Origin of the sequence: Neisseria sp. HMSC073G10, from assembly GCF_001812605.1 — a bacterium.
GTDB classification, from domain to species: Bacteria; Pseudomonadota; Gammaproteobacteria; order Burkholderiales; family Neisseriaceae; genus Neisseria; species Neisseria subflava_A.
Map to the genome: position 1 here is coordinate 196078 of NZ_KV809528.1, position 55902 is coordinate 251979.

The 55902-nt window shown below is 48.9% G+C and carries 53 protein-coding genes, 1 tRNA gene and 3 pseudogenes; 34 read left to right on the plus strand and 23 right to left on the minus strand.

The features are described from left to right. Positions 1-43 precede the first annotated feature (43 nt). The 6 genes and pseudogenes from HMPREF2865_RS06870 to rpmE all read right to left on the minus strand — a co-directional run bounded on the left by HMPREF2865_RS06870 (position 44) and on the right by rpmE (position 5364). Entirely contained in the window at positions 44-442 is a 399-nt protein-coding gene (locus tag HMPREF2865_RS06870; RefSeq protein ID WP_070646576.1) for a hypothetical protein, read from the minus strand. Positions 443-825: 383 nt separating this feature from the next. Next, positions 826-1011, minus strand: a pseudogene (locus HMPREF2865_RS12255) (septum formation inhibitor Maf); the annotation flags it as partial. A gap of 617 nt (positions 1012-1628) precedes the next feature. Further along, a complete protein-coding gene (locus HMPREF2865_RS06880; protein ID WP_070646528.1) occupies positions 1629-2105 on the minus strand; it encodes an SMI1/KNR4 family protein in 477 nt (158 codons plus the stop codon). Positions 2106-2218: 113 nt separating this feature from the next. Continuing rightward, complete coding sequence (locus HMPREF2865_RS06885; RefSeq protein ID WP_283120651.1) at positions 2219-3106, minus strand: hypothetical protein; 888 nt, start codon at positions 3104-3106, stop codon at positions 2219-2221. A gap of 148 nt (positions 3107-3254) precedes the next feature. After that, positions 3255-4913 carry an ArnT family glycosyltransferase gene (locus tag HMPREF2865_RS06890; protein WP_070646530.1) on the minus strand — a complete coding sequence of 553 codons (1659 nt, stop codon included), beginning with the start codon at positions 4911-4913 and terminating at the stop codon, positions 3255-3257. Positions 4914-5148: 235 nt separating this feature from the next. Continuing rightward, the gene (gene rpmE, locus HMPREF2865_RS06900) at positions 5149-5364 is read right to left on the minus strand and encodes a 50S ribosomal protein L31 (protein WP_003681847.1); all 216 of its coding nucleotides are present in this window, start codon (positions 5362-5364) and stop codon (positions 5149-5151) included. A gap of 281 nt (positions 5365-5645) precedes the next feature. Here rpmE and HMPREF2865_RS06905 point away from each other — a divergent pair, with 281 nt between their 5' ends. Beyond that, entirely contained in the window at positions 5646-6179 is a 534-nt protein-coding gene (locus HMPREF2865_RS06905; protein WP_070583988.1) for an acyltransferase, read from the plus strand. A gap of 62 nt (positions 6180-6241) precedes the next feature. Here HMPREF2865_RS06905 and HMPREF2865_RS06910 read toward each other — a convergent pair whose 3' ends face one another. From HMPREF2865_RS06910 to HMPREF2865_RS06925, 4 genes are all read right to left on the minus strand, one after another. Beyond that, on the minus strand, positions 6242-6706 hold the full coding sequence (locus HMPREF2865_RS06910) for a four-helix bundle copper-binding protein (protein ID WP_070583986.1): 465 nt from the start codon (positions 6704-6706) through the stop codon (positions 6242-6244). A gap of 299 nt (positions 6707-7005) precedes the next feature. Continuing rightward, the gene (locus HMPREF2865_RS06915) at positions 7006-7434 is read right to left on the minus strand and encodes a hypothetical protein (protein WP_049329449.1); all 429 of its coding nucleotides are present in this window, start codon (positions 7432-7434) and stop codon (positions 7006-7008) included. A gap of 8 nt (positions 7435-7442) precedes the next feature. Then, positions 7443-7958, minus strand: a complete 516-nt coding sequence (locus HMPREF2865_RS06920; protein WP_070646532.1) for an outer membrane protein assembly factor BamE — start codon at positions 7956-7958, stop codon at positions 7443-7445. Between the two features lie 459 nt (positions 7959-8417). Further along, positions 8418-9056, minus strand: a complete 639-nt coding sequence (locus HMPREF2865_RS06925; RefSeq protein WP_070646533.1) for an MBL fold metallo-hydrolase — start codon at positions 9054-9056, stop codon at positions 8418-8420. A 111-nt stretch (positions 9057-9167) separates the two neighbouring features. Here HMPREF2865_RS06925 and HMPREF2865_RS06930 point away from each other — a divergent pair, with 111 nt between their 5' ends. Beyond that, the gene (locus HMPREF2865_RS06930; protein WP_070646534.1) at positions 9168-9974 is read left to right on the plus strand and encodes a DNA ligase; all 807 of its coding nucleotides are present in this window, start codon (positions 9168-9170) and stop codon (positions 9972-9974) included. A gap of 65 nt (positions 9975-10039) precedes the next feature. Here the strand turns inward: HMPREF2865_RS06930 and HMPREF2865_RS06935 are convergent, their stop codons facing one another. Together HMPREF2865_RS06935 and HMPREF2865_RS06940 are read right to left on the minus strand one after the other, a co-directional pair. Further along, a complete protein-coding gene (locus HMPREF2865_RS06935; RefSeq protein WP_070646535.1) occupies positions 10040-10690 on the minus strand; it encodes an HAD-IA family hydrolase in 651 nt (216 codons plus the stop codon). 10 nt (positions 10691-10700) lie between these two features. Continuing rightward, positions 10701-11687 (minus strand): RluA family pseudouridine synthase, encoded by a 987-nt coding sequence (locus HMPREF2865_RS06940; protein ID WP_070646536.1) that lies wholly within the window; start codon positions 11685-11687, stop codon positions 10701-10703. A 514-nt stretch (positions 11688-12201) separates the two neighbouring features. Here HMPREF2865_RS06940 and HMPREF2865_RS06945 point away from each other — a divergent pair. Then, positions 12202-15096, plus strand: coding sequence for an Rne/Rng family ribonuclease (locus tag HMPREF2865_RS06945; protein WP_070646537.1), 2895 nt, complete (start codon positions 12202-12204; stop codon positions 15094-15096). A gap of 252 nt (positions 15097-15348) precedes the next feature. Here the strand turns inward: HMPREF2865_RS06945 and mscL are convergent, their stop codons facing one another. Together mscL and fabI are read right to left on the minus strand one after the other, a co-directional pair. Then, positions 15349-15792: a large conductance mechanosensitive channel protein MscL gene (mscL, locus tag HMPREF2865_RS06950; RefSeq protein WP_070461139.1), complete on the minus strand. Its 444-nt coding sequence runs from the start codon at positions 15790-15792 to the stop codon at positions 15349-15351. A gap of 448 nt (positions 15793-16240) precedes the next feature. Continuing rightward, entirely contained in the window at positions 16241-17029 is a 789-nt protein-coding gene (fabI, locus tag HMPREF2865_RS06955) for an enoyl-ACP reductase FabI (RefSeq protein ID WP_003748060.1), read from the minus strand. A gap of 208 nt (positions 17030-17237) precedes the next feature. Here fabI and ppk1 point away from each other — a divergent pair, with 208 nt between their 5' ends. The 3 genes from ppk1 (at position 17238) to HMPREF2865_RS06975 (ending at position 22049) form a co-directional block, all read left to right on the plus strand. Then, entirely contained in the window at positions 17238-19295 is a 2058-nt protein-coding gene (ppk1, locus tag HMPREF2865_RS06960) for a polyphosphate kinase 1 (protein ID WP_070646538.1), read from the plus strand. Between the two features lie 102 nt (positions 19296-19397). Next, positions 19398-21413 (plus strand): prolyl oligopeptidase family serine peptidase, encoded by a 2016-nt coding sequence (locus tag HMPREF2865_RS06965; RefSeq protein WP_070646539.1) that lies wholly within the window; start codon positions 19398-19400, stop codon positions 21411-21413. A 420-nt stretch (positions 21414-21833) separates the two neighbouring features. Further along, positions 21834-22049, plus strand: coding sequence for an aminotransferase class IV (locus HMPREF2865_RS06975; protein WP_207798647.1), 216 nt, complete (start codon positions 21834-21836; stop codon positions 22047-22049). A 44-nt stretch (positions 22050-22093) separates the two neighbouring features. Here HMPREF2865_RS06975 and HMPREF2865_RS06980 read toward each other — a convergent pair whose 3' ends face one another. Continuing rightward, positions 22094-23569, minus strand: a complete 1476-nt coding sequence (locus tag HMPREF2865_RS06980) for a DUF389 domain-containing protein (RefSeq protein ID WP_070646540.1) — start codon at positions 23567-23569, stop codon at positions 22094-22096. Between the two features lie 271 nt (positions 23570-23840). Next, a pseudogene (locus tag HMPREF2865_RS06985) lies at positions 23841-24495 on the minus strand (IS1595 family transposase). A 252-nt stretch (positions 24496-24747) separates the two neighbouring features. Here HMPREF2865_RS06985 and acpP point away from each other — a divergent pair. The 3 genes from acpP to HMPREF2865_RS07000 all read left to right on the plus strand — a co-directional run bounded on the left by acpP (position 24748) and on the right by HMPREF2865_RS07000 (position 27268). Then, positions 24748-24984: an acyl carrier protein gene (acpP, locus tag HMPREF2865_RS06990; protein WP_003679644.1), complete on the plus strand. Its 237-nt coding sequence runs from the start codon at positions 24748-24750 to the stop codon at positions 24982-24984. 162 nt (positions 24985-25146) lie between these two features. Further along, positions 25147-26394: a beta-ketoacyl-ACP synthase II gene (gene fabF, locus HMPREF2865_RS06995; RefSeq protein WP_070646577.1), complete on the plus strand. Its 1248-nt coding sequence runs from the start codon at positions 25147-25149 to the stop codon at positions 26392-26394. Between the two features lie 181 nt (positions 26395-26575). Beyond that, positions 26576-27268, plus strand: coding sequence for a hypothetical protein (locus HMPREF2865_RS07000; protein ID WP_070646542.1), 693 nt, complete (start codon positions 26576-26578; stop codon positions 27266-27268). Positions 27269-27323: 55 nt separating this feature from the next. On the opposite strand, the gene HMPREF2865_RS07005 is transcribed toward HMPREF2865_RS07000, so the two are convergent. Next, positions 27324-27653 carry a rhodanese-like domain-containing protein gene (locus HMPREF2865_RS07005; protein ID WP_070646543.1) on the minus strand — a complete coding sequence of 110 codons (330 nt, stop codon included), beginning with the start codon at positions 27651-27653 and terminating at the stop codon, positions 27324-27326. Positions 27654-27703: 50 nt separating this feature from the next. After that, positions 27704-28360: a protein-L-isoaspartate O-methyltransferase family protein gene (locus HMPREF2865_RS07010; RefSeq protein ID WP_070646544.1), complete on the minus strand. Its 657-nt coding sequence runs from the start codon at positions 28358-28360 to the stop codon at positions 27704-27706. A gap of 183 nt (positions 28361-28543) precedes the next feature. Here HMPREF2865_RS07010 and tpiA point away from each other — a divergent pair, with 183 nt between their 5' ends. The 5 genes from tpiA (at position 28544) to HMPREF2865_RS07035 (ending at position 30921) form a co-directional block, all read left to right on the plus strand. Then, on the plus strand, positions 28544-29317 hold the full coding sequence (gene tpiA / locus HMPREF2865_RS07015; RefSeq protein ID WP_004519014.1) for a triose-phosphate isomerase: 774 nt from the start codon (positions 28544-28546) through the stop codon (positions 29315-29317). Between the two features lie 7 nt (positions 29318-29324). Continuing rightward, positions 29325-29684, plus strand: a complete 360-nt coding sequence (gene secG, locus HMPREF2865_RS07020; RefSeq protein WP_004519013.1) for a preprotein translocase subunit SecG — start codon at positions 29325-29327, stop codon at positions 29682-29684. Positions 29685-29699: 15 nt separating this feature from the next. Next, positions 29700-29785 (plus strand) — tRNA-Leu (locus tag HMPREF2865_RS07025). Positions 29786-29875: 90 nt separating this feature from the next. Then, a complete protein-coding gene (locus HMPREF2865_RS07030) occupies positions 29876-30433 on the plus strand; it encodes a UbiX family flavin prenyltransferase (protein WP_004519012.1) in 558 nt (185 codons plus the stop codon). A gap of 53 nt (positions 30434-30486) precedes the next feature. After that, positions 30487-30921 (plus strand): PNPOx family protein, encoded by a 435-nt coding sequence (locus HMPREF2865_RS07035; RefSeq protein WP_070646545.1) that lies wholly within the window; start codon positions 30487-30489, stop codon positions 30919-30921. Between the two features lie 53 nt (positions 30922-30974). Here HMPREF2865_RS07035 and ppk2 read toward each other — a convergent pair whose 3' ends face one another. Then, positions 30975-31904: a polyphosphate kinase 2 gene (ppk2, locus tag HMPREF2865_RS07040; RefSeq protein WP_070583865.1), complete on the minus strand. Its 930-nt coding sequence runs from the start codon at positions 31902-31904 to the stop codon at positions 30975-30977. Positions 31905-32070: 166 nt separating this feature from the next. Here ppk2 and HMPREF2865_RS07045 point away from each other — a divergent pair, with 166 nt between their 5' ends. The 13 genes from HMPREF2865_RS07045 (at position 32071) to HMPREF2865_RS07100 (ending at position 43063) form a co-directional block, all read left to right on the plus strand. Next, the gene (locus HMPREF2865_RS07045; protein ID WP_004519009.1) at positions 32071-33855 is read left to right on the plus strand and encodes a bifunctional chorismate-binding protein/class IV aminotransferase; all 1785 of its coding nucleotides are present in this window, start codon (positions 32071-32073) and stop codon (positions 33853-33855) included. A gap of 101 nt (positions 33856-33956) precedes the next feature. Continuing rightward, positions 33957-34817 (plus strand): ParB/RepB/Spo0J family partition protein, encoded by an 861-nt coding sequence (locus HMPREF2865_RS07050; protein ID WP_039863743.1) that lies wholly within the window; start codon positions 33957-33959, stop codon positions 34815-34817. 276 nt (positions 34818-35093) lie between these two features. Beyond that, positions 35094-35447: an ATP synthase subunit I gene (locus HMPREF2865_RS11705; RefSeq protein WP_081451150.1), complete on the plus strand. Its 354-nt coding sequence runs from the start codon at positions 35094-35096 to the stop codon at positions 35445-35447. Continuing rightward, entirely contained in the window at positions 35437-36303 is an 867-nt protein-coding gene (atpB, locus tag HMPREF2865_RS07055) for a F0F1 ATP synthase subunit A (RefSeq protein WP_036472483.1), read from the plus strand. The genes HMPREF2865_RS11705 and atpB overlap by 11 nt, the downstream gene beginning before the upstream one ends. A 64-nt stretch (positions 36304-36367) precedes the next feature. Then, positions 36368-36604 (plus strand): F0F1 ATP synthase subunit C, encoded by a 237-nt coding sequence (gene atpE, locus HMPREF2865_RS07060; protein ID WP_003676106.1) that lies wholly within the window; start codon positions 36368-36370, stop codon positions 36602-36604. Positions 36605-36677: 73 nt separating this feature from the next. Beyond that, positions 36678-37148, plus strand: a complete 471-nt coding sequence (locus HMPREF2865_RS07065) for a F0F1 ATP synthase subunit B (RefSeq protein WP_003708446.1) — start codon at positions 36678-36680, stop codon at positions 37146-37148. Positions 37149-37152: 4 nt separating this feature from the next. Further along, positions 37153-37686, plus strand: a complete 534-nt coding sequence (locus tag HMPREF2865_RS07070; RefSeq protein ID WP_070646546.1) for a F0F1 ATP synthase subunit delta — start codon at positions 37153-37155, stop codon at positions 37684-37686. A 10-nt stretch (positions 37687-37696) separates the two neighbouring features. After that, a complete protein-coding gene (gene atpA, locus HMPREF2865_RS07075) occupies positions 37697-39244 on the plus strand; it encodes a F0F1 ATP synthase subunit alpha (RefSeq protein WP_070646547.1) in 1548 nt (515 codons plus the stop codon). A gap of 24 nt (positions 39245-39268) precedes the next feature. Further along, positions 39269-40144 (plus strand): F0F1 ATP synthase subunit gamma, encoded by an 876-nt coding sequence (gene atpG, locus HMPREF2865_RS07080; RefSeq protein WP_070646548.1) that lies wholly within the window; start codon positions 39269-39271, stop codon positions 40142-40144. 38 nt (positions 40145-40182) lie between these two features. Beyond that, the gene (gene atpD, locus HMPREF2865_RS07085) at positions 40183-41580 is read left to right on the plus strand and encodes a F0F1 ATP synthase subunit beta (protein WP_003683789.1); all 1398 of its coding nucleotides are present in this window, start codon (positions 40183-40185) and stop codon (positions 41578-41580) included. A 10-nt stretch (positions 41581-41590) separates the two neighbouring features. Next, on the plus strand, positions 41591-42016 hold the full coding sequence (locus HMPREF2865_RS07090; RefSeq protein ID WP_049331696.1) for a F0F1 ATP synthase subunit epsilon: 426 nt from the start codon (positions 41591-41593) through the stop codon (positions 42014-42016). Between the two features lie 236 nt (positions 42017-42252). Then, positions 42253-42597, plus strand: coding sequence for a hypothetical protein (locus HMPREF2865_RS07095; RefSeq protein ID WP_070583869.1), 345 nt, complete (start codon positions 42253-42255; stop codon positions 42595-42597). 55 nt (positions 42598-42652) lie between these two features. Next, positions 42653-43063: a PepSY domain-containing protein gene (locus HMPREF2865_RS07100; RefSeq protein ID WP_070583870.1), complete on the plus strand. Its 411-nt coding sequence runs from the start codon at positions 42653-42655 to the stop codon at positions 43061-43063. Positions 43064-43252: 189 nt separating this feature from the next. Here HMPREF2865_RS07100 and HMPREF2865_RS12175 read toward each other — a convergent pair whose 3' ends face one another. Then, positions 43253-43408, minus strand: coding sequence for a hypothetical protein (locus HMPREF2865_RS12175; protein WP_168163634.1), 156 nt, complete (start codon positions 43406-43408; stop codon positions 43253-43255). 171 nt (positions 43409-43579) lie between these two features. Between HMPREF2865_RS12175 and polA the strand changes: the two genes are divergently transcribed. The 5 genes and pseudogenes from polA to HMPREF2865_RS07125 all read left to right on the plus strand — a co-directional run bounded on the left by polA (position 43580) and on the right by HMPREF2865_RS07125 (position 49174). Continuing rightward, positions 43580-46375, plus strand: a complete 2796-nt coding sequence (polA, locus tag HMPREF2865_RS07105) for a DNA polymerase I (RefSeq protein ID WP_070646549.1) — start codon at positions 43580-43582, stop codon at positions 46373-46375. A 25-nt stretch (positions 46376-46400) separates the two neighbouring features. Beyond that, on the plus strand, positions 46401-47330 hold the full coding sequence (locus HMPREF2865_RS07110; RefSeq protein ID WP_070646550.1) for a hypothetical protein: 930 nt from the start codon (positions 46401-46403) through the stop codon (positions 47328-47330). Between the two features lie 165 nt (positions 47331-47495). After that, a pseudogene (locus tag HMPREF2865_RS07115) lies at positions 47496-47675 on the plus strand (DUF2339 domain-containing protein); the annotation flags it as partial. Positions 47676-47950: 275 nt separating this feature from the next. Further along, positions 47951-48331 (plus strand): putative zinc-binding protein, encoded by a 381-nt coding sequence (locus HMPREF2865_RS07120; RefSeq protein WP_003748129.1) that lies wholly within the window; start codon positions 47951-47953, stop codon positions 48329-48331. A gap of 42 nt (positions 48332-48373) precedes the next feature. Further along, complete coding sequence (locus tag HMPREF2865_RS07125; RefSeq protein WP_070646552.1) at positions 48374-49174, plus strand: sulfite exporter TauE/SafE family protein; 801 nt, start codon at positions 48374-48376, stop codon at positions 49172-49174. A gap of 53 nt (positions 49175-49227) precedes the next feature. On the opposite strand, the gene HMPREF2865_RS07130 is transcribed toward HMPREF2865_RS07125, so the two are convergent. From HMPREF2865_RS07130 to gap, 3 genes are all read right to left on the minus strand, one after another. Beyond that, positions 49228-49761, minus strand: a complete 534-nt coding sequence (locus HMPREF2865_RS07130) for an SMI1/KNR4 family protein (protein ID WP_070459738.1) — start codon at positions 49759-49761, stop codon at positions 49228-49230. 352 nt (positions 49762-50113) lie between these two features. Further along, positions 50114-52321 (minus strand): DNA helicase II, encoded by a 2208-nt coding sequence (uvrD, locus tag HMPREF2865_RS07135; protein WP_070646553.1) that lies wholly within the window; start codon positions 52319-52321, stop codon positions 50114-50116. A 100-nt stretch (positions 52322-52421) separates the two neighbouring features. Then, on the minus strand, positions 52422-53450 hold the full coding sequence (gap, locus tag HMPREF2865_RS07140; protein ID WP_003682614.1) for a type I glyceraldehyde-3-phosphate dehydrogenase: 1029 nt from the start codon (positions 53448-53450) through the stop codon (positions 52422-52424). 775 nt (positions 53451-54225) lie between these two features. Between gap and HMPREF2865_RS07145 the strand changes: the two genes are divergently transcribed. After that, positions 54226-55761 carry a sodium-dependent transporter gene (locus tag HMPREF2865_RS07145; protein WP_083309576.1) on the plus strand — a complete coding sequence of 512 codons (1536 nt, stop codon included), beginning with the start codon at positions 54226-54228 and terminating at the stop codon, positions 55759-55761. Further along, on the plus strand, positions 55761-55853 hold the full coding sequence (locus tag HMPREF2865_RS11715) for a methionine/alanine import family NSS transporter small subunit (RefSeq protein WP_036472778.1): 93 nt from the start codon (positions 55761-55763) through the stop codon (positions 55851-55853). The genes HMPREF2865_RS07145 and HMPREF2865_RS11715 overlap by 1 nt, the downstream gene beginning before the upstream one ends. Positions 55854-55902: the final 49 nt, after the last annotated feature.

The following is a 55902-nucleotide window of genomic DNA, read 5'->3' on the forward strand; positions in this document are numbered from 1 at the left end:
TGAGTTTAGGTTTCATATGGGCTACGGCTTGCTAATTTATGATTTATCTATATTCCTGATATCTAATAGAATTATATAAAATACCATTCTTATCAAAAATAGGTAATAATTTAATCAAATACCAGTTAACATCAACTATTTCTTTATCAAAATTTTTAATATTAATGGTGATGCTAAATGAGAATTCAAAATTAGGGAAAAATAAAACTTGTCCACCAATATTGGTGTCAGCCCATGTTATTGAAAATCCAATTACTTCATCTAAATTACTTTTTATTCTTAAAAAATCTAAAATTTCTTTTTCTGACATAGAAGCTGAATTCCAATCATAGTCTTCATCGCCAAGTGGTAAGTAAACAAAATTTCCATCATCTAGAAAACTCCAACCTCCATACAATAAGCATTCTAGTATTTCATAACGAGAAAATTTTTTATTATTCATGGATAAATCCATATCCAAACTTACACTTCTTGACATTTTTAAATCTCCTATAACTTTTAATATTCAAAATATTTAATACCTTTTTTGTTCAAAAATTCTTTAACATGTTTGGGGATTGGTGTATTTGAATGTAATTCATATGTTGCTCCATTTTTTGTTGCAATTTTCAGTCTATCACCCATATCTGATTTAAATTTTTCGAATTTTTGAGGTGTAGAAGTGTGATCTCTCCAGAAATTACCAGATTTGGCTTCATACCAACGATTGATTGTAATAGCACCGTCAAACTCTCTCCCTCCCATTTTAAAGCTTCCATTTCCTCCATGAAATTTAACTAACCAATCTTCAAATTCTTTTCTGATTAGCCCAGATGGACCTCTGCTTAATTTCTTAATTTCTTTTTCTATTTGAGCATGTTGGTTAAAGTTGCTGTTTTTATTTCCGTTTCTTATTTCCTGAACATTTTTCTCCACCTGCTCACGAGTTGTCAATTTATTAAGCTTCCTATCAACCTCCCATCTCGGTTTTGCATCAGACACAGGCTTAGCCTTAGGCATACCGGCCCCTGATTTACCCACACTGAACAAATCTATAGAAAACTGAACATATTCCGCAGCCTGCTCCGACAACCCCAACTGCTTCAAGGTCTGGACCGTAATCGTCGGTCGTTGCTCGCTGGCTTTTTTTCCGAAGTTTTTCGTCCCAGTAATGACATGATCGTAGGAAGACGTTACACCAACCAAAGCGGCGGCACAGCCGAAGCCGAAAGTCTCGGCACAAGATCCGCCTCCGGCTACACTGGAAAGCACAACCCCCAAACTGCCCGAAACGATTTCAGCTCCGGGTTTGACGTAGCGGTGTAGGATGCTTTTGTCTTCCGCATCCAGCTTTTCATATTCGGCCTTCAGGTAGTCGGCCACCCAATCGGGATGTCGGTTTAGATAGCCTATGGATCCGTTTTTCAAGTCCTTAAACCGACTGTCAAAGTGTTTATCTTGGATAAATTCGATGATGCGTCCTATATTTTGACGACATTCGGTAATTCTTCCTTTGGAACTACATTCATGCTTGACTTGCTCTTTTATGACGGAATAAATTTTAAGAGCTGTCTGTTCGTCCTTCTTTAAGGCCGCTGATTTCAGACGATCTTTTTAATTTAGTTGGGTTTTCAACTCAACCTACACACTTAATCTGAAAGTTCATATAGCATATCCAAAAAGGCATCAAAACTATCTGCAATATGGCTAGTTACCATTTTCGTATCTCCATTCTCATCTTCATAAAAATCATCATGATACATCAGAATGATACATGGATTTTCATTGCATTTTCTGTAATCAAAACAGATATAATCGCCATTAGCTGAAATCCCAAAAGCAATCACTTTTTTTGCATACCCATATTCATCATCAATACATGAATAGCTATAAATATCTTCATAGCCTAAATTTTGCTTATACCCTAAAAATGAAATGTCCCTTTCATCATTTTCACCGTATTGATTGATAAAATTGAAAATATTTTCTTTAGGGTATAAATGATCATGTTTGCCAAGAAGTGATACATATGAAACAGGAAAAACGACCCCTACATCTTCAGCAAATTGTTGAATTGTTCTTATTGGAACCAATCCCTCATCTGATAATATTGATAGTTTTCTCATTTTTACTGACCTTTCTTTAACGATTTTTGACCAGTATGCCTAACAGCTTTATGAATACTATTAGGAATTAACTGCATATTATAAAGAGGCGGGCAAATATGCCCGCTTTATTTTTAATATTTCTGCAAACCTTCTACCTTGATTTCTTTGGCATTGGCATTGATGAAGGCTTGAGTCGCTTTCATCGTGGCTTGGATGCGCGGATCGTTCCAACGCACGATTTGGTTGTTTTCATCGCGCTTGTCCGACCAGATGATCACGCCGTCGGTGTATTTTTTGCTGATTTCGAGCATTTTACGCCAGCGGACGGGGTCGATGAACTGCTTGAAATAAGGGTTGTTGGTGGCCGAATAATATTGCGGCCAGATGTAGCCGATGATTTTTTTGTTAGGAAAGCGTTGGTGGATGTCGTCAACGGCGGTTTTCACGTCTTTTTCCCATTGCACCAAATCGGGGGAAGTGATGTAGAACACAGGATTGGCATAGTCGCTGATGGCGGCGGTGGGCGCACGGCGTTTGCTGACTTGCCGCCATTTGGCCAAGATAGTTTCGTTGTCAACGTTGGGGCGGTAGTGGCGGATGCCGTGCAGGTGTTCGGAGGGCATGCCGTAGTTGCTGATGAAGGCGCGCGGGTTTTCTTCTCTGAAGATCTGGTACATCCGCGCAAAGTCGGTTTTCAATTCGTCGGGTGTCAGCAGCTGGCCGTCTTTTTCGGCAAACCAGCTTTCGATGTCAGTAGAAATGGTGCGGTAGCCTTCTCGGCGAGATTGTTTGGCCAATTCGCGGATACGCGTTTCGTTGAGTACGCCGTGTTTGCGTTTGCCCGTCGGATCGGGTTTGACCAGCTCGCTTTCGTAAACCAAGAACACTTTGGAGAGTTTGTCGGCGGTCAGGTCGGGTTTGCCGACGTAGTCCATGCGGTCGTAGATGATGAAATCTTTGGCATGGGCGGAGAGGGCGGTCAATAAGAGGACGAGGGGCAAAAGGCGGTTGGGTTTCATGTTTTTAGGCAGATAAGGGAAAAGGGCCATTGTACGGGAAGCGGTGTTAAAGTGAGTCAAAGGCCGTCTGAAAGGATAAAAGTTCTTTCAGACGGCCTTTTATTTGAATGTAGCAGGAATATTCAGCTTTATGGCTAGTGTCACGGATTTATTGCGCTGAAGTTTTCTCTAAGAATAGGAAAGTCTCGGCTTTGTTGCGCGGTCTTGCGCCTTGCCACAAGGTTTGCCAACCCGAAGGTGCACCGACATTGGCGGCTTGGCGGATGAGGCGGTAGCGGCAGGACGGGTTGTCGGTCGTGGTTTTAATATGGCTGTATTGTGTCCACGCGATGCGTGTGCGCTGGTCTTGGCCGTCGATGCTGATACATTCGAGGCCGTCTGAAAGTTTCTGTTTCAATTCGGAAGAAAGCGCGGCTTCCATTTGGTGAATCACCGGCGCATGGCTTTTTGCGGCGTTGAGCCACGGTAAAAACAGGGTCATCAGCAAGGCCCAGGCCAAGGTAACGCCGGCTGCCCAGTTGGTTACGGCTTGGCGGCCGCGGATGTTTTTACGCGTAATCGCCCAGAGCCATAACGGGGTAAACAGCAGGGCGACGGTCATCGGAATCGGGTCAATGTCGGGGGTGTAATACGGGCTGAAATAGGCGGCGCGTTCGGCCAGCTTGGCAGGCCAGCCGTAGTTCATGGCGAAGAAGCCCAGCCACAGGAAGACGGCAATCAGACCAAATGCCATGATGCCGAACCAGTTGATAAATGCCGCCGCACCACGGCGCAGGCCGTCCAGTTGTGCTGCGCCGAGCAGGGCGAGCGGCGGCAACAGCCAAACGAGGTTGTCTTGCAGGCGTTGCGGGTTGATGGCGAGCAGGGCTGTCATGATAACCAGCCACGACAGGCTCAGAATGCCCCAGTTTTTATCGTGGATACGCGTGCGGCTGAGCGTCCATGCCGCCAGTGGCCAGGCAGGCAAGGCAAACCACAGCAGGTTTTTTAGATAATAGGGCAGGTTGAAGGCCGTCTGAATCTGATGGAAGCCGCCGAATACGCCTAAGAAATAATGGTTGAACCAAATATCAAACCATTCGGGATTGGTTTTCGATAAGACCAGCGGATACAGAATCAGCAGAGGCAGGGAAACGACGATGGCGCCAATCAGGGTCAGCAGATAGCGTTTGCTCTGCCAAGTGGAATGGAACGACAGGGCAAGTGCCAAAAACATCATGGCTGAAGTCAGCAGGTAACCTGAGGAGAGGGCGAGTAAAACCCAGCCGCCGCACAACAACAAAATGGCAATAATGACGCGGCGGCGTGCCAGTGAAAAGCCGCACAGAATCAATCCAAACGCGGCAAAAGCGGCCGACATGGGATTGAGGAAGTGGGCGATGGGCAGCAAACCGATGCTGCCGATAAGGATTAAGACAACGCTGCGGCCGTGGTGTCTGCCGAGGAAGTTGAAACCGGCAAATCCGCAGGCCGTCAGTCCGATGGCGGTAAATACCACGCCGGCAAAACGCGCGGCATCATAGGCATCGGCCGCCCAAGGTGAAAACAGTGTTTGGAATGCGGTTGCCACCCACAAAAAAGCAGGGGAGATGGTGAAGTCGGGTTGGCCGAAGATTTGTGCAACCAACAGGCTGCCGCCGTTTTTCATGGATTCGGAGGCGGTAAAGAGGGAGGGTTCGGCAGGGTTCCACAAGTCATGCGAGAACACGCCCGGCCACAGCCAGGCAAAGGCCATCAGCAGCAGAAGCCATGGTTTTTCATGGGTTTTTTGGGGGCGGCGCGGATCGGGCGGTGTGTAAGTCAGCATGGAAGGTCAAAAAACGGTTGGTTTGAATAGCAATGGTACAGGGTTTGACGGGTTTGCGCGATATGCCGGACCGGAGAGCTTTGTAAAAGAATGCTTACGGCTCGTTTTTATCGGGTGGTTGGAAGGATATGGCATTTGGTTGACGACAAAAAGCTCAGGCCGTCTGAAAGAAAAGTTTCAGACGGCCTGAATGCAAAAAAGACTGCACGAAGCAGTCTTTTTGACAAAGCGGCAATTAGCGTTTGAACAGGTTGCCGAATTTGTTGTTGAATTTGTCCACACGACCGGTAGTGTCGACGATTTTTTGAGTACCGGTGTAGAAAGGGTGGCACAGAGAGCAAACCTCAACGTTGAAGCTGTCTTTCTCCATTGCGGATTTGGTTACGAATTTGTTGCCGCAAGAGCAGGTAACGTTGATTTCGTGGTAGTTCGGGTGAATACCTTGTTTCATTTGATTTCCTTTCGATTAAGCGGGCACAGGGGTTTTGCCTGTACTTCAGTTAAGCGTGGAATTTTCGCTATTTTTGGCTGTTTCGTCAAGAGGATATTTTGTATGCAGGGTAGTTTCGCAACAGAAGAGAACAGTTTAGAATAGAATATCGAACCAAATATTATGCGATCAGATTGTAATCTAACTGAAAAGAGGATGTAAAACCTCCTCTAGATGTGAAACTTTAAGAAGAATAATAGTCTGAATAATATTTACGCTTGTACGAACAGGAGACGGAATCAATGTGGAAAAAGATATTGACGTGCATTTTGCGTGTTTTGGGAGGAGTGTTGCCCCCGTCTTATTGCAAACCATTCGGCAGAATTGCGCAAAAATTCCGTGTTGCTTTGGCTGCGTGTATTTCTCCAAACATCGGTAAAAACGTCAATATTGAAAAAGGCGGGTACGTCTTTCCGGATACGGTAGTCGGCGACAATTCGGGTATCGGCGTAAATTGCGAAATCTGCCGCGGGTTGACCCTCGGCAAGAACGTGATGATGGGGCCGGAATGCCTGTTTTATTCGACCAACCACAAATTCAACCCTGAAACCCGCCGCTTCGAAGGTTATACAGATATCAGCCCGATTGTGATTGAAGATGATGTTTGGATTGGCCGGCGTGCGATTATCATGGGCGGCGTTACCATCGGTAAGGGCGCGGTAATCGGTGCAGGTTCGGTGGTTACCAAAGATGTGCCGCCTTATTGCGTGGCTGCGGGCAACCCTGCGATTGTTCGGAAAAAACTGCTGGATGAGCAAGAGCTTGCAGCCGAATAGCGTAAACAAAATAGCAAAATAAAAGGCCGTCTGAATTTCAGACGGCCTTTTTTCAATAGTGCTTAAGCGGCAATTTTTTCGCATTCTTTAATGCAAGCCAAGCAAGATTCGTAGCAGGCTTTGCATTCAGCGTGGTGGCCGGCGTGTTCTTTGCAGGCGGCAGCACATTGTTTGCAGGCTTCGATGCACACTTTTGCCAAAGATGGGGTCAGGCGTGAATTTTGGGCAGCGAGGTTTTGCAATGTGCCGCACAGTGCCAACATTTGGTTAACGCCGGTTGCGCAGTCTTTCATGGAAGTATCACCGGAGCTCAACAGAGTGATGCAGTGAGTCAGGCAGATTTGACCGGCTTCAACGCAATGTGCGGCTGCTTTGCGCGCAGCTTCGTAGGCGCGCGGTGCAGAATGCGCGTGACCGGCATGACCGGCGTGGTGTGCATGGCCTGCATGGTCGTGAGCACGGGCAAAAGAAGCGGCGGCGGTAAGGGAAACAGCAGCGGCGCTGCCGATAAATTGACGACGGTTCATAAGATAGAGTCCTTTTTGCTTGGTGAAATGATATTACGAATAATTAAATCTATTCGATAACAATAGGTTAACATATTATTTGTTTATAAACAATAAAGGCTGCCTGAACTTTTAGGCAGCTTTTTTTAGATACGCGTTAGGTTGATAGAGTTTTCTTTTCCTGAATCAGCAGCTTCAACAAAGTTGCCGCGCTGTCCAAGACCGTATCAGCATATCCAGCAATAAAGGTTTTTGCCAATAAAAAAGAAAAGGCCGTCTGAAAAATATTCAGACAGCCTTTATTTAAACTAAAGCCTACATCAGATAACTTCTAAAATGAAGTACTGACGCAGTTTTTCGTACACATTATTTTGTACGTTGATACAACCATTGGTTATGATGCGGTCGGCCACATGAGGGGAGACGATGCGTTCCATGCGTCTTTCCTGTGGCTTGAGCGTCCATACCCTGTGTAACGCAAACAGAAAGTCATTTTCTTCTTTGAAGCCGATAACCTCGCCACCGTAACCCGGTTTGCTGGTCATCATCGGCGTCATATTGAATTTGCCTTTCGGAGTGGTCTTGCCAATCAGTACCGGATGGCACTGACCGTCATCGGCAAAGCAAAGCTCCGCCTTAGCTGTATTGACCACAACTTTTTTACGCTGGATATAGTCACTGACAGCATCGGCAGCGGCCAAAGAATTCAGACCTGCTGCCAAGGCTATACCCAATAGGATCCGTTTCAAATTTGTCCTTATTGACGGATGCGTTTAGGAGCTTCTTTAATGATCTCGCGGATGATCACTTGAGGCTCTTGTTTAGGTGTAGGTGCTGGAGGAGGACACACGGCATCTTTAGGGAATACTGGATTCCAGAAGAAGCTGCGTGCAAATTTGTCTTTGTCGTAGATCACTTTGTATTGGCAAGTAGTGATGCCTTCAACGCCGGAAGTGTTTTCAGGGTCAACGCCTACGCCTGGGGTGTAGAAGTGGAACAGGTAGTCCCATTCACGCACGCCAACCATGCCTTCGTCGTAGTGAGGACGGCCGAGGATTTTGTAGATGTCGTCTTTGGTCAGGCCAGGACGCATTTGATCTAGCTCGTCAAAAGTCGGGAATGTACCGCGGTCTTTGTTGAAGGTCAGGGAGTAAGGTTTAGGGAAGCGTGGCTCGTCTGTAGTGCCTTCAGGAGTGATTTTGCTCTTAGTAGCACAGGCGGCCAGCAGGCCGGTAGCCAGCAGGACGAAGCCTACTTTTGCGATTTTTTTCATTTGATAATCCTTTTATTGATTTTACCGGCCGAACTTTTCAGACGGCCTGTTAGTGCCGGCAGCGAGTTTGCCGGTTTACCCAAATAATGTTGTGCTTCTTAAAGATGTACCCGACGGTTTGACAAACAGAACATCGGCACATTCCGGCAGGGCATTGCGCCTCATCTCCGTTGTATCCGCCTGAATCGGCAGAGCCGTTCAGACGGCCTGACTGACATTTATTGTCACTTTGTAACAATTTCACTGCGAGTAAGGCTTGGGGTTTAGAGATGTCCGGTTTTCGATAAATCAGGTTGTATTGCGTAATACCTTGTTATCTTTGTGCTTTAGTTCTTTTTGGCATTTGCCGGAGATTAGGTACTTAATCTTTCGGGTGTTATCCCTGCAAATTGTATGCCAGTTTTCTTTTATACGCATAATCTGAGTATGCCAAAATGTTGGCTTTATACAACATTCATATTAGCGAACCAGAAACGGATTGTACCTTTTCTCATGCCCGATACTGGTCATACGGCCGTGTCCGGCTATAACTTGCGTGGTTTCGGGCAGGGTTAATAGTTTAGCGCAGATATTGTTTATGAGGTCATCATGATTGCCGCGTGGAAAATCTGTGCGACCGACAGTCTCATAAAATAAAACATCGCCTGCGACTAAAAGTTCATTTTCGGCGTTGTAAAAAACGACTTGGCCGGGAGTGTGGCCGGGAATGTGGAGGACTTGGAAGCTGTGATTGCCGACCTTGAGCGTTTCTCCTTCTTCCAACCAGCGTGTCGGCGTGAATGACGGAGAAACGGGGAAGCCGTATTGCGCCGTCGTTTGCGGAAGGGCTTGGAGCAGGAATTCGTCGTCTTTGTGCGGGCCGAGAACGGGTACGTCGCAGGTTTTTAAAAGCTCAACCACGCCGCCTGCGTGGTCAAGATGGCCGTGGGTCAGCCAAATGGCCGTCAGCTTGAGGCCTTTGTTTTGGACTTGTTGCAATAAATAGGGAACGTCGCCGCCGACATCGGTCAAAACGGCTTCTTTGGTTTCGTCATCCCAAATCAGCGTGCAGTTTTGACGGAAAGGGGTAACGGCGTTGATTTCAAATTGGAGTGCCATGGGTGTTCCTGGGAAAGGCTTATTTAATGTTGTTTACGTTTCAGACGGTCTTTTGTTATTATGCACATATAATAAAAAGCAAGTCTGGAAAAGTGTCTTATGAATAATGTAATGCGAACCATGATACCGATTTTTGCGGCTTCTTTCATCTCTGCGGCGTTTGGTGCAGATTTGTTGTTGGCGCAGGAATATAAAAATCAAGATATTGCCGGTTGGGCCATGAGTGAAAAGTTGGATGGCGTGCGCGCGTATTGGGACGGCAGGCAGTTGGTCAGTCGTCAGGGCTATGCGTTTACACCGCCCAAAGGTTTTACAGCAGGTTTTCCGCCGTTTCCGATGGATGGTGAGTTGTACAGCGGACGAGGGCGGTTTGAGCAAATTTCCGCGACGGTGCGTTCTGCCTCGGGAACTTGGGACGGCATCCGCTTGCATGTTTTTGATGTGCCACAGGCGCAGGGTAATCTGTATCAGCGGTTGGAAACGGCTTCGAAATGGCTGAAATCACACCCGTCGGCACGGTTTACGGTTATTCCGCAAGTCAAGGTGCGCGACAAACAGCATGCTTTGGATTTTTTGAAACAAGTTGAAGCGCTGGGTGGGGAAGGGGTGATGCTGCGTCAACCTGAAGCCCGTTATGCAAGCGGTAGAAATGGGCAGCTGTTGAAGCTGAAAAGTGAATATGATGATGAATGTACGGTAACGCGTCATTATGAGGGCAAAGGGCGCAATGTCGGGCGTTTGGGTGCGGTAGGATGCAAAAACCGATATGGCGAGTTTCGTATCGGCAGCGGTTTTAAGGATAAAGACCGCGACCATCCGCCGAAAATCGGTGCGCTGATTACTTACCGTTATCGTGGTTTTACGCAAAAGGGAACGCCGAAATTTGCAACATTTGTCAGGGTGCGCTCAGATCGATAAAACAAATTAAAGGCCGTCTGAAAGTAGGTTTCAGACGGCCTTTAATATAGATGTTGCATAGCCTTTTATAAGGTTTCCAATACATCAGGCAACTCGGCCAAGCTGTTGAGCATGGCGACATGGGGCATGGAGGAAAGCTGTTTGGAGGTATGTGCGCCGGTGGTGACTGCGATGGCGCGGATTTTAGCATTGGCGGCCATTTCTAGGTCGTGGGTGGTGTCGCCGACGACGACGGCCTCTTCCGGTTCAACACCCAGTCGATCGCAGAGGGCGAGTACCATATCGGGTGCGGGTTTGGACGGATATTCGCTAGCGCAGGCGGTTTCTAGCCAAAAGGCTTGGGTGTCGGTTTGTGCGATGGCTTTGTCCAAGCCGCTTCGGCCTTTGCCGGTGGCGACGGCAAGCCAATAGCCTTGTTGTTTCAAGCGTTGCAGGCAGGGCAGGGCTTCGGGAAACAGGGTCATGTTGCGGTTGTTGGGATTGAGGTAGTGCGCGGCATAGGTCTCAATCAGGGTTTCCTGAACGTGTTCGCTGACGTTGTGGGCAAGGCGGCGGATGATGCCGGAGAGGCTGTATCCGATGAGTGGGCGGATTTGGTCGGCTTCGGGAACAGGCAGACCGCAATCGGCAAAGCTTTGTTGAAAGGTGTGGATGATGGGGTTGGTGGTGTCGGCAAGTGTGCCGTCCCAGTCGAAAATAATGAGTTTGGGTTTCATGGGTTTCCTTTCAGACGGCCTTTTCCTGATTTTCCAGCATTAAAACAAATTGTGCCAATTCTTGCGGCAGGGGGGCTTCCAGGATCAGTTTCTCTCCGGTCAGCGGATGGGCGAGATGCAGCTCGGAAGCGTGCAGGAACATTCTTTTCAAACCGAGTTTTTGCAGGCGTTTGTTGGCTTGATAGTCGCCGTAGCGTTCGTCGCCGGCAATGGGGCAGTCTTGCGATTGCAGATGGACGCGGATTTGGTGGGTGCGGCCGGTTTTCAGGGTGGCTTCGACAAAGGTCAGGTCGGATAGGCCGACTTGGTGCAAAAGGCCGTCTGAAAAACGGTTTAACACGCGGAAGATGGTGTGGGCGGATTGGCCGTCTTCGCTGACGCGCACCATTTTTTCGCCTTGTGCGCCGGTGTATTTGAACAGGGGGAGCTTGACGTGGAAGCGGTCGTTCGGCAGCCTGCCGACACCCAGCGCGAGATAGATTTTTTTCGGATGGTCGTTGCGGATGGCTTCGTGCAGTTTCACCAAGGCGCTGCGTTTTTTGGCAATCATCAAAAGGCCGCTGGTGTCTTTGTCGAGGCGGTGGACGAGTTCGAGATAACGTGCTTCGGGACGAGCGCGGCGGATTTGTTCGATGACGCCGAAGCTCACGCCGCTGCCGCCGTGGACGGCAACGCCGGATGGTTTGTTGATGACCAAAAGCGCATCGTCTTCGTAAACGATGTCAAACTCGCGCGCAGGCGCGGCCTGGCTTTCAGACGGCCTTTGTTTTTCGGCGATACGTATCGGCGGAATGCGGACGGTATCGCCTGCCTGAATGCGGTTGTCGGGTTTACAGCGTTTTTTGTTCAGCCGCACTTCGCCGGCGCGGATAATGCGGTGGATATGGCTTTTCGGGACGCCTTTGAGGATTTTTATCAGATAGTTATCAAGGCGTTGGCCTTCCTCGTGTTCGGCAACGGCAATCAGGCTGACTGAATCTTTGCGTATTGCGTGCATTTTCTCTATAATCCCAAACGTCCGTTTCGGGACTCGAACCTGCCATCGCAGGCCGTCTGAAACGGATTTATTGTTAAAACGAGATTTTATATTAAAAACGCACTCCGCAAAGCATTTCCTTGTGTTTGTTCAAAGCCGGCAAACGCAATCCCGTAATTAAGTTTGAATTGAACCTGCCGTCCGGCCGGGCGTAAGACGCAGTCCGCGCAGCACCGTCCGAAATTACCGGCGCTACGATAATAAGAAGATGTAGGCTGCCTTATTTTGTCCGAAACATCAGCATTCGGACGGCAGCGGAACCATCAACCTTTCCGCCGCATTGTTCTTTATTTCCTTCTTTATCCGAATCCGTCCGCACATGGCTTGAGCTCAAGCATGCAACCTTGCGGATTTCAAATCAAATACTGGTTACACGGGGATTTTCCCATCTTGCCTTTGAAGAGTGCCAACCGGACAGACAGGCCGTCTGAAAAAGATATTCACAAATCAAACGGCCGCTGTTCACGAGGTGACTATGAAAAGAATGTTATTCAACGCAACGCAGGCCGAAGAGCTGCGCGTTGCCATTGTCGATGGCCAAAACCTTTTGGACTTGGACATCGAAACGCTGGGCAAAGAACAGCGTAAAGGCAATATCTACAAAGGTATCATTACCCGCATCGAGCCGTCGCTGGAAGCGTGTTTCGTCGATTACGGAACCGACCGCCACGGCTTTTTGCCGTTTAAGGAAGTATCGCGTTCATATTTCCGCGACTACGAAGGCGGCAGGGCGCGTATTCAGGACGTGCTCAAAGAGGGCATGGAAGTTATCGTCCAAGTCGAAAAAGACGAGCGCGGCAACAAAGGCGCGGCGCTGACCACTTTCATCAGCCTGGCCGGCCGCTATTTGGTATTGATGCCGAATAATCCGCGCGGCGGCGGCGTATCCCGCCGTATCGAAGGCGAAGAGCGCCAAGAGTTGAAAGCCGCCATGGCCGAACTCGATATTCCGAACGGCATGAGCATTATTGCCCGCACCGCCGGCATCGGCCGCAGCGCGGAAGAGTTGGAATGGGACTTGAACTACCTCAAGCAACTCTGGCAAGCCATTGAAGAAGCAGGCAAAGCACACCATGACCCTTACCTGCTCTTTATGGAAAGCTCGCTGCTGATTCGTGCGATTCGCGACTATTTCCGTCCCGATATCGGCGAGATTCTGGTGGATAATCAAGAAGTTTACGACCAAGTTGCCGAGTTCATGAGCTATGTCATGCCGAGCAATGTAGGCCGTCTGAAACTCTATCAAGACCACACGCCGCTGTTCTCCCGTTTCCAAATCGAACACCAAATCGAAAGTGCGTTCTCACGCAGCGTCAGTCTGCCTTCCGGCGGCGCGATTGTGATCGACCACACCGAAGCCTTGGTTTCCATCGACGTCAACTCTGCGCGTGCCACACGCGGCTCGGATATTGAAGACACCGCGTTCAAAACCAATATGGAAGCCGCCGAAGAGGTCGCCCGTCAAATGCGCCTGCGCGACTTGGGCGGTTTGGTCGTCATCGACTTCATCGACATGGAAAATCCGAAACACCAACGCGATGTTGAAAACGTCCTGCGCGACGCGCTCAAAAAAGACCGCGCACGCGTGCAAATGGGCAAACTTTCGCGTTTCGGCCTTTTGGAATTGAGCCGTCAACGTTTGAAACCGGCTTTGGGCGAAAGCAGCCATGTTGCGTGTCCGCGTTGCGCCGGTACCGGTGTCATCCGCGGCATCGAATCCACCGCCCTGCACGTTTTGCGCATCATTCAAGAAGAAGCAATGAAAGACAACACCGGCGAAGTACACGCACAAGTGCCTGTCGATGTTGCTACCTTCCTGTTGAACGAAAAACGCGCCGAGCTGTTTGCGATGGAAGAGCGCTTGGATGTGAACGTCGTCCTGATTCCAAACATTCACTTGGAAAATCCGCACTACGAAATCAACCGCATCCGCATTGATGACGTAGAAGAAGACGGCGAACCGAGCTACAAACGTGTTGCCGAGCCGGAAGAAGACGAATCCGCCAAACCTTTCGGCAGCGAAAAAGCCAAAGCTTCCCGTCCTGAGCCAGCTGTCAAAGGCGTGCGCCATACCCAGCCTGCGCCGACTGTCGCCCCTGAGAAAAAAGCCTCTTGGTGGGACAGCTTCAAAGCTTGGTTGAAACGTATTTTTGGCGGCAATACCGCAGCCGAAACCGCGCCTGTTGCCGAAGTGGCAGAAAAACGCACTTCGGGCAGCAACAACCGCAACAGCAATTCCAGCAACCGCCGCGCAAACAGCCGCCGTCAAAATCCACGCCGCAGCAACAAAAACGACGGCAGCAAAGTTGAAGTGCGCGAAGTGAATGCCGAAGCTGCCGACAGCAAGTTTGAAGAAAGCAAATCAAACGAAAGCCGCAATGACGAGCGTAAAGACACTCGCCGCAACCGCAACCGTAACAACCGCCGTGATGATCGCAACAACGAGCGCAACCGTGTTGAGGAAACGGTTGAAGACGTAAATGTTCAAGAAGTGGCTGCACTGGCTGAAATGCCGTCTGAAAACCAAGCGGAACAAAACGGCAATAAACGCCGCCGCAACAACAGTCGTAACGAGCGCAACCGTAATCAATCTGCGGAAAACCATGTTGAGGACGTGAACGTTCAAGCCGATGGCGAACAGGCGCAAGTCGAAGAGGACAACAACGTCCGCAGCGAAGAGGGTGTGAAAAACAATGGCCGTCAAGGACGTGACCGCAACAACCGTCAGCGCAACAACCGCAACGACCGCCGTTCTAACAGCAAAAAACGCAATATTCCGTCTTCGGCAAAAATCGAGCAATACCTGAACATTACCGATACCGCCGACAAAGTCCTCTTTGCCGTAGCGCATGTTTTAGGTTTGAACGAAAAGGTTGAAGCTGCAAATGCGACATTGTCTTCTGAAAGCGACCAAGCCGAGCCGCTGGTGATTGTGGTATCCGAGCCTGAAGTGACCAACGCAGAGCCATTCGTATTTGCGATTGAAAGCGAAGACGAGCCTGCCGTAGCGCAAACTGAAGGCGCTGATGCCGAACAAGCCCTGCTTGCTTCTGCAGTCAGCAACGTCAAAGAAGCCATTTCTGCGGTATTGTCTCCGAATGCAACGGCTACTGTTGCACCGGTTGAAGCACCAGCCGAAACTGTTGCCACACAAACTGAAACCGTCGCTGAAGCAGCGCCTGTCGCAATCGTTGTACCTGAGAGCTTGGGCGATTTGATCTTCGTTGAAACCGATCCGCAAGCCGTTGCCGCTTTTGCTGCGCAGCCACAACCTGAACCGGTTGCCAAAACACGCCGTTCGGATGTGCCTAAAGTAGAAGTGGAAGACGTAGCAGTCGAAATGATTTTGGTGGAAACACGCAAAGATTAAGATTGGTTTTCCAGTTAAAAGCCCGATGTTGAACGCATCGGGCTTTTTTATTGGCAAGGAGTTATGCTGCTCTTATTTTCTTTGTGTTTACCATGAGCATTGCTTCATGGTTGAAAAAGCAGGATAGATTGCTGAGAAAGGGAAGGCATGGTTTTTTCAATAGGAAGGGCTTAATGAAAATTGGTATGAGAAAAGCCGTCTGAAATGGTTTCAGACGGCCTTGGTTTGTGTGTGTATGTTTAGGTATTGTGATTAGTTTTTGTTCAGAGAGTCACGGATTTCGCGCAACAACAGAACTTCTTCGCTAGGCTCTGCTGGTGCTTCTTCAGCAGGAGCTTCGGCTTTTTTCACAGAGTTGATGGCTTTAACCACGCAGAAGATGGCAGCGGCGATGATCAGGAAGCTGATTACAGTGTTGATGAACAGACCGATGTTCAGGGTAACGGCACCGGCTGCTTGAGCGGCCGCCAGGTTAGCGTAACCGGCTTCAGGAGCGGCTTGTGCGCCGTCTTTCAGTGTGATGAACAGATTGGAGAAATCAACGCCGCCGATCAGCAGACCGATAGGAGGCATGATTACATCGTCAACCAATGATTTGACGATGCCGCTGAATGCTGTACCGACAACCATACCGACTGCGAGGTCGATCACGTTGCCACGCATAATAAATTCTTTAAATTCTGAAGCGATTGACATAATTAATCTCCTGTATGTGTTTGAGTCAAAATCAGATGTGATTCAATAAATCGGCAGGCATATTAACGCTTTATCGGTTAAGAAAAATTCATTAATGTTAAATTTTGTATTTTATGCCAAAAATGCCCTGCTTCTATGCCTTCTGTATGAAAAACAGGCCGTCTGAAATTTTTCTGTTACTTTTTTACACCACTTTTTATCAGTAGCTAAGTATCAGATAACATGAATGTTATCTTTAGAATCAATGCTCTATCTTATCTTTTAAATGAGATGAAATGATAATGTTGTAATGTTAGTAACATAATGCACCGAAGCGTACGGCAATCATATTTCCTACGTGTATTTGAATTTCAGACGGCCTTATCGATTATGCAGTCATTCAAACCATAATGTAATGGCCATAAAAAACGCACTTTCATGATGAAAGTGCGTTTTGCGTAAAAACTGTTTAGTTCTCTTCGTCGTTCAGCGCGTTGATGCTGTAACCGCCGTCAACGTAGGTAATCTCGCCGGTAATGCCGGAAGCGAGGTCGGACAAGAGGAAGGCGGCGGTGTTGCCGACTTCTTCGGTGGTCACGTTGCGGCCCAGTGGGTTGTGGGAAGCGACGTGGCCTAAGAGTTTGCTGAGATCGGCGATGCCGGAAGCAGCCAGGGTTTTGATCGGGCCTGCGGAGATGCCGTTGCAGCGGATGCCTTCTTTGCCCAGGCAGGCGGCAGTGAAGCGGATGCCGGCTTCGAGGCTGGCTTTGGCCATGCCCATAACGTTGTAGTTAGGAATGGCACGAACGGCGCCCAAGTAACTCAGGGCAACGATTGCGGCGTTGCGGCCCTGCATCATCGGACGGGCGGCTTTGGCCAGCGCAGGCAGGCTGTATGCGGAGATTTCGTGAGCGGTGTTGAACGCTTCGCGGCTGATGCTGTCGAGGAAGTCGCCGCTCAAAGCTTCTTTAGGGGCGAAACCGATGGAGTGAACGAGGCCGTCCAAGCCGTCCCAGTGTTTGCCCAAGTCAACGAAAACTTGGTTGATTTCGTCGTCGCTAGCAACGTCGCAGCGGAACACGAGTTCGGAGCCGAGTTCGGCCGCCATTTTACGGACGCGCTCTTCCAGTTTGTCGACAACGTAGGTGAATGCCAATTCCGCGCCTTGTTCGCGGCAGGCTTTGGCGATGCCGTAAGCGATGGAACGCTCGGAGATCATGCCGGTAATCAGAATTTTTTTGCCTTGCAAAAAGCCCATTTTCTTATCCTTTAACAGTGGTATTGCGGTTGCATTAAACTGCGCATTATAGCAAAAACCGCTGTTTCGGCATAGAAAACAACGGATAACCCTTTGTCTTGCCTCAAATAGGGATAAGGTTTTCTGTCAAGGCCGTCTGAAACCTGACGGAACGGCGGCAAAACGTTATACTTGATAGTCTTAATGACCGATGTTTCAGGAGTGAACCATGCCCGAGCAAAAACGCATTCTTTGCCGAGAACTCAGCCTGTTGGCGTTTAACCGCCGTGTACTGGCTCAGGCGCAGGATACGAAAGTTCCTTTGTTGGAGCGTTTGCGTTTTTTGTGCATCGTGTCTTCCAATTTGGACGAATTTTTTGAAGTGCGCATGGCGTGGTTGAAACGTGAAAACAAACTGCGTCCGCATCAGCCGCTCGACAACGGAAAAACCGCGGCCGAAACCATCGAAGCGGTGGCGAAAGAGGCGCAGGCTCTGATCCGCGAGCAGTACGACCTGTTTAACAAAGTATTGCAGCCTGCACTCAGCCGCGCTGGCATTCATTTCTATCGCCGCCACAAATGGACGGCCGCGCAGAAAAAATGGATTGAAAACTATTTTGACAACGAGCTTTTGCCCATTCTCACCCCCATCGGCCTTGATCCGTCACACCCGTTCCCGCGCCCGTTAAACAAATCGCTCAACTTCGCCGTCGAACTCGAAGGCACAGATGCGTTCGGCCGTCCGTCAGGAATGGCAATTGTGCAGGCACCGCGCATTTTGCCGCGCGTCGTCCCCATGCCGTCTGAAATTTGCGGCGGCGACGCAGGCTTTGTGTTCTTATCGTCTATTTTGCACGCCCATGTCGGTAAACTTTTCCCCGGCATGAAAGTGAAGGGTTGCCATCAATTCCGCCTCACGCGCGACAGCGATTTGACGGTGGATGAGGAAGATTTGAAAAACCTGCGCGCCGCGATTCAAAACGAATTGCACGACCGCGAATACGGCGACGGCGTGCGCTTGGAAGTGGCGGATACTTGCCCGGCATACATTCACGATTTCCTGCTCGCCCAGTTCAAACTGACTTCTACCGAGCTGTATCAGGTCAAAGGGCCGGTCAATTTGGTGCGCCTTAATGCCGTTCCCGATTTGGTGGACAGGCCAGATTTGAAGTTTCCGCCGCGCAATGCAGGCCGTCTGAAAGCCTTGCGCAAAAATGGCTCCGTGTTCAAACTGGTCAAACAGTCGCCGATTTTGCTGCACCATCCGTATCAGTCGTTTGATCCGGTTGTCCAAATGATACGCGAGGCTGCGGCCGATCCGGATGTATTGGCCGTCAAAATGACCATCTACCGCACCGGCAGCAATTCCGAGCTTGTGCGCGCATTGATGAAGGCCGCGCTGGCGGGTAAACAAGTTACCGTCGTGGTCGAACTGATGGCGCGTTTTGACGAAGCCAACAACGTCAACTGGGCGAAGCAGCTGGAAGAGGCGGGCGCGCACGTCGTGTACGGCGTATTCGGCTACAAAGTCCATGCCAAAATGGCTTTGGTTATCCGTCGCGAAGACGGCGTGCTCAAGCGTTATGCCCACCTCGGTACCGGCAACTACCACCAAGGCACATCGCGCATTTACACCGACTTCGGCATCATTACCGCCGACGAACAAATCACTGCCGATGTGAACATTCTGTTTATGGAAATCACAGGCTTGGGCAAGCCGGGCCGTCTGAACAAGCTCTATCAAAGCCCGTTTACCCTACACAAAATGGTCATCGACCGCATCAAGCAGGAAACCGAACACGCCAAAGCAGGCAAACCGGCACGGATTACCGCCAAGATGAACTCCCTCATCGAGCCGAGCGTAATTGATGCGCTGTATCAGGCCAGCGCGGCAGGCGTGCAAATCGACCTGATTGTGCGCGGTATGTGTACTTTGCGCCCGGGGGTAAAAGGCTTGTCCGAAAACATCCGCGTCCGCTCCATTATCGGCCGCCAACTCGAACACTCGCGCGTGTATTGCTTCCATAACAACGGCGCAGACGATACCTTTATCTCCAGCGCCGACTGGATGGGTCGCAACTTCTTTCGCCGCATTGAAGTCGCCACGCCGATTACCACGCCCGAACTCAAAGAACGCGTGATCCGCGAAGGTTTGGAAATGGCTTTGGAAGACAATACCCAGGCTTGGCTGATGCAGCCTGACGGCAGCTACGTCCGCACCCAGCCGCAAGACGGCGAGCCTGCGTTTGGTTTGCAGGAAGGTTTGTGGAAAATATACGGACGTTAAATTGAATAATGTCTCAGGCCGTCTGAAACGCAGGTTTTAGACGGCCTTTTTTGATTTTGCCGTTATAATTCCGTTTCCCAATCTTTCAGACGGCCTTTTCTTATGAAATCTTACCCCGATTCCTATCTCCATTTTGAAAACCTCGAATCTCCCGAAACGCAAGATTTTGCCGCTGCGGCGCATGCCGAAACGCGCAAGCGTTTTTTAGAAAACGACAAGGCGCGCGAATTGTCTGACGGTATTTTGGCGCAGTTGCAGGACACGCGGCAGATTCCGTTTTGTCAGGAACACCGCGCGCGGATGTACCATTTCCATCAGGACGCAGAATATCCGAAGGGCGTGTACCGCGTGTGTACCGCGGCGACTTACCGTTCCGGCTATCCCGAGTGGAAAATCCTGTTTTCGGTAGCGGATTTCGACGAATTGCTTGGCGACGATGTGTATTTGGGCGGCGTGTCGCACTTAGTGGAACAGCCCAACCGCGCGTTGTTAACACTGAGCAAATCGGGCGGCGATACGGCGTACACGCTGGAAGTGGATTTGGAAGCAGGGGAGTTGGTAGAAGGTGGTTTTCACTTTCCGGCAGGCAAAAACCATGTGTCGTGGCGCGATGAAAACAGCGTGTGGGTGTGTCCGGCTTGGGACGAACGCCAGTTGACCGAATCGGGCTATCCGCGCGAAGTGTGGCTGGTGGAGCGTGGTAAGAGTTTCGAGGAAAGCCTGCCGGTGTATCAAATTGCCGAAGACGGCATGATGGTGAACGCGTGGCGTTATCTCGATCCGCAGGGTTCGCCGATTGATTTGATTGAAGCGTCGGACGGTTTTTACACCAAAACCTATTTGCAGGTGTCAGCCGAAGGCGAGGCGAAACCATTGAACCTGCCCAACGATTGCGATGTGGTCGGCTATCTGGCGGGACATCTTTTGCTGACACTACGCAAAGACTGGAACCGCGCGAACCAAAGCTATCCGAGCGGCGCATTGGTGGCAGTAAAATTAAACCGCGGCGAATTGGGCGCGGCGCAGCTTTTGTTTGCGCCCGATGAAACGCAGGCATTGGAAAGCGTGGAAACGACCAAGCGTTTTGTCGTGGCGAGCCTGCTGGAAAACGTACAAGGCCATCTGAAAGCATGGCGCTTTAGCGATGGTAAATGGCAGGAAGTCGAATTGCCGCGCCTGCCTTCGGGCGCGTTGGAAATGACCGACCAGCCTTGGGGCGGCGACGTGGTTTACCTTGCTGCCAGCGATTTCACCACGCCGCTGACACTGTTTGCGCTGGATTTGAACGTGATGGAACTGACCGTCATGCGCCGTCAGCCGCAGCAGTTCGATTCAGACGGCATCAACGTGCAGCAGTTTTGGGCGACTTCGGCCGACGGCGAGCGCATTCCTTATTTTCACGTCGGCAAAAACGCCACGCCCGACACGCCGACCTTGGTTTATGCCTACGGCGGTTTCGGCATTCCCGAATTGCCGCATTATCTGGGCAGTGTCGGCAAATATTGGCTGGAAGAGGGCAATGCCTTTGTATTGGCGAACATACGCGGCGGCGGCGAATTCGGCCCGCGCTGGCATCAGGCGGCGCAGGGAATCAGCAAACACAAAAGCGTCGACGATTTGCTTGCCGTCGTGCGCGATTTGTCCGAACGCGGCATGAGTTCTCCCAAACACATCGGTTTGCAGGGCGGCAGCAACGGCGGCCTGATTACCGCCGCTGCCTTCGTACGCGAGCCGCAAAGTATCGGCGCGCTGGTGTGCGAAGTGCCGCTGACCGACATGATCCGTTATCCGCTTCTGTCCGCCGGTTCAAGCTGGACGGACGAATACGGCAATCCGCAAAAATACGAAGTCTGCAAACGCTGGCTGGGCGAATTGTCGCCGTATCACAATCTTTCAGACGGCATCAACTATCCGCCTGCGCTCATTACCACCAGCCTGTCCGACGACCGCGTCCATCCCGCCCACGCGCTCAAGTTCTACGCCAAACTGCGCGAAACCTCGCCGCAATCTTGGCTCTACTCGCCTGACGGCGGCGGCCATACCGGCAACGGCACCCAACGCGAATCCGCCGACGAACTCGCCTGTGTCTTGCTGTTTTTGAAAGAGTTTTTGGGATAAAAGCAAGCAGCAGGACTGACTGTTTTGTAAAGTTGAGAAACAAAATACTCTTGTTTCGGCAAGTGAAAAGAAGGCCGTCTGAAAAACGAATATTAAAGTTTTTCAGACGGCCTTCTTTTCTTTTAACTTTCAACATATCCCGATAAAATGGACACTTTGTAAGTAATCATTGATGGAAGACACAATTATGGTAACTGAACCGAAAAATTATACACGATTTAGAAAATAATTTTAAACAAAACAATATATTAAAACTCAAACAAATCTTTCCCGAAGTCTTTTGCGAAGACCAAATCGACTTTGAGAAACTCAAACTCGTCCTTGGCGCAGAAAACCTTGCCGGTGTGAGCGAACGTTATCAACTCGATGCTGTAGAAACTAGTAGCGTTGTTTACAGTATTTCCAGGAGAATACTGAAACATGAACATGCACAAAAACACCCGTCTCACCCCGTCTCTGGATTTGGATATCCTCAACGGCATCATGCGCCAAGCCGTGTTGCAGCAGCTGCAAACCTACTTGGGCGCGGACACCATCATCGAAACACACATCACCCGCGATATGCTCGAACGCGCAGAAAAAATCCGCCTCTCCAACGCCTTGAGAGGCGTGTTTGAGGCGGATTTGGTGTACTAGGAACAATCAATGATTTCTCGGAAATGGATAAAGCCTGAAGGCGATTATTCGTTAGACGGTTTATCTGTCTGAGACGGTTTATCTGTCTGAGACTTGTGCGTTTGCAATATGCTCACTACCTTACCCTCATAACGCTGGCGTAACCACGCCTGTATCCGCTCGTAATCTTTGGCAGGTAGTGGCTGCTCCAATTCGAGAGAGACAACGACGATATCGTCATATGTATCTGTCTTCGGTTCTGCGTTTTTTTGGCTTTCAGACTGTTCGGAAACAGGCGTTGTTTGCGCTTTATCCCAAGCCAAGCCGCGTCCGACAACGATTTTTTCCGCTTCCGGATATTGGGCTTTTAATTCCTTGAGTACCGCTGCATCGTCGATATCGGAGGCTTTGCCTGCCAGTATGGTATCGATATAGGCCTGCTGCTCTTTCAGCTCATTTTGCTGCTGAACCGGGTTGTTTCGGCTTGCCAGCAATTCTTCGATTTTGGCATCGTTCCCTCCCGCATAGACCACGTTGACCTTCGGCTCTTTCACCCCCGACGCGTTAAGGCTTTTCACCAGCAAGGCGGAAATTTTCTCGGCATTGCCCGTTCCATTGACAATCAGACCGACTTTATTTTCTCTGTGGTTCAACATCTTACGCAGCACGAAAAAACCTTCCTGTTGCTGCGCAGTGGCAATGGCGGCATTGGCTCTGGTGTTGAAGATCTCCTGACGCACCAGTCCTGATGCCATATAGCCGCTCGGAATCATCACAGCCAACACGACGGCAGTAATAATGATGCTTTGCAACCGGCGTTTGGATTCCGTTACCAACCCCCTGCGCGGCAGCTTGAGCAGCTTGGAAAACAACAAGGTCGAAAAAGCGATGAACACGCAGTTGATGGCAAAAAGATATGAAGCACCGAGAAAGTAGTGCCAGTTGCCATGTGCCAGTCCGTAGCCCGCAGTACACAGGGGCGGCATCAATGCGGTAGCAATCGCCACACCCGGTATGGCATTGCCTCCTTCTTTTCGAGTCAGCGCCACAATACCCGCACTACCGCCGAAGAAGGCAATCAACACATCCCAAAGGGTCGGCTGAGTACGCGCCAAAAGCTCGCTTTGCGCCTCTTTAAGCGGGGTTAACAGGAAATACAACGTAGCGGTAATCAAGCTGATGACGACGAATATAATAATATTGCGCACGGCTTGACGGATCAGCGCAGTATCCCCTACCGCCAAACCGTAACCCATACCGACAATCGGCCCCATCAACGGCGAAATCAACATCGCGCCGATCACTACCGCCGTGCTGTTTACATTCAGACCGATACTCGCCACGGCAATGGCAAACATCAATACCCACATATTGGTTCCGGACACCCGAGTATTGGCGCGGATGACGGCATCAATTTTATCGGGATGGGCCTGGTCATGCGCAAGATTGAACACATCTTGCAACTTGGTCATGGCACCATTGTCTTCTTTTGGCTGATTTTCTTGTTCTTCTTGGTTTTTAATGTTTTCTTGGTCTTGCATTTTCATCCTTAAATCAATCTTAACGATTGTCTCTGAATATTTAATTAACTGGAATTTCGGATACTGATAATTATGCTTTAATACTGATTTCAAATATGATTAAGCAGATACCTTGCAGAAGGTTAGCATACACATGAAAACGCTGACAACGCTGATCCTGCGTAGACCTTCACGAAACCAGCATATGCAAAAACCTTCTCTCAAATCCAATTCCTACTTTTTCAGCAGCAACCGCCATCAAAATTTTTTAAGGGGCTGTACTAGATTAGCCCTAAATTCCACACCATTTTTGCAGGATTTTAAGCTGTTGAGACGGTATGCCGAAATTAAATCGAAATTCGCATTCTTTCAAGAACAGCGGGAAAGATTTGCGATCGATTCCGTTGTATTTGCGTAAGACGCGTTTTGCCTGATTCCAAAAGTTCTCAATGCCGTTAATGTGGTTCTGACGGTCGGCAAATTCCTTGGAATGGTTGATGCGGTAATGGATAAAACCGCTCACGTCCAACTTGTCGTAGCTGCTCAGGCTATCCGTGTAAACAATGCTGTCCGGCATGATTTTCTTTTTAATGACAGGGAGTAACGTTTCAGACTTGGCATTATCCACCACAACGGTAGAGACCCGTCCGTTGCGTTTCAGAATGCCGAAGACAACCACTTTTCCTGCCGCACCGCGACCACGTCTGCCTTTACGCCGTCCGCCGAAATAGCTTTCGTCCAACTCGACAGGGCCCTCAAAAACCTCATCGGCAACCAAGGCCAGATAATGGCGGATAACCATACGAATTTTGCAGTAGAACAGAATAGCGGAGTTGGGCTGAATGCCCAAAATATCGGCAGCGGAACGGGCGGTAACTTCGAGTACAAAAAAACGAAGCAGTTCTTTCTGTACTTTTTTTCTTTAATTTGCAGTGTGTTATCTTCATATTTCGAGGGTAACATATCTGCTAATCTAGTACAGCCCCTTTTTTTAATAATGTTAATGTTAATACGTAACAAAACAAATTCCCGCTTGTAGGTTAAAATCAGGCTATGCTAATATGCACAACAACAGGTTTTTACTGAATAATCTGTGCTAAAATGCAGGATTAGATGGAAAACTCTATCCGAATTCGGTACAATACCGACGAATTATTTCCCTTAAACAACCTGCCGCAAGGCGAAAAGGAACGACTGACATGTCAAACATCGAACAACAAGTTAAAAAAATTGTTGCTGAACAACTGGGCGTAAACGAAGCCGAAGTGAAAAACGAATCTTCTTTCCAAGACGATTTGGGTGCTGACTCTCTGGACACCGTAGAACTGGTGATGGCTTTGGAAGAAGCTTTCGGCTGCGAAATCCCTGACGAAGACGCTGAAAAAATCACTACCGTACAATTGGCTATCGACTACATCAACGCCCACCAAGGCTAATCGGTCGCACCAAACATCCAGCCTCTGCTGCGCCATCGCAATAGAGGCTTTTACCTTATTATTAAACCCCTGAAATTTCAGACGGCATGAGTTTTGCCTGTTTTCACGAAGAAAAAGAGCAAGGCTGCCGCGAAAATCCCGACAACCAACAGCGAGATTATCATGAGTCAGAGAAGAGTAGTCATCACAGGTCTTGGCCAAGTATCACCGGTCGGCAACGACGTCGCCACCGCATGGAGCAATCTGCTCGCAGGCAAAAGCGGCATCGGACGGATTACCCGCTTTGACACATCCGACATCAACAGCCAAATCGCCGGCGAAGTGCGCGATTTCGACATCGGCCAATACATCAGCGCAAAAGAAGCGCGCCGCATGGACGTGTTCATCCACTACGGTATCGCCGCCGCCCTGCAAGCCATCAATGATTCAGGCTTGGACGATTTGGAAACCCTCGACAAAGACCGCGTCGGTGTCAACATCGGTTCCGGTATCGGCGGTCTGCCGAGCATTGAAGCGACCGGCAAAGCCGTTATCGAAGGCGGCGCGCGCAAAATCAATCCTTTCTTTATCCCAGGCTCGCTGATCAACCTGATTTCCGGCCATGTCACCATCCTCAAAGGCTACCGCGGCCCGAGCTACGGCATGGTTTCTGCTTGTACGACTGGCGCACACTCCATCGGCGACTCTGCACGACTGATTAAATACGGCGACGCAGACGTGATGATTGCCGGCGGTGCAGAAGGCGCGATCAGCACTTTGGGCGTTGGCGGTTTTGCTGCCATGAAAGCACTTTCCACCCGCAACGACGATCCTGCTACCGCTTCCCGTCCGTGGGACAAAGGCCGTGACGGTTTCGTTATCGGCGAAGGCGCAGGCGTGCTGGTGTTGGAAGAATTGGAACACGCGAAAAAACGCGGTGCGAAAATTTACGCCGAAATCGTCGGCTTCGGTATGAGCTCCGATGCTTACCACATTACCGCGCCTAACGAAGAAGGCCCTGCATTGGCAGTAACCCGCGCGCTGAAAGATGCCGGACTGAACCCTGAAGACGTCGATTACGTCAACGCACACGGCACCTCGACTCCTTTGGGCGATGCCAACGAAACCAAAGCCATCAAACGCGCTTTAGGCGATCATGCGCGCAAAGTCATCGTTAACTCTACCAAATCCATGACCGGACACTTGCTCGGCGCGGCCGGCGGCGTGGAAGCGTTGTATAGCGTGTTGGCGGTACACGAGCAAAAATCTCCACCGACCATCAACATCTTTGAACAAGATGTTGAAGCCGGTTGCGATTTGGACTACTGCGCCAACGAAGCACGCGATGCGAAAATCGACGTTGCCATCTCCAATTCCTTCGGCTTTGGCGGTACCAACGGCACATTGGTATTCAAACGCTTCAAAGACTGATAGAAGGTTTTAAGTAGATTAAAAGGCCGTCTGAAACTTGGTTTTCAGACGGCCTTTTTTATTTTGAAATACAAATATTCTTGATAATCTGTATCATTTATATAAAAATATCGACTCCAATCAATATTGCCCGGATTTTATCGGGTAATCAACCCAATTACATTTTTATCAGGAGTCTGCAATGAAAACTATCCGTATTCTAGCATTGGCCGCTGCACTGGCCGCCGTGCCTGCATTTGCGTCTGATTTCGGCCATGAACAGGCATTGACCATAGACGGCAAGCCTGCCCATTTGGCAGAAACTTCAGCCCGTATTTTGGCAAACGAAACCCTGACTGCGCCGCAACTGGTCGAAGATATCACTGATGGATTCGGTTCGAAAAAAATTCCAGGTTATAAATTGATGATTATGGGCCGCACTTATTCGGTGGCGGCAGAAACTAAACCGCCGAAAGAGGGTCAAACTCAGTGGCGGGACAATACGTTCATTCATCGCGGCGTAAAACTGTTTGTCGGTATTCCGGTCAAAAACGGCAAGATGGATTTGGCGTCTGCCAGATTGATTAATATCGGCGTGGTTGACGATAACGGTGGTGCTGCGCCTCATGATGAGGGTGAAAAAATCCGCCCCGTCGGCAAACAGCTGATGTCTCCCGATACCAAAGTGGAAAATGCGAAACTCAATATTGCCAAACTGACGTTGCCAAATATGAAATTGGGCGAAACCAGTGGGGGTGGCGTGAAATTGGAAGCATCGGCAATATTGGACGGTAAGCCGATACAGACTAAAATCGACAGCACGTTCTCCCGCTTCTATTCCGCCAAACCAGCCGCTACACGGCCGTTTATGGCAGATGCACGGTTTGTGAAATAATCGCAAAGGCCGTCTGAAATCCAGTTTCAGACGGCCTTTTATTGATAAAACCGATTCAATACCGCATCATTTTGTTGTCCACCTGCATTGCCCAAGCATCAATACCGCCTTGCAGGTTGTAGAGGTTTTCAAATCCGGCGTCTTCTAAATACATTGCCGTGTGCAGGCTGCGGATGCCGTGGTGGCAGTAAATGACGATGGGCAAATCGTCGTCGGGCAGCTCGTTTTGGCGCAGGGGGATGAGGTTCATCGGGATATGAATGGCGGCGGGTAGGGTGCAGATGGAGTGTTCTTCATCGGTGCGGACGTCGAGCAGATGAAATGCGCGGCCTTCGTCCTGCCATTGTTTCAATTCGGTGGGCGAGAGTTGGATGATGTCGGTCATAGGGTTGGGTAAAAGCATGAGGCCGTCTGAATTTTCAGACGGCCTGTTGTTTAAAAATCGAAATCGCCAAACGGATTGGCCGATTTGTCTTCCAAGTGTGCTACGACGGTGTCGAACAATACCTTTTCGGAAAACTCATTGCCGTTACGCGTCAGCAAAAGCGCGTGTTGTACCGGTTTGCGGCCGATGATGACCACCATACGGCCGCCGTCTTTCAGTTGCTCTTTCAGAATTTCAGGTACGCTGTCTACTGCGCCGCCCACATAAATCGCATCGAAAGGCGCGCCTTGCGATGCTTCGGTCAGGCCGTTGTTTTGCACATAATTGACGTTGGTAAAGCCCAATTCGTCCAAAACTTTTTTGGCGCGTTGCTGCTGCTCGACATCGATGTCGTCGGTCACGACGTTGCCGGCCAGTTTGGACAGCAGGGCGGTTGCATAGCCTGAGCCTGTACCGATTTCTAAGACGGTTTCGTCTTTTTTCAATTTCAAACCTTGAGCCAGGCGGGCAACGACTTTGGGTTCCAACATCTTATGACCATTGGCCAGCGGCAGCTCCATATCCGCATAGGCCAAACCTTGAAAAGCCTCGCCGACAAAATGTTCGCGCTCGATCTCCTCCAAAGCATCCAAAATGTCGAAGTCCAAGACATCCCACGGACGAATCTGCTGTTCAACCATATTGAAACGCGCTTTTTCAAAGTCCATATTTGTGCTCCGTTCAATTCTTAATTTTATCGAAGCATACATTATAAATCCTTGTCGGAGAGTGTGCCATCTTTCAGACGGCCCCGGAGGCCCGTTAATAATTGCCAAGCGCACATATATCCACTAAACTTTCACATTACACGACGCTACAGCAAGCAACAACCAACACACGGAGCAATAAAGATGTATCACCAAATCGGAATGTGGGACCAAAAATGGGTTATCGGCAACTGGAAAATGAACGGCCGACTCCAAAACAACAATGCGCTTATGCACCGCTTCCGTGTCATGCCAACCGCAGAACGCGTGTTAATCGGCCTGGCTGCTCCGACCGTTTATCTGTTGCAACTGCACAACGCCATGCAGATTGTTTTGAACAACCGCATCTTGACCTGTGCGCAAGACGTGAGCCGTTTCCCAAATAATGGCGCGTACACTGGCGAAGTGTCCGCTGAAATGCTTGCCGACATCGGTACAGATATCGTCCTCATCGGCCACTCCGAGCGCAGCCTTTATTTTGGCGAGAAAAACGAAATCCAACGCCGCAAAATGGAAAACGTCCTCAACGTCGGCCTGATTCCATTGTTGTGCGTCGGCGAAAGTTTGGAAGAACGCGAAGCCGGTAAAGAACACGAAGTCATTGCCCACCAGCTTTCCATCCTGCAAGGTTTGAACACCAAAAACATCGCCGTTGCCTACGAGCCGGTTTGGGCGATCGGTACAGGCAAAGTCGCCACCGTCGAACAAATCGCCGACATGCACGCATTTATCTACAAAGAAATCTTGTCTTTGTGCGGAAGCGATGTTAAAATCCGCGTTCTTTACGGCGGAAGTGTGAAAGCGGATAACGCGGCCGACATCTTCGCAGTACCTCATGTAGACGGCGCATTGGTTGGTGGCGCGTCATTATCATATGACTCCTTTACCGCCATCATCAACGCAGCACAAGCCTCGTAGAAAACATATGGAAGCCTTTAAAACCCTTATCTGGATTATTAATATTATTTCCGCTCTATTCGTAATCGTGTTAGTATTGCTGCAACACGGTAAAGGCGCGGATGCCGGCGCAACATTCGGTTCCGGCAGCGGTAGCGCGCAAGGCGTATTCGGTTCTGCCGGTAATGCCAACTTCCTCAGCCGCTCGACTGCCGTTGCTGCAACATTTTTCTTTGCGACTTGCATGGCGATGGTGTATATTCACACTCACTCCAGTAAGCATGGTTTAGACTTCAGCGATGTGAAGCAGACCCAGCAAGCTCCTAAGCCTGCAACGCCTGCACAAAACAATACAACTCCTGTTGCTCCGAATCCTCAGCAGCAGTAAGACAATTTAATTTATGCCGACATGGTGGAATTGGTAGACACGCTATCTTGAGGGGGTAGTGGCCATAGGCTGTGCGAGTTCAAATCTCGCTGTCGGCACCACATTAGGAAATCTAACCGCTTTTTAGCGGTTATTTTTTCGTCTTGAGAATCTGCCTTTCATTTATCTTTAGGCCAAGACAGGGAAATACAATGAAGCGTTTGGTTGTCGGCATCAGCGGTGCCAGCGGTTTTCAGTATGGCGTGAAGGCTTTGCAGCTTTTGCGTGAGCATCAGGTAGAAACGCATTTGGTGGTTTCGCAAGGGGCGGAGATGACCCGTGCTTTGGAAACGGATTACACTAAAGAAGACGTTTATGCTTTGGCGGATGTCGTGCATTCCGTCCGTAATGTCGGGGCAAGTATTGCCAGCGGATCGTTTTTGACGGATGGAATGTTGATTGCGCCGTGTTCAATGAAAACCTTGGCTTCGGTTGCTCACGGGTTTGCCGATAATTTGCTCAGCCGTGCGGCGGATGTAACATTGAAAGAGCGGCGCAGGCTGGTGTTGATGGTGCGTGAAGCGCCGTTAAACTTGGCACACATCGACAATATGCGCCGTGTAACAGAGATGGGCGGCATTGTGTTTCCTCCCGTTCCGGCTCTGTATCAGAAGCCAGAATCCATCGAAGATATGATTACACACAGTGTCTCTCATGCTTTGGACTTGTTCGGTATTTTTCAAACCGATGCGCCGCGCTGGCAGGGCTGATGTTTCAGACGGCCTGAAAATAAATTGAATACACTGAGAAAGAGGATAAAATCATGCAAGCGATTCCTACCAATATCGTTAAATTTTTGAGCAATCATCATGTCGTCAGTATTGCCGCTGCGGCAGACGGCGAAGTTTGGGCGGCTTGTTGTTTTTATGTGTTTGATGAGGCGAATGCCCGATTGATTGTGTTGACTTCTTTGAAAACGAAACATGGCGGAATGATGAGCCGTTCTGCCAAAGTAGCCGGTACCATTGCCGGTCAGCCTGACAGTATCACAAAAATCAGCGGCATTCAGTTTGCGGCGACTGCCGCTTTGATTGAGAATGAAGCGGATTTGAAAGCGGCGCAGTCTTTATTTTACAAAGCGCATCCTGCTGCTCGAGTGATGAAAAGCGATGTTTGGGCATTGAATTTGGACAGTTTGAAATTCACTGACAATAAATTGGTATTCGCACAAAAAACGTACTGGAATCGCGAGGATTAAGAAAAGGCCGTCTGAAAGATGAAATTTCAGACGGCCTTTGGTAATGTTACAAATTAATCGTGTCCGAGATCGACAGTTTTGTCTTTGTAACGTGTATCAGGAACCAAAACGATTTTCTCGTCCACTTTGCCGATGGCTTTCACGTCTTTGCCCGGATAGTCCAGCTGATGCAGGAAGTAGCGGATACAGTTCAAACGTGCACGTTTTTTGTCATCGGAACGGATGATGACCCAAGGCGCGTCGCCGGTGTGGGTGTGGAAGAACATGGCGTTTTTGGCTTCGGTGTAGTCGTCCCAGCGGTCGAGCGACTGGATATCCACAGGGGATAGTTTCCAGTGTTTCAGTGGGTCGTCACGACGGGAGATGAAGCGACGGAGTTGTTCTTCACGGGATACGGAGAACCAGAATTTGAACAGATGGATGCCGCTGGCAACAAGCATACGTTCCAATTCAGGGGTTTGACGCATGAAGAGCAGGTATTCGTTAGGTTCGCAGAAGCCCATTACGCGTTCTACGCCGGCACGGTTGTACCATGATCGGTCGAAGAATACCATTTCGCCTGCGGTCGGCAGGTTTTGGATGTAGCGTTGGAAATACCATTGGCCGCGTTCGGTAGTGGTTGGTTTCTCTAAAGCAACCACGCGCGCGCCACGCGGATTCAGGTGTTCCATGAAGCGTTTGATGGTACCGCCTTTACCGGCTGCGTCGCGGCCTTCAAACAGGCTGACGATACGCTGACCGGAATCTTTAACCCAGCTTTGTACTTTCAACAATTCGATTTGCAGCTTCTGTTTTTCTTTTTCGTAAACAGAGCGGCGCATACGTTGTTTGTATGGGTAGTTGGCAGGAAGCGGTGCGCTGCTGGAATCTTCGTCAGTGCCGCGTCCTTCGTGTTCCAAAACAGCCTTTTCGAATACTTGCAGCTGGTCTTGTTTCTCGCCCAGTTCAACATTCTCGAACGGTTCTAATTGGTGGTCTGCCATAAAGTCTCCTTATCGATTAAGTTTTAAATGATATGGTGTGGTATGGTTTGATTCTACCCTTTTATACTTCGTTCGACTACATAAAATTACATTCGAGTGCTTTTTTTGAATTTGTCTGCTAACTTATGTAAAAGCAGCGTATAATCAGCCTATTTGTACAGCAATCATGCCTTATTTCGCCCTGTTTGACGATGCCGTGAGCGGCCGAGCAAAACTCTATCAAAATCATGTAGAAAGCCATCGGTTTTATCATAACGAACTGGATTCGTTAACAAGTATTTTGCAAGCCGGCTGGAAAAAGGGTTTGCATGCAGTGTTGTTTGCAGACTACGAATTCGGATTGCCACTGATGGATATTTCATCCGCGCACAGTGGCAATTTGCGTTTGCACTGGTTTGCCGATTGTTCCGAAATCGATGCCGAAAGCTGGCTGGCCAATCATTTAGACGGCCTGGCGGCAGGCATCTCCACTCCCCGATTCTCCATATCCGAAGCCGATTATCTCGAGCATATCCGCCAAATCCACGAGGCCATCCGCCGTGGCGATACCTATCAAATCAATTACACCGCACGCCTGCACCTGCAAACTTACGGCAATCCGATTCAGCTTTACCGCCGTTTGCGCCAGCCTGTGCCGTATGCTGTTTTGTCTTGTCTGCCCGACGGGGCAGGGCAGGAAGCGTGGACTTTGTGTTTTTCTCCCGAACTTTTCCTCAAAATCGATTCAAACGGCCTGATTACAACCGAGCCGATGAAGGGCACTGCGCCGATTCTTCACGATGGGCAAGATGAACGCCGCGCCGTTGAATTGCAAAACGACCCGAAAAACCGCGCCGAAAATGTGATGATTGTCGATTTGTTGCGCAATGACCTCGGCAAAATCGCGCAAACAGGCAAAGTACGCGTGCCTGAACCGTTTAAAGTTTCCCGTTTCGGCAGTGTTTGGCAGATGACCAGTGCCATCGAAGCGCAGGCGCTGCCTGATGTTTCGGTTGCCGATATTCTCCGCGCAGCCTTCCCGTGCGGCAGTATTACTGGTGCGCCCAAACGCATGAGTATGCACATTATTGAGTCTCTTGAGTCCGAACCGCGTGGTTTGTACACAGGCAGCATTGGCTTTTTGCATCCGTGCGATACAGGTTTGGGGTTTGAAGGTGTGTTTAATGTTGTGATCCGCACCTTATCCCTGAAGCCCGTTTCAGACGGCCTTTATCAAGGTGTTTATGGCGTGGGTTCGGGGATTGTGATTGATAGCGACCCTGAAGCCGAATATCGCGAGTGCGGTTGGAAGGCGCGTTTTCTGAATGACTTGCGGCCTGATTTCGGTATTTTTGAAACCATGCGCGTGGAATACAAACAATGCCGTTTGCTCGATTTGCACTTAGGCCGTCTGAACAGATCGGCACAAGCGCTCAACCTGTCTTGGCCTCAAAATGCAATAGAGCAAATTCAACATTATATAGATGAGTTGCCAAGTGGGTTATTTAGAGTCAAAGCAGCTTTGTTTTCAGACGGCCTTTCATTGAGCCATGGGGCTGTTTCTGAATTGGATGGGCAGCAATACGTCATCCTGAGTGAACACACATTAAACCAACGCGATTATCTACGCCGTTTCAAAACCACACGCCGTGAAATTTTTGACCAAGCATGGAAAACGGCAGAAGGGCAGGGTGCATTTGACAGTCTGTTTTTCAATTCAGACGGCCTTTTGTTAGAGGGTGGAAGAAGCAATGTGTTCGTCAAATATCAAGGACAATGGCTCACGCCGTCTTTGGATTTGGATATTTTGAACGGGGTAATGCGCCAAGCGGTATTGAAGCAGTCTCAGCTATATTTAGGTGCAGATACAATCAAGGAAGCCCACATCACGCGCGCTATATTGGAAAATGCGGAAGAAATCCGTTTGAGTAACGCTTTAAGGGGCGTGTTTGCGGTTTCGCTCCGTAAATAAATGGCAATAGTCAAATCATCGTGATTCAAATTGTCGTAAAGCGGCAATATCCGATAGAATACGTCATTTCAACAATGAGGTCGTCTGAAAGGGAAAACAATATGGCAAAAGCAAAAGGTGGATTGGGACGCGGTTTGGATTCGCTGATTTCCAATGCAGTGGACAGCAGCAGTAGCGACCGCCTGACAACGGTTGCCATCGCCGATATTCAGCCCGGCCGTTATCAGGCGCGTGTGCAAATTGATGACGAAGCTTTGCAGGAGTTGGCCGATTCCATTAAAGCGCAAGGCATTATCCAGCCGGTTATCGTACGCGAAAGAGGTCTGTCTCAATATGAATTGATTGCCGGCGAACGCCGTTGGCGCGCTTCCCAGTTGGCCGGTTTGACCGAAATTCCCGTCGTTATCAAAACCATCAGCGACGAAACCGCGTTGGCCATGGGTTTGATTGAAAACCTGCAACGTGAAAACCTCAATCCGATTGAAGAAGCACAAGGTTTAAAACGCCTTGCCGACGAGTTCGGCCTGACTCACGAAACCATCGCAAAAGCCGTCGGTAAAAGCCGTAGCGCCATCTCCAACAGCCTGCGCCTGTTGAGTCTGCCTGAGCCGGTTCAGGAAATGCTTTACCAACGCCGTCTGGAAATGGGTCATGCCCGCGCGTTGCTGACCTTGCATGTGGTTGACCAATTGGAGTTGGCTCAAAAAGCAGTCAAAAACGGTTGGTCGGTGCGTGAGGTAGAGCGCCGCAGCCAGTTGGCACATCAAAAAGCCAAGCCCGAAGCAGCCAAAACCATCAGCCCGGATATCCGCCGTATTAATGATGCCCTGACCGAGAGATTGGGTGTCAATGCCGAAGTCAAAACCAGTAATCAGAAAAAAGGCAAAATCGTACTGCATTTTGATACGCCGGAAACGTTCGAATATCTGCTGAAACAGTTAGGCATTAATCAAGAGTTTTAACGGTTTGATAAACAGGCCGTCTGAAAAAAATTTTCAGACGGCCTGAGTTTTTGATAAAAGGACTGGTCGTACAGATGCTTACAATACAAATCAAAATCTTCTGTAAAATCTGTGTAGCAACATGTAATTTGTGTTAAACTCCGTTCCTGCAAAGATTTGTTTTATATGTGTTAATCATTTATCTGTGAAAGGTTCACAAAGATTAACATATTGCTTGACGTTAACAAACTTCTTGATTATATTAATTTGCCTTGCGTTTTTGGGGTGTGGAGTACAATGAATCGGATAGTCCCATTGCAAGTAATTGTATTGTTAATAATTTCAGTTGTTTGTGCGTTATTTTCCGGATTGCCCGGCCTCCTCTCTGCTTTGGCGGGAGGATTTTCGTACATTTTGCCTACCCTTGTTGCAGTTTTACTTTTAAAGTTTTCCCGACGAAATCCCGATCTGCAAAGTTCAATGTTTGTCGGTGGAGAGGTTTTAAAAGTAGTGCTGTCGCTGGTATCTATGTCGGTCGTTTTTGCGATATGGCATCAATCGCTGGTATTTTTCCCATTCTTATTGGGGTTACTCAGTGTCAGTCATTTGGTTTTTTTAGTATTGTTGAGAGTGAAACACTATGGCAGGTGAAACTATGACCGCTGCCGACTACATCAAGCACCACTTGCAAAGCTTGACCAGTATGTCGGATGTTACTCAGGGTCAAGGACTGAAAAACATTGCTGATTTTTCGTTCATTAACCTTGATGCAATCTTTTTTGCCGTTCTGTTGGGCGTAATCGGCAGCTTCCTTTTGTGGCGCGGTGCCAAAAAAGCGACGGCTGGTGTTCCCGGTCGTTTCCAAGCGGCTGTTGAAATTCTGTTCGAATTCGTGGATAACATGTGTAAGAGCATTATCCATAACGAACAATCGCGTAAAGCTGTTGCGCCTTTGGGTTTGACCCTATTTGTCTGGATTTTCCTGATGAACGCCATGGATATGCTGCCGGTTGATTTGCTGCCAATGGCATGGCAAGGCATTACCGGTAATCATCATGCCCTGTTGCGCGTCGTGCCGACAGCTGACTTGAATACGACTTTGGCTTTGGCAATTGGCGTATTGTTGGTATGTATTTATTACAATATCAAAATCAAAGGCTTTGGCGGTTGGATTCACGAATTGTTCAGCGCGCCTTTCGGTCCGATGCTCGCTCCGGCCAATTTCTTGTTGAACTTGGTAGAGTTTTTGTCCAAAACCGTATCCCACGGTATGCGGTTGTTTGGTAATATGTATGCCGGTGAGCTGGTCTTCCTGCTGATTGCTTTGTTGGGTGGTGCATGGGCATCAACCGGCAGCATCGAAACTTTGGATCCGATTTTATTTGTGTTCCACCTGATTGCCGGTTTGGCTTGGGCGATTTTCCACATTTTGGTTATCACCTTGCAGGCATTTATTTTCATGGCGTTGGCGTTCGTATATATCGGACAAGCGCATGATGCACACTAATCAAGTAGTTTTTTCGTAGTTTGTTTTTTGTAGTTTAACCTTTACTATTTTAAGGAGTTTAAAAATGGGTTTGATTGCTATCGCATGTGGTTTGATCGTTGCCTTGGGCGCATTGGGTGCCTCTATCGGTATCGCAATGGTTGGTTCTAAATACTTGGAATCTTCTGCTCGCCAACCTGAGCTGATCGGTCCTCTGCAAACCAAACTGTTCTTGATCGCTGGTCTGATCGACGCGGCCTTCTTGATCGGTGTGGCTATTGCCCTGTTGTTCGCCTTCGTTAACCCGTTTGGTGCTGCGTAATCAAGACGGAGCGATCCGTTCAGATACAGGCTTATGGTCTGTTTGATTAACCCAGATACGAAGGTTAAGTAACGTGAATATTAATGCAACCTTATTTGCGCAAATCCTAGTTTTCTTTGGCTTGGTTTGGTTTACGATGAAATTCGTATGGCCTCCGATTGCCAAAGCATTGGATGAGCGTGCCGCAAAAATCGCCGAGGGCTTGGCTGCCGCCGAGCGCGGTAAGAGCGATTTTGAGCAGGCAGAGAAAAAAGTTGCAGAACTTATGGCCGAAGGGCGTAATCAGGTAACCGAAATGGTTGCCAACGCCGAAAAACGTGCTGCAAAAATTGTAGAAGAAGCCAAAGAGCAAGCTTCTCATGAAGCAGCACGCATTGCAGCCCAAGCAAAAGCTGATGTAGAGCAAGAAGTTAACCGTGCACGCGAAGTGTTACGCGAACAGGTCGCTTCATTGGCTGTTAAAGGTGCGGAATCTATCCTGCGTAAAGAAGTCGATGCTTCCAAACATGCAGATCTGCTCAGTGCCTTAAAACAGGAGCTGTAATCTTATGGCAGAGTTCGCAACGATTGCCAGACCTTATGCGAAAGCATTGTTTAGTCTGGCTCAGGAAAAAAACCAAATCGAGTCTTGGTTGGGCGAACTGAAAGAACTCGCAGCGGTTGTTCAAGATGAGAAAGTCATTGCTCTCATCGAGCAACCGGAAACGGGAGCTTCCGAAAAGGCAGAAACGCTCAAAGGTCTTGTCGGTATCAAAAATGTCGAATTGGCAAATTTTATTACCGTTTTGGCCGAGCAAAAGCGTTTGCTGGTATTGCCGGAAATTTATGCCCAATATCAAGATTTGACCTTGATACACAACAATACGAAATCGGCAGTAATTTACAGCGCGTATGAGCTCAGTTCTCAGCAGCTGGCCGATGTTACCGATATCCTGACAAAACGCTTCAACAGCAAATTGGATGTGGTAACTAAAGTTGCCCCTGAATTAATCGGTGGCATCAAAGTAGAAGTGGGTGATCAGGTCTTGGATTTGTCCGTACAAGGCAAACTGAATGCTTTGTATGCGACTATGACAAATTAGGAGAGTTTTCATGCAGCTTAATCCTGCTGAAATTAGCGATTTGATTAAAGCCAAAATCGAAAATCTGTCCGTCAATGCAGAAGTGCGTACCCGTGGTACCGTTGTTTCTGTTACAGACGGCATTGTGCGCATTCATGGCTTGTCAGACGCGATGCAAGGTGAGATGCTCGAATTTCCCGGTAACACTTTCGGTCTGGCCATGAACTTGGAGCGTGACTCCGTCGGTGCCGTAGTGTTGGGTGAGTACGAACACATTAAAGAAGGCGATACAGTTACCTGTACCGGCCGTATTTTGGAAGTGCCGATCGGTCGTGAACTGGTTGGCCGCGTGGTTGATGCATTGGGTCGTCCTATCGATGGTAAAGGTCCAATCAACACAACATTGACTGCTCCAATCGAAAAAATTGCACCAGGTGTGATTGCGCGTAAATCGGTTGACCAACCAATGCAAACCGGCCTGAAAGCTATTGACTCTATGGTTCCGGTTGGTCGTGGCCAACGTGAGCTGATTATTGGTGACCGTCAAACCGGTAAAACTGCCGTAGCACTGGATGCCATCGTTAACCAAAAAGGTACAGGCGTAATCTGTATTTATGTGGCTATCGGTCAAAAAGCATCTTCTATTGCCAACGTAGTACGCAAATTGGAAGAGCATGGCGCGATGGAGCATACTATCGTGGTTGCTGCAACTGCTTCTGAAGCCGCTGCACTCCAATATATCGCTCCTTACTCCGGTTGTACCATGGGTGAATTCTTCCGTGACCGTGGTGAAGATGCGTTGATCGTATACGATGACTTGTCTAAACAAGCCGTTGCATACCGTCAAATTTCTCTGCTGTTACGCCGTCCTCCTGGCCGTGAAGCATATCCTGGCGACGTATTCTATCTGCACTCCCGTCTGTTGGAACGTGCAGCCCGCGTCAGCGAAAACGAAGTTGAAAAACTGACCAATGGCGAAGTAAAAGGCAAAACCGGTTCTCTGACTGCGTTGCCAATTATTGAAACCCAAGCCGGTGACGTATCAGCATTCGTACCAACCAACGTAATTTCGATTACAGACGGCCAAATCTTCTTGGAAACCGACTTGTTCAACGCCGGTATCCGTCCTGCAATCAATGCCGGTATTTCCGTATCGCGCGTAGGTGGTGCAGCACAAACCAAAGTCATCAAAAAACTGGGTGGCGGTATCCGTTTAGCGTTGGCACAGTACCGTGAATTGGCGGCATTCTCGCAATTTGCTTCCGATTTGGACGAAGCAACACGCAAACAGCTGCAACACGGTGAAGTGGTTACTGAATTGATGAAACAAAAACAATTCAGCACATTGAACACTGCCGAAATGGCATTGACTTTGTGGGCGATCAACAACGGTTCTTACGCAGATGTTCCGGTATCCAAAGCCTTGGCTTTCGAAGCAGAATTCTTGAGTTTCGTACGTACGCAACATCCTGACGTTCTGGAAGCGATTAATGCATCAGGCGCAATGTCTGACGAAAGCGAAAAAGCATTGACCGAAGCCATGAAATCTTTCAAATCTTCTTACGCTTACCAAGCATAAGTATTGAGATGAAAGGAGTCTGAAATGGCAGTCGGAAAAGAGATTCTCACCAAAATCCGTAGTGTTCAAAATACCCAAAAGATCACTAAAGCGATGCAAATGGTGTCGACCTCTAAAATGCGGAAGACTCAAGACCGGATGCGCTTAGCGCGTCCGTACGCCGAAAAAGTGCGTACAGTGATGAGCCATCTTGCACAGACTAATGCCGATCATGGTATCAAATTGTTGGAGCCGCACCGCGAAGTGCGTCGTGCCGGTTTCATTTTGATTACCTCGGACAAAGGTTTGTGCGGTGGCTTGAACGCAAACGTACTGAAAAAGTTTTTGGCGCAAGTTCAAGAGTATCAGGAACAAGGCATCGAAGTCGAAGTCGTGTGCCTAGGTAGTAAAGGTTTGGCTGCATGCCAAAGCATCGGTTTGAATGTTATTGCCAGTGCAACCAATTTGGGTGATACCCCAAAAATGGAATTGTTGCTCGGCCCTCTGACCGAAATCTTCCAACGTTATGAGAAGCATGAATTAGACCGTATCCATATGGTTTACTCACGTTTCGTCAATACAATGCGCCAAGAGCCGCGTATGGAAGTTTTGCTGCCTATCGGTGAAAACGTCATTGACGACGGAACAGGTCATTCTTCATTTACTTGGGAATACCGCTACGAGCCGAGTCCTATCGCCGTATTGGAATATTTGGTTCGCCGCTATTTAGAGTCTGTGGTTTATCAGGCATTGAGCGACAACATGGCATCTGAACAAGCCGCGCGTATGGTAGCGATGAAAGCCGCAACCGATAACGCAGGCAATGCCATCAAAGAATTGCGCTTGGTGTACAACAAATCGCGTCAAGCCGCGATTACCACAGAATTGTCAGAAATTGTAGCAGGTGCAGCGGCAGTTTAATGCCGTCTGGAGCCTGAACAGGAAATTAGGATACGATAATGAGCCAAGGCAAAATCGTACAAGTTATTGGTGCGGTGGTTGACGTGGAATTTCCACGCGACGCTATCCCGCATGTTTACGATGCCCTGAAATTGGACGAGAACGGTCTGACTCTGGAAGTTCAACAGCTTCTGGGTGACGGCGTTGTCCGTACTATTGCAATGGGTAGTTCAGACGGCCTGAAACGCGGCATGTCTGTAAGTAATACTGGTGCACCAATCACTGTGCCGGTAGGTAAAGGTACATTGGGTCGTATTGTCGACGTATTGGGTACGCCTGTTGATGAAGCGGGTCCGATCGATACCGACAAGAGCCGTGCTATTCACCAAACTGCTCCGAAATTCGACGAGTTGTCTTCAACTACCGAATTGTTGGAAACCGGTATTAAAGTGATCGACTTGCTGTGTCCGTTTGCTAAGGGCGGTAAAGTAGGTCTGTTCGGTGGTGCCGGTGTGGGCAAAACCGTGAATATGATGGAATTGATCAACAACATCGCCAAAGCGCACAGCGGTCTGTCCGTGTTCGCAGGTGTGGGTGAACGTACCCGTGAAGGTAACGACTTCTACCATGAGATGAAAGATTCCAACGTATTGGATAAAGTAGCCATGGTATATGGCCAAATGAACGAACCTCCGGGCAACCGTCTGCGCGTTGCTTTGACCGGTTTGACTATGGCCGAATACTTCCGTGACGAAAAAGACGAAAACGGTAAAGGTCGCGACGTATTGTTCTTCGTTGACAACATCTACCGTTACACTCTGGCCGGTACCGAAGTATCTGCACTGTTGGGCCGTATGCCTTCTGCAGTGGGTTACCAACCGACATTGGCTGAAGAAATGGGTCGTTTGCAAGAGCGTATTACCTCTACCCAAACCGGTTCCATTACTTCCATCCAAGCCGTATATGTACCTGCGGATGACTTGACTGACCCGTCTCCAGCGACAACTTTCGCCCACTTGGACGCCACCGTCGTATTGAGCCGTGATATTGCATCTTTGGGTATTTACCCGGCTGTTGACCCGCTTGATTCTACTTCACGCCAATTGGATCCGATGGTATTGGGTCAAGAGCACTACGACGTAGCGCGCGGTGTACAGTCTACTCTGCAAAAATACAAAGAATTGCGTGACATTATCGCCATTCTGGGTATGGATGAATTGTCTGACGAAGACAAACTGACTGTGATGCGTGCCCGTAAAATCCAACGCTTCCTGTCTCAACCGTTCCACGTTGCCGAAGTATTTACCGGTTCTCCAGGCAAATACGTTTCATTGCGTGACACCATCGCCGGCTTTAAAGCCATCTTGAACGGCGAATACGACCATCTGCCTGAACAAGCGTTCTACATGGTAGGCGGCATCGAAGAAGCGGCTGAGAAAGCGAAAACCTTAAACTAAGGAGGCCGGCATGAGCACCATGCAAGTTGAAGTGGTTAGTAGCGAGCAAAACATCTATTCGGGCGAGGCCAGCTTTGTGGTGGTTCCGACCGTTCAAGGTGAGCTTGGTATTTATCCACGACACGAGCCGATTATGAGTTTGGTACGCCCCGGCGCATTGCGTTTGACTGTTCCGGGTGAAGCTGAAGAAGTGCTGGTTGCCGTTTCCGGTGGCGTTTTAGAAGTACAGCCTGATAAGATTACTGTATTGGCAGACGTTGCCGTCCGCAGTACCGAAATGGATCAGGCGCGTGCTGAAGCAGCTAAAAAAGCAGCCGAGGCAGGTGTTTCTGCAGCCAAAGATGATAAATCTCTGGCCGAAGCGCACAAAGCATTGGCAGCCGCCATTGCCCAGCTGAAAACTTTGGATTACCTTCGTTCGCAAAAAAACAAGTAATGTGGGTTCATCAAGAAAAAGCACAACGAAATGTTGTGCTTTTTTATTTGCCTGAAGATAAGCAGCTTGGCATTGAAATGTCGATAGATGAGTAGATGGCATAAATCATTAAATCCCCCTATTTTCAGATGATATGTGCGTACCGTAAAGAAAGGCCATCTGAAAACGCTCCTAATTTTTCCCTAAGTCCTGCGTGTTTAAATGTCTATACCGACAACAGACACAAAGGGAACAGAATGAAACATTCTGGGTCGCAATATACAAAACCGTCCAAACCGCTTTTGAAGAAATTACTATTTCCGGTCACCGCTGTTTGCGCCATTTTTCTTGCAACAGAAGGTTTTGATTTTTACGAAGACTACGCCCAATACCGTATGGAGACAGATCCGGCGTTCGCGCAATACCACGACCGCGCTTTGTCTATCCTGCATAACAGAGGCTATGAAGTCCACGATTCTGACACGGACCTACATTGGGCAAGACCTGTTTTGGAATTTGAGGCCTACAAAGGCAGCTTGGAATACAAAATCGTGATGTCTTATCCCGATTTGAACATTATCGAAGAACGCGTTGATTTATAATCAGCTTCCGAATATTCTTTATTTGACTTACCCCTACGTCCCGAAAGGATACGATATGAAAAAACTTTTATCAGCATTACTCTTAGGTAGTATCGCACTGACCGCTTGTGCCGCCCCTAATTCTTACAACTATGATGACAACTATCGTACTGATCGCACTGACCGTTACGAGCAGCGTTATGATCGTCATGATGACCGTTATGACGACTACCGTTACCGCGACGGCAAGTATTACGATGATGATTACATCGAATACAAAATTTACAGCGATCCGTCTTTCGAGCAAAAACGTGCACAAGTAATGCGGATACTCGAACAACGCGGCTATATCGTGCATGAAATTGAAGCCGACGATCATATCGGCCGTCCCGTACTGAAAGCTGAAGGCTTCAAAAACGGACACGAATACGACATCATCTTTTCATGGCCTGACCTGAAGATTATCAGTGAACATATCGACTATTGATTTGTTCCACCACACGCCGCAAGGATAATCTCCACGCGGCGTTTTTCTTTTCAGACGACCTTTCCGACAAAGAAGGTCGTCTGCAAACTTGGCTTATTTTATATAACGAAGAAATGCAATCAGATTTTCATAAACATCCAAGCCCAAAAAACATACACAATGAGAAAAGGACGATGTTTGAGGAAATTTTTAAACTTTATCCGGGATGCGCCAAGCACGCCGGCTTGAGCAATTCATGGATTTTTCAGATGGCGTATTCGCACCCTCCATTTTTAGTTCAGCAATAAAATCAGTATCTTCTTGAGTAATGCGCACACTGATTGAGATACGGTTCGTTGCTTTCATATTCGTTTGTTTTTGTTTGTATTCATTTGAATAAAAATATTCAATATGGGATTCTGGGGCGCAATGCTTAAAACCGTATATTTAAGGCCGTCTGAAACCTGATTTTCGGTTTTCAGACGGCCTTTTCCTTTATAATCCGTACATTATTTTCATACACACAGCAGGTTCTCCATGTCCAATAAACCCACACTCCTTCTCGTTGATGGCTCTTCTTATCTTTACCGCGCCTATCATGCTATGGGGCAGAATTTGTCTGCGCCCGACGGTGCGCCGACGGGGGCGATGTATGGCGTGTTGAACATGCTGCGCCGCCTGCGGGCGGATTATGTGCACGACTATTGCGCGGTGGTGTTTGATGCGAAGGGCAAAAATTTTCGCCACGAGATGTTCCCCGACTATAAGGCGACGCGTCCGCCGATGCCGGACGATTTGCGCCCGCAGGCGGAAGCCTTGCCGGATTTGGTGCGCCTGATGGGCTGGCCTGTGCTGGTGATTCCGCAGGTAGAAGCGGACGACGTTATCGGCACTTTGGCTAAGATGGCTAGCGAAGCAGGGTGGAACGTGGTGGTATCTACCGGCGATAAGGACATGGCACAGTTGGTAAACGAGCGTGTGACGCTGGTGAACACGATGAGCGGTGAAACGCTGGACATTGAAGGCGTGAAGGAAAAATTCGGCGTACGCCCCGACCAAATCCGCGATTATCTCGCGCTGATGGGCGACAAGGTGGACAATGTGCCGGGCGTGGAAAAATGCGGCCCGAAAACGGCGGTGAAGTGGCTGGAAGCCTACGGCTCGCTGGCCGGCGTGATGGAACACGCTGCCGAAGTCAAAGGCAAGGTCGGCGAAAACCTGCAAGCCGCTTTGGAACAACTGCCGCTGTCGTATGACTTAGTAACGATTAAAACCGATGTGGATTTGCACACCGAGCTTTCAGACGGCCTTGAAAGCCTGCGCCGCATTACGCCGAAATGGGCGCAGCTGGTTGTCGATTTCAAACGCTGGGGTTTCCGCACTTGGTTGAAAGAGGCGGAGAGCCGTATGCACGAAGCGCAAAACACAGATTTATTCGGCAGCGAGCATATCGGCGAACAGGCAGCATTGGCGATGGAAATACAGCCTGAAAAACAACCCGAACTTGCCCCAGCCCCTGAAAAACTGGATTATCAAGCCGTTACCACCGAAGCGCAATTTACCGCCTTGTTGGACAAACTGGCTCAGACGGACAAAATCGGCATCGATACAGAAACCACGTCATTAGACGCGATGAACGCCTCGCTGGTCGGCATCAGCATCGCGTTCCAAGCAGGCGAAGCGGTTTACATCCCTGTAGGACACAGTCTGACTGCTGCACCTGAACAACTTGATTTACAAGACGTATTAGGTCGTCTGAAACCGTATTTGGAAAATCCTGCCCTAAAAAAAATCGGGCAAAACCTCAAATACGACCAACATGTTTTCGCCAACTACGACATCGCCCTGAAAGGCATTGCCGGTGATTCCATGCTCGCTTCCTATATCATCGAGAGTCATTTGGGACACGGCTTGGATGAGTTGTCCGAACGCTGGCTCGGCTTGGAAACCATTACCTACGAATCGCTGTGCGGCAAAGGCGCGAAGCAAATCAGTTTTGCCGATGTTGCCATCGGGCAGGCGACCGAATACGCCGCCCAAGATGCCGATTTCGCCTTACGCCTCGAAGCGCACTTGCGCGCGCAAATGGACGCCAAACAGCTTGAAATGTATGAAAAAATGGAGCTGCCCGTCGCGCAGGTATTGTTTGAAATGGAACGCAACGGCGTGCAAATCGACCGCGCCGAACTCGCCCGTCAAAGCGCGGAACTCGGCGCCGAGCTGATGAAGCTCGAACAAGAAGCCTACGCCGCCGCAGGCCAGCCGTTCAACCTCAACTCGCCCAAACAGCTTCAAGAAATCCTGTTCGACAAAATGGGCATCCCCACCAAAGGCCTGAAAAAAACCGCCAAAGGCGGCATTTCCACCAACGAAGCCGTGCTCGAACAGCTCGCGCCCGACTACCCCCTGCCCAAAATCATCCTGCAAAACCGCAGCCTGGCGAAACTCAAATCCACTTACACCGACAAACTGTCCGAAATGATTTCCCCCAAAGACGGCCACGTGCATACCACCTACGCCCAAGCCGTCGCCATTACCGGCCGCCTCGCCAGCAACAACCCCAACCTGCAAAACATCCCCATCCGCACCGTAGAAGGCCGCCGCGTGCGCCGCGCCTTCACCGCACCGCAAGGCAGCGTCATCGTTTCCGCCGACTATTCCCAAATCGAGCTGCGCATCATGGCGCACCTCTCCGGCGACAAAACCCTCATCGCCGCGTTCCAAAACGGCGAAGACGTACACCGCCGCACCGCCGCCGAAGTATTCGGCATCGCCCCCGAAAACGTTTCGCCCGAACAACGCCGCTACGCCAAAACCATCAACTTCGGCCTGATTTACGGCATGGGCCAATACGGCCTCGCCAAATCGCTGGGCATAGACAACCTGTCCGCCAAAACCTTCATCGACCGCTACTTCGCCCGCTACCCCGGCGTCGCCGAATACATGCAGCGAACCAAAGAACAAGCCGCCGCCCAAGGCTTCGTCGAAACCCTGTTCGGTCGCCGCCTCTACCTGCCCGACATCCGCAACAAAAACGCCAACGCCCGCGCCGGAGCCGAACGCGCCGCCATCAACGCCCCCATGCAAGGCACCGCCTCCGACCTCATCAAACGCGCCATGATAGACGTATCCCGCTGGCTGGCTTCAGATTACCTGAAGAGCAAGCTGATTATGCAGGTGCATGATGAATTGGTGTTGGAGGTCCCCGAAGCCGAGCTGGATTTAGTCAAAGAAAAACTGCCGCAGATTATGGCGAAAGTGGATGAAGGGATGTTGAACGTGCCGCTGGTGGCGGAGGTTGGCGTGGGGATGAATTGGGAAGAGGCGCATTGAGAGTTTATTTGAAAAGGAATGAATTATGAGTGAAAAGAATGAAAATAGATGGTGGGAAAATTATTTAGTCCGCTATTTAGTTCCTTCTATTGCTGGAATGTTTATTTTGATGTGGTTAAATAACAATTCAGTAAAATCTGAAATAGTAGAATCTGGGGTAATAAAATCTAAAATAGCAGAAGTTGAGGTAATAAAACCTGAAATAGTAAAATCTAAAATAGCAGAAGTTGAGGTAATAAAACCTGAAATAGTAAAATCCAAAATAGAAAAAACTGGAATATTAGAACAGTATTTTCCTATGTTGAAATTAACTAATGGTAAAGATTTTAATACAGCCAGTTTAACAGTTTGGCTGTTGTTAGGTACTTTATATTGTTACATTGCCTCTTATCCTATCTTAGTTCTTCATGCGGTTCGAGTTTATTTGTTAACCAAGAAAAACATATCACCTAAATTATTTGTATTATTTATATTGTTATTGTTAAATATGATATTTTTTGTACTTTATTTAAGAATATTTTTTCTAATACCTATATTTGTGATAATTTTTTCATCCTTTCAATACTATTTTTTATATAAAGTAGTTGAAGAAGAAAGTGGATATGATTATATGAAGCATTTAGCAAAGGCAAAAAATGATTTAATACCAAATACTGAAATAAATACTGAAAAAAAAGCTGAAATAAATGCTGAAATAAATGCTGAGAAAAAAGCTGGTTATATTAAAGACATAACAGATTCTTATAAGCATTTAAGAGAACATGGTAATACCGCTTTAATTATTTTATTAGAAATTTTACTGGCTTTTCTTCTTTATGTTTCGTTGCACTATGAGAGAGAAAATGGTTATATGGATTTTTCTATAGTTTCTATTATTCTGATAATTTGGGTTTCTCCTGCAGCTTTAGTATATTTTTATGGTCACCTATTAGAAAGAAAGTTTTCAGAGTTTTAAAATGAAAAAAAATGAATAGAATTGGTAACATAAGATGGATTTTTTACTCGCTTGTTTTTTAATAGCTGTCGCGATTTTTCTTTTCAGACTTATGCGACGGAGTCAGATTAAAAAATCTGCTCCTGACCATATTTCTTTCTGATTCTAAAACAGCGTTCCTGCTAGATGACAGGCGCGACGCTGATGGGCATCGTAGTCGTCAAACTCTTCCTGATCGAGCTTTCCAACAGCGGCGGTATCGAGCGCATTGCCTCCTTCATCATCGTCGGCCTGCTGCTGCTTCTGGTCGGCTGGTTTGCCCCCGTCCCGCCCAAAGCAGAGAATGATGGCGAACCTAAAACCTAATTACTAATCCCCAAAGGAAAAGGCCGTCTGAAAAAGCAGCGTTATCTGTTTTCAGACGGCCTTTATTTTTTAGAAGGTGCAATCTGCTTTGTTCTAGAATGTCTAATCGTATTGAGTTATGATGCCTTTTAATATATAAATGGATAAGCCGTAGGCCGTCTGAAAAAACGAAAACGGGTGAAACCCGAATATTCGCATACCACGCATGATGCGCCCGACAGACTTACCATGGGTGGACACATAAAGATAAAAACCGCTACCGAAGGAAATAGAAAATGCCTAACCGCAATGAGCTTCCCTTAATTTATTCTTGTTCCGGATGTTCCGATGTAGCGCAGCTGGCCAACAACACAGCCGTGGCGCTCGACCATGCCGGAGAATTTGAAATGTCGTGCATTTCCGGCGTGGGCGGCAAAGTCGCGCCGTTGGTGCGCAAAGCGCAGTCCGGACGGCCGATGTTGGTTATTGACGGCTGTCATCTGCATTGCGCCAAATCGTGTTTGGAAAATGTGGGTGTTGAAATCCCTGAAGGGCATCATGTAAAACTATACGAACTGGGCTACAAAAAACGCTTTGGCAAAAGCTATGACGAGGCTACGGTAGAAGAAGTTTATCAATATGTTTTGACGAAGAAGGGCGATGTATTGAGCAGTTAATAACTTTTAATAACAAAGAATTTAATCAAGAGGAAACAATCCATGGAACAATTATTTATTCCCGGCAGTATTATTGCCGATTATTTTTATCTCGGCCTTTTCCTGCTGGTTGTCGCGTCTTTGATTGCGGGCTATGTCGATGCTATTGCGGGCGGAGCGGGGCTGATTTTGATTCCCGCATTTTTGATGGTAGGTTTACCGCCTCAGGTCGCGTTGTCACAGGAAAAATTGGTGAGTACCATCGGTACGGTGGCTGCGATTAAAAATTTTATGAAGAGCAGTTCGATTGTATGGCATATTGTGCCGGTTGGCATTGTTGCGGCTTTAATTGGGGCATTTGTCGGTGCAAAAGTCATTTTGATTCTTCCGGTGGAAACCATCAATTACATTATTCTTGCGTTTTTGCCCATAGGCTTGCTGGCAACTTTGTTTAAAGGTGTTTTGCTGAAGAAAGAAGACGAGCGTGGTGAGATAAAAAAATCCGTTATCGCCGTATTTTTAACTTGTATGATTGTTGGTTTTTATGACGGTTTTTTTGGCCCGGGTACAGGTAGTATTTTCATCATTGCTTTGTTTGTCATTAACAAATTGTCGTTGTTGCAGGCTTCGGCTACTTCCAAGATTTTCAATTTTGCTTCCAATATCGGGGCATTTGTTGCCTTCTTAATAGCAGGGAAAATGGCGTTCCTAATCGGAATCCCGATGATTTTAGCAAATTTGTTGGGTAACTATTTTGGCAGCCTCCATGCTATCAATTCAAACGGAGAAGTTATTCGTAAGGTTTTGGTCGTAACGGTTTTGCTGATTATCGTTTCAATGGCATATAAGGCTTTTTCGGCTTAATTAGGTAGATGTTAAAAGGCCGTCTGAAAAATGTTCAGACGGCCTACTCTTTATTAGTTATCTAAAAACTCATCTTCATGCCGCAAGTTGCGGATAAAGGTTTCAAAATCGGGGGCAAGTTCGACTATTTCAAAATCCCATTCTTGTTCGACAAGCACCACTTTCGGCTCTCCATCTTTTCCACACTCTCGATAGTCCAAGGCAAACAGGGCATGACCTCCTGACGGGTCGGTGGCCAAATACACGCCGATAGGCGGATATTCCCATTCTTCCAGCCAAAGTTTTTGCCCCATCGCGCCGCACAAACTCCCTTCTTTTTCAAAACCGATTCCCGACATCTCGCAAATTTGCACATGATCTTTCGCCCACGAATTTTTCTGCGTGGTCGGAAAGCAGTTTTTAACAAATATCCCGCCGTTTTGTACTGCCATCAATTCAATAAAACTTTGCGGCAATTTATAGCCTAGCTCACTTTCTACGGCAGCCAAAATTTCAGGGGTAAACGGGGCTTCTTTGTAGTTTTCATCTGCCCAACTATTAGTTTTCCATACGGAGGACAAATCAAAATCTTTAAAAACTTGGGACATAATGTTCTTCCTTATTGATTTCAGCTATAAACAGGTGGGTGAGTATTCATGCCCGACTTTTACCGTCCATCATTTATGTGCCGGCGGGAATCCAGAAGTTTGAAATTGTAGCAGTCTTGAAATATTTCCGAAATGTCGAGGTCTGGATTCCCGCCTGCGCGGGAATGACGGCGGAGTTTTCGGCAAAAATTGCTCCCCCCGTTTTCAGACGACTATTTGCCTTGTCCTTACTACGGTTTTTCTGCCGTAGGTCGGATTCTCGAATCTGACATTTCTAACAGAGTTTTTTTCGGAAACGATAGACGTGTCAAATATTTTTGTCGAATACAAGTATTCGACCTACATTTTAAATTTACATCTCTTCCAATTTCGCAAACTTGGTGTCCAACTCTTTCACGCCCTGCTTGCCGAAGTTGATGGTCAGTCGGGCGGATTCGCCTTTGTCCACGGCATCGATGATGACGCCGGTGCCGAATTTGGCGTGGCGGACGTTTTGGCCGATGCGGAAGCCTGCGTAGGTTTGCGGCTGTTTGAAGTCTTCGATGATTTTGTCTTTGAACATGGAGGTTTGGCGCGTGTTGCCGTAGCTGTCGTAGGCGGGTTTTTTGACGGACAGGTAGTGCAATACTTCGGGCGGGATTTCTTCGACAAAGCGGGAGACGATGCCGAATTGGGTTTGTCCGTGCAGCATGCGTTGCTGTGCCATGGTGATGTAGAGGCGTTTGCGGGCGCGGGTGATGGCGACGTACATGAGGCGGCGTTCTTCTTCGAGGCCGCCGCGTTCGGCAAGGCTCATTTCGCTGGGGAAGCGGCCTTCTTCCATGCCGGTGAGGAAGACGGCGTTAAATTCCAAGCCTTTGGAGGCGTGGACGGTCATGAGTTGGACGGCTTTTTCGCCTGCGCCTGCTTGGTTTTCGCCGGATTCGAGGGCGGCGTTGCTCAAGAAAGCGAGGATGGGGAAGGCGGGGTCGTCTGAAATGTTTTCGGGCAGGGTTTCAAAGTTGCTGTCTTCGGGTTTGAACTCGATGGCGGCGTTGACGAGTTCGTCAAGGTTGTCGAGGCGGTCTTGGTTGTCGCCTTTTTGGGTTTGGTAGTGTTCGGTCAGGCCGCTGTCTTTGAGGATGCCGACGATGATTTCGGACAGGGGCATTTGTCCGACTTGGTTGCGCAGGGCTTCAATCAGGCGGACGAAAGCGGCGATTTTGGTGGCTTTTGCGCCGGCGTTGCAGGCTGCCTGCCAGAGGGTGATGCCTTGTTCGTTTGAGGCCGTCTGAAGGTTTTCGATGGTGCGTGCGCCGATGCCGCGCGGTGGGAAATTAATCACGCGCAAGAGGGCGTTGTCGTCGTCGGGATTGACGGCGAGGCGCAGGTAGGCGAGGGCGTGTTTGATTTCTTGGCGTTCGTAAAAGCGCAGTCCGCCGTATATTTTGTAGGGAATGCCGCTGCGGAACAGGCTTTGCTCGATAACGCGCGATTGGGCGTTGCTGCGGTAGAGGACGGCGATTTCGTCCAAATCCCAGCCTTCGCGTTCGAGGGCTTTGGTTTCGTCAACGATGAATTGGGCTTCTTCGAGGTCGGTAAAGGCGGAGTAGTAGCGGATTTTGTCGCCTGCTTCGGCGTCGGTACGCAGGTTTTTGCCGAGGCGTTCGTCGTTGTTTTCGATGACGGCGTTGGCGGCGGCGAGGATGTTGCCGACGGAGCGGTAGTTTTGTTCGAGTTTGACGGGCGTGTCGATGTGGAATTCTTCCATCAGCGCGGTCATGTTGCCGACGTTTGCGCCGCGGAAACGGTAAATGCTTTGGTCGTCATCGCCGACGGCAAAGACGGCGGCGTGGTTGCCGGCAATCAGTTTCAGCCAGGCGTATTGCAGCTTGTTGGTGTCTTGGAACTCGTCGACCAGAATGTGGTTGAAGCGGTTTTGGTAGTGCTGGCGCAGGATTTCGTTGTTTTGCAGCATTTCGTAGCTGCGGAGCATGAGTTCGGCAAAATCGACCACGCCTTCGCGTTGGCAGATTTTGTCGTATTCGGCGTAGCACTCAATCATGCGGCGTATATGCGGATCGGGTGCGCTCAAGACGGAAGCGCGCAAGCCGGATTCTTTTTGCGCGTTGATAAAGCCTTGCAGCGAACGCGGCGCGATGATTTCTTCGGCGATGTTGAGGCTTTTGAGCAGACGTTTGATCAGGGAGAGTTGGTCGCCGCTGTCGAGGATTTGGAAGGAAGAGGGCAGGCCGGCGTCGCGGTGGTGCAGGCGCAAAAAGCGGTGGCAGAGGCCGTGGAACGTGCCGAGCCACATGGCGCGGACGTTGACGGGAATCATCGCGCCCAAACGGGTCTGCATTTCTTTGGCGGCTTTGTTGGTAAACGTTACCGCCATAATGCTGTGCACGCTGGCTTGTCCGCTTTGCAAAAGCCAGGCGATACGCGTGGTCAGTACGCGCGTTTTGCCGCTGCCCGCGCCTGCCAGCACAAGGGCGGATTGTGGCGGCCAGGTTACGGCGGAGAGTTGTTCGGGGTTTAAGCCTTGCAGGAGGTTGGGGGCGGATTGGTCGGGAAACATGAAGAGGCCGTCTGAAAATAAATGGGAATGCGATATTTTAAAGGAAATACAAAAGGCCGTCTGAAAAGATGTTTCAGACGGCCTTTGTGTTGGAAGCCGATTAGAACGGACGTACTTCCAAACCGAACATACGGCGCGCGGTGTTCAGCATTTGGCAGCTGAAGCCCCACTCGTTGTCGTACCATGCGAACACTTTAACCATTTTGCCTGCGGTGACTTTGGTCAGCGTAGAGTCGAATGTGCTGGCTTGGGTAGTGTGGTTGAAGTCCATGGAAACCAGTGGCAGGGTATTGTAGGCCAATACGCCTTTCAGACGGCCTTCTTCGGAAGCGGCTTTCATCAGCGCGTTGATTTCTTCGGCGGAAGTGTCGCGGCCTGCTTGGAAGCTCAGGTCAACCAGGGAAACGTTGACGGTTGGTACGCGGATGGCGAGGCCGTCGAGTTTGCCTTTCAGGTCTGGCAATACCAAACCAACGGCTTTTGCTGCGCCGGTTTTGGTCGGAATCATGTTTTCCACGCCGCTACGAGCACGGCGCAGGTCTTTGTGGCGTACGTCGGTTACGGTTTGGTCGTTGGTCAGCGCGTGGATGGTGGTCATCACGCCGTTTACGATGCCGATGTTTTCGTTCAACACTTTGGCCACAGGTGCCAGGCAGTTGGTGGTACAAGACGCGTTGGAGATAACGGTCATGTCGTCGGTAATCACGTCGTCGTTTACGCCGTAAACGATGGTTGCGTCAACGTCATCGCCACCGGGAGCGGAAATCAGTACTTTTTTCGCGCCGCTTTCCAAGTGGATTTTGGCTTTCTCTTTGCTGGTGAACGCGCCGGTACATTCCATGACCAGGTCAACGCCCAATTCGCCCCATGGCAATTCGGCTGGGTTGCGGGTAGAGAAGTAAGGGATTTTTTTACCGTCGATGATGAGGTGTTTCTCATCGTGGGAAACTTCAGAGTTGAAGCGGCCGTGAACAGTGTCGAATTTGGTCAGGTGAGCATTGGTCTCGATGCTGCCGCTGGCGTTGATGGCAACGATGTCGAGTTGGTCTTGCAGTTTGTAGTCAAAAATAGCGCGCACTACTTGGCGGCCGATGCGGCCGTAACCGTTGATGGCAACTTTGATACCCATGGCTTTTCCTCTTCTTTTGGGTTTGGGTTGTGGAGTGAATGGTGGCAATTATAGCAAAAATGTAGTGCTGTGTAATTAATGTTTTATTGAAATTTTTAGGTTCGATTATTTTTGATTGTAGATGATTAGAGTAGAAATACAGGTTTAAATTTATTGTTATTTTGTATTTTTTGAAATTTTGTTTTTTATTAATTCTATTTTTGGTGTTTTATGCTCGTTTTAAATCATGGTAATGAAGGAAACGGGAAAAGGCGGATTGTTTTTGTTTATATTAAACAGAATTTGAGTGTGGCTTTTGATTACGACATACAACAGTGGAATTTTCAGACGGCCTAGGTTTAATCGGGCAAAAGTAAAAGGCCGTCTGAACATTTTTGATGACGTGGAATTTAAACGCCTTGGATTCCTGCTTTTCCCTATTGAATAAGGGGAGGGCGATTTTTAGCAAAGGGGAAATGGTCGGAGCAAGGGAGGGAAAAACGGTGGATTGAGCTGTGTTTGGGGGTTATATAAATAAGTGTATGAAGGTTTTAGTCGTAGTGTATGAAGATTTTGCTTGTGATTTTAATTTAATTATGACTTGTCAACACTGTTAAATTTTTTTACGATAAGGTCAGATTATGTTTGCATGGCCATAAGCGGTGCATCCTCTATACCGGATATTATCCTTGTCCGAATATCTACTTTAACCGACCGGCTTGCCCGGCCTGATTCCTAAATATATACGCGCAAGGCTGAACGGCCTTGGCGGCACTCGACTTTTAAGAGGTTCATCGTGTCAAATTCTCAATCCAGCGAACGCGCGACGTTTAGCAGTCGCCGCGCCTTTATGTTTGCTGCCATCGGCTCGGCCGTGGGCTTAGGCAACATTTGGCGATTCCCTTACATCGCTTTCGACAACGGCGGCGGTGCTTTCGTCCTCCCTTACTTGGTTGCGCTGTTGACGGCAGGTATTCCGCTGTTGCTGCTCGACTACGCCATCGGCCACCGTTACCGCGGTTCGCCACCTTTGGCTTTCCGCCGCCTCGGCCGTTTGTTTGAGCCGATGGGTTGGTGGAACTTCCTGACCAACGTCATCATCTGTATCTACTACGCCGTGATTGTCGGCTGGGCGGCAAGCTATGCCTATTATTCTTTGACTTCGGCATGGGGTGCGGATCCGCAGGCATTCTTCTTCAAAGACTTCCTGCAAATGGCCGATGCCAAAGAATTGGGCTTGGATTTTGTCGGCAAAGTTGCTGGTCCGCTGATTGCCGTGTGGGTGTTTACGCTGGCGATTATGGCTTTGGGCGTACAAAAAGGCGTGGCCGGTTCATCTACATTCTTCATGCCTTTGTTGGTGGTGATGTTCGTCATCATGGTGGGCATTGCGCTGACTCTGCCGGGTGCGGCAAAAGGTTTGAACGCTTTGTTTACGCCTGACTGGAGCCGTTTGGCGGATCCGAAAGTCTGGGTAGCCGCATATGGCCAGATTTTCTTCTCGCTCTCTATCTGCTTCGGCATCATGATTACTTATTCTTCTTACCTGAAGAAAAAAACCGACTTGGGCGGCACAGGCTTGGTTGTCGGCTTTGCCAACAGCAGCTTCGAGTTGCTCGCCGGTATCGGCGTATTTGCTGCATTGGGCTTTATGGCTCAAACCGCAGGCAAAGAAGTCAGCGAAGTGGCATCCAACGGTATCGGCTTGGCGTTTATCGCGTTCCCGACCATCATCAACCAAGCGCCGATGGGCGCGTTGATCGGCGTATTGTTCTTCGGCTCTCTGGTGTTTGCCGGTGTCACTTCGATGATTTCCATCGTTGAAGTGATTGTGGCTGCGATTCAAGACAAAATGAACATTGGCCGTGTCAGCGCAACGCTGATTGCAGGCGTGCCAATGGCAATTATTTCTACCTTGCTGTTCGGTACGACTACCGGCCTGCCTGTGTTGGATGTGTTGGACAAATTCATCAATACCTACGGCATTGTGGCTTCCGGTTTTGTTTATGTTTTGGCGATTGTCTTGTTGAACAAGCTGCCGGAACTGCGCAACCATTTGAATGCGCTGTCTTCCATCCGTGTCGGTAAAGTGTGGACAGCCAGCGTGGTGGTTACCGTCGCTATGCTCGGCTATATGCTGTATCAAGATACTGCCAGCCTCTTAAAAGAGAATTACAGCGGCTATCCTGACAGCTTCCTCAATATCTTCGGTTGGGGCATGGTAGGCACTCTCTTGGTATTGTCCGTCCTGCTTTCTTTCTTGCCGTGGAAACATGGTCAGAACTTCAACGTCAAAGACGAACATGAACACGAACGTGAAGGAGACGAATAATGAGTACTTCAGCCATTATTATGATGCTTGTCGCATTGATCGTCATTTGGGGCGGATTCATCGTCTCCGTCCTGCGCCTGCCTAAAGAATAAGGTTTGAGCAAATGAAAAGGCCGTCTGAAACTTAAATTTCAGACGGCCT

Coding starts and splice junctions, on each gene's coding strand:
- HMPREF2865_RS06870 (WP_070646576.1), bottom strand. CDS start 442: ATGAATAATAAAAAATTTTCTCGTTATGAAATACTAGAATGCTTATTG.
- HMPREF2865_RS06880 (WP_070646528.1), bottom strand. CDS start 2,105: ATGAGAAAACTATCAATATTATCAGATGAGGGATTGGTTCCAATAAGA.
- HMPREF2865_RS06885 (WP_283120651.1), bottom strand. CDS start 3,106: ATGAAACCCAACCGCCTTTTGCCCCTCGTCCTCTTATTGACCGCCCTC.
- HMPREF2865_RS06890 (WP_070646530.1), bottom strand. CDS start 4,913: ATGCTGACTTACACACCGCCCGATCCGCGCCGCCCCCAAAAAACCCAT.
- rpmE (WP_003681847.1), bottom strand. CDS start 5,364: ATGAAACAAGGTATTCACCCGAACTACCACGAAATCAACGTTACCTGC.
- HMPREF2865_RS06905 (WP_070583988.1), top strand. CDS start 5,646: ATGTGGAAAAAGATATTGACGTGCATTTTGCGTGTTTTGGGAGGAGTG.
- HMPREF2865_RS06910 (WP_070583986.1), bottom strand. CDS start 6,706: ATGAACCGTCGTCAATTTATCGGCAGCGCCGCTGCTGTTTCCCTTACC.
- HMPREF2865_RS06920 (WP_070646532.1), bottom strand. CDS start 7,958: ATGAAAAAAATCGCAAAAGTAGGCTTCGTCCTGCTGGCTACCGGCCTG.
- HMPREF2865_RS06925 (WP_070646533.1), bottom strand. CDS start 9,056: ATGGCACTCCAATTTGAAATCAACGCCGTTACCCCTTTCCGTCAAAAC.
- HMPREF2865_RS06930 (WP_070646534.1), top strand. CDS start 9,168: ATGCGAACCATGATACCGATTTTTGCGGCTTCTTTCATCTCTGCGGCG.
- HMPREF2865_RS06935 (WP_070646535.1), bottom strand. CDS start 10,690: ATGAAACCCAAACTCATTATTTTCGACTGGGACGGCACACTTGCCGAC.
- HMPREF2865_RS06940 (WP_070646536.1), bottom strand. CDS start 11,687: ATGCACGCAATACGCAAAGATTCAGTCAGCCTGATTGCCGTTGCCGAA.
- HMPREF2865_RS06945 (WP_070646537.1), top strand. CDS start 12,202: ATGAAAAGAATGTTATTCAACGCAACGCAGGCCGAAGAGCTGCGCGTT.
- mscL (WP_070461139.1), bottom strand. CDS start 15,792: ATGTCAATCGCTTCAGAATTTAAAGAATTTATTATGCGTGGCAACGTG.
- fabI (WP_003748060.1), bottom strand. CDS start 17,029: ATGGGCTTTTTGCAAGGCAAAAAAATTCTGATTACCGGCATGATCTCC.
- ppk1 (WP_070646538.1), top strand. CDS start 17,238: ATGCCCGAGCAAAAACGCATTCTTTGCCGAGAACTCAGCCTGTTGGCG.
- HMPREF2865_RS06965 (WP_070646539.1), top strand. CDS start 19,398: ATGAAATCTTACCCCGATTCCTATCTCCATTTTGAAAACCTCGAATCT.
- HMPREF2865_RS06975 (WP_207798647.1), top strand. CDS start 21,834: ATGAACATGCACAAAAACACCCGTCTCACCCCGTCTCTGGATTTGGAT.
- HMPREF2865_RS06980 (WP_070646540.1), bottom strand. CDS start 23,569: ATGCAAGACCAAGAAAACATTAAAAACCAAGAAGAACAAGAAAATCAG.
- acpP (WP_003679644.1), top strand. CDS start 24,748: ATGTCAAACATCGAACAACAAGTTAAAAAAATTGTTGCTGAACAACTG.
- fabF (WP_070646577.1), top strand. CDS start 25,147: ATGAGTCAGAGAAGAGTAGTCATCACAGGTCTTGGCCAAGTATCACCG.
- HMPREF2865_RS07000 (WP_070646542.1), top strand. CDS start 26,576: ATGAAAACTATCCGTATTCTAGCATTGGCCGCTGCACTGGCCGCCGTG.
- HMPREF2865_RS07005 (WP_070646543.1), bottom strand. CDS start 27,653: ATGACCGACATCATCCAACTCTCGCCCACCGAATTGAAACAATGGCAG.
- HMPREF2865_RS07010 (WP_070646544.1), bottom strand. CDS start 28,360: ATGGACTTTGAAAAAGCGCGTTTCAATATGGTTGAACAGCAGATTCGT.
- tpiA (WP_004519014.1), top strand. CDS start 28,544: ATGTATCACCAAATCGGAATGTGGGACCAAAAATGGGTTATCGGCAAC.
- secG (WP_004519013.1), top strand. CDS start 29,325: ATGGAAGCCTTTAAAACCCTTATCTGGATTATTAATATTATTTCCGCT.
- HMPREF2865_RS07030 (WP_004519012.1), top strand. CDS start 29,876: ATGAAGCGTTTGGTTGTCGGCATCAGCGGTGCCAGCGGTTTTCAGTAT.
- HMPREF2865_RS07035 (WP_070646545.1), top strand. CDS start 30,487: ATGCAAGCGATTCCTACCAATATCGTTAAATTTTTGAGCAATCATCAT.
- ppk2 (WP_070583865.1), bottom strand. CDS start 31,904: ATGGCAGACCACCAATTAGAACCGTTCGAGAATGTTGAACTGGGCGAG.
- HMPREF2865_RS07045 (WP_004519009.1), top strand. CDS start 32,071: ATGCCTTATTTCGCCCTGTTTGACGATGCCGTGAGCGGCCGAGCAAAA.
- HMPREF2865_RS07050 (WP_039863743.1), top strand. CDS start 33,957: ATGGCAAAAGCAAAAGGTGGATTGGGACGCGGTTTGGATTCGCTGATT.
- HMPREF2865_RS11705 (WP_081451150.1), top strand. CDS start 35,094: ATGAATCGGATAGTCCCATTGCAAGTAATTGTATTGTTAATAATTTCA.
- atpB (WP_036472483.1), top strand. CDS start 35,437: ATGGCAGGTGAAACTATGACCGCTGCCGACTACATCAAGCACCACTTG.
- atpE (WP_003676106.1), top strand. CDS start 36,368: ATGGGTTTGATTGCTATCGCATGTGGTTTGATCGTTGCCTTGGGCGCA.
- HMPREF2865_RS07070 (WP_070646546.1), top strand. CDS start 37,153: ATGGCAGAGTTCGCAACGATTGCCAGACCTTATGCGAAAGCATTGTTT.
- atpA (WP_070646547.1), top strand. CDS start 37,697: ATGCAGCTTAATCCTGCTGAAATTAGCGATTTGATTAAAGCCAAAATC.
- atpG (WP_070646548.1), top strand. CDS start 39,269: ATGGCAGTCGGAAAAGAGATTCTCACCAAAATCCGTAGTGTTCAAAAT.
- atpD (WP_003683789.1), top strand. CDS start 40,183: ATGAGCCAAGGCAAAATCGTACAAGTTATTGGTGCGGTGGTTGACGTG.
- HMPREF2865_RS07090 (WP_049331696.1), top strand. CDS start 41,591: ATGAGCACCATGCAAGTTGAAGTGGTTAGTAGCGAGCAAAACATCTAT.
- HMPREF2865_RS07095 (WP_070583869.1), top strand. CDS start 42,253: ATGAAACATTCTGGGTCGCAATATACAAAACCGTCCAAACCGCTTTTG.
- HMPREF2865_RS07100 (WP_070583870.1), top strand. CDS start 42,653: ATGAAAAAACTTTTATCAGCATTACTCTTAGGTAGTATCGCACTGACC.
- HMPREF2865_RS12175 (WP_168163634.1), bottom strand. CDS start 43,408: ATGAAAGCAACGAACCGTATCTCAATCAGTGTGCGCATTACTCAAGAA.
- polA (WP_070646549.1), top strand. CDS start 43,580: ATGTCCAATAAACCCACACTCCTTCTCGTTGATGGCTCTTCTTATCTT.
- HMPREF2865_RS07110 (WP_070646550.1), top strand. CDS start 46,401: ATGAGTGAAAAGAATGAAAATAGATGGTGGGAAAATTATTTAGTCCGC.
- HMPREF2865_RS07120 (WP_003748129.1), top strand. CDS start 47,951: ATGCCTAACCGCAATGAGCTTCCCTTAATTTATTCTTGTTCCGGATGT.
- HMPREF2865_RS07125 (WP_070646552.1), top strand. CDS start 48,374: ATGGAACAATTATTTATTCCCGGCAGTATTATTGCCGATTATTTTTAT.
- HMPREF2865_RS07130 (WP_070459738.1), bottom strand. CDS start 49,761: ATGTCCCAAGTTTTTAAAGATTTTGATTTGTCCTCCGTATGGAAAACT.
- uvrD (WP_070646553.1), bottom strand. CDS start 52,321: ATGTTTCCCGACCAATCCGCCCCCAACCTCCTGCAAGGCTTAAACCCC.
- gap (WP_003682614.1), bottom strand. CDS start 53,450: ATGGGTATCAAAGTTGCCATCAACGGTTACGGCCGCATCGGCCGCCAA.
- HMPREF2865_RS11715 (WP_036472778.1), top strand. CDS start 55,761: ATGAGTACTTCAGCCATTATTATGATGCTTGTCGCATTGATCGTCATT.